Here is a 57,671-nt window from a genome sequence, read left to right as displayed (position 1 = left end):
CAACACCAACGCTTGCCTTTCGCTCGTTTCCGGCCACGGCGCTTGCGCATCGTGAGCTTCTCCTCCCGATGGAGCCGGAAGAGCTTCTTGTGGTTCACAAGGTGTCCTTTGCGCCTGAGCAGCACATAGCTGCATCAAGATCCGAAGCGGCGGCGTTCACGCCCCAAGCATTCACGACATATACGAATGTCGATTGTGCATGAGCAATCGCGTCTGCTCATTGCTAAACGTTGAGAAACAGAGGCGCGACGATCTTTAATGTCGGGAAAACTGGGATTTTGGTCATGCTCGATGCAGATCATTTATTAAAACCGATCGGCGACGGCAACGCATGCGGGGATGCTCTCGATTACGATCTGAGCTTCCTGGAGCTCGAGATAGCGTCGCACGGCAAGCCGCACCAGCAGATAGGCGACTCCATCGCCACCGAGGAGGCTCCCAATTGGACAGAGGTGTGGCGGCTTGGCCTCGACCTTTCTGCCCGCACTAAGGATCTAAGAGTCGGCATCTTGCTCGCACGATCCGCCCTCAGTCAGTTCGGCTTCCCTGGTCTAAGTCAGGGGCTTGAGCTGCTCGCGGCCTATGTCGAGCTCTACTGGTCAGAGCTACATCCGCGACCGGATCCAGAAGATGACGGAGATCAGACCGTTCGCCTCAACGCTCTGGCAAGCCTCTGCGATCTCTCCGGGATCTTGGCGGAAATACGCCAAGTTCCACTCACCGCCTCCAGGCAATTCGGGGCATTTACGCTCCGCGATTGGGCTGGTGCGCTACGGTCGCAGTCTGCGGAAGTTGATCGTTCGACTATCGAGCTCGCTTTCACCGACACCGACCCACTGCACCTCGAGCAGATCAGCACTGGTCTCGACGCCAGCCTAGCAGCCGCCACCGATCTAGACGCGAGTGTTCGGCGGCACGTTGCGAGTGACGAGGCCGTTCGATTCGACCCTCTGATAGTGCTACTCACCCAGGCCAAGGATCTGGTCGACGTCCATCGGAAAAGGGCCCAGCCTGCAGCCGCGGCATCTCCATTGCCAGACTCCAGCAAGGCCCCATACCCCGACGTGATCCGCAACCGCGATGACGTTGTCGAAATCCTTGGCCGCATTTGCCACTGGTACCAGGTGAACGAACCCGCGAGCCCGCTATCAGCCCTTCTGGAGCGCGCGCAGCGACTTGTCTCGAAGGACTTCATGGCTCTTGTCAAAGAGTTGGCGCCAGAAGGGGTTGCCCAGTACCGCTCGATTGCCGGCCTGGCGGTCGATGAGGGCACGTGACGTGCGTAATCTTCCTAATCAGGAGTGGAACACATGACAAAGGCGAGTAGTCAAAAGTTCATCGCGCGGGTTCGTCCGCCTCGCGTACAGATCGAATACGACGTGGAGACCTATGGCTCTCAGAAGAAGGTTCAGCTTCCCTTCGTGGTCGGCGTGATGTCCGATCTCGCTGGCAATGCTGACGAGCCGCTTGCTCCTGTCGCGGAGCGTAAGATGATGGAGATCGATATCGACAATTTCGATGATCGGCTCAGATCGCTGAGGCCCAGGGTGGTGATGCGGGTGCCGAACCTATTGACCGGAGAAGGCCAACTCGCTGTCGACTTGACCTTCGAGCGGCTCGAAGATTTCTCGCCGGCGGCCGTGGCGCGCAAGGTCGACAGCCTTAGCAGGCTGCTCGAAGCGCGAACGGAGCTCTCCAATCTGCTGGCCTACATGGACGGGAAGAACGGTGCCGAAGAGTTGCTCACCCACTTCCTCGCCGATTCGGCACTGCTAAGCGCCCTCGGCAGTGGCATCGAGACTGAGAAGCCTGATGGAGTGGTTGCCGCTCCGCCATTGGCATCCCCAGACACAGAGGAGAACTGATCGTGACGCCTGCAGATGCCACAGATGTACAGGTCGCCACCGTTGATCTCGGCGATTTCACCCGCATGCTTCGATTCGAGTTCAGGATCCGCTCGGACCACTCCCGTGACTTGGTAGAGAGTGCCGTCCGAACACTGGCCGAGCAGGCACTTCAAAACACGTCGCTGATCAGCGACGATGTCGTCGCGACTATCCAAAAAATGATTGCTTCGATCGACCAGAAGCTTTCTGCGCAACTCAACGAGATCCTCCATCACGAAAATTTCCAGCGCGTGGAATCAGCTTGGCGGGGCTTGCATCACCTTGCCCTCAACACCGAAACCGATGAGACGTTAAAGATTCGCGTTCTCCCAGTTTCAAAGGTGGAGATGTCCCGAACTTTGCGGAAATATAAGGGTGTCACCTGGGATCAGAGTCCGCTTTTCAAAAAAATCTACGAAGACGAATATGGCCAAATCGGCGGTGAACCCTATGGCTGCCTGATTGCCGACTACTATTTCGACCATACCCCACCGGACGTAGAGTTGCTTTCGGGACTCGCGCAGATCGCGGCGGCGAGCCACTCACCGCTTATATCTGCCGTCTCACCACATCTGCTGCAGATGGATTCTTGGCGTGAGCTTGCGAACCCGCGTGACATCACAAAAATCTTCCTCACTCCCGAACATGCTCCTTGGCGAGCGTTCCGCGAAAGCGAGAACTCGCGGTACGTGGCCCTGACCTTACCACGCACCCTTGGCCGGCTGCCCTATGGGGCCAAAACCAACCCGGTCGATGAATTCGCCTTCGAGGAGGACACAGACGGCGGCGACAGCGAGAAATACCTTTGGACGAATGCAGCCTACGCCATGGGCGTAAATATCACGCGCTCGTTCAAGCTCTATGGCTGGCTCTCCAGAATTCGCGGCGTCGAATCCGGCGGCCTCGTCGAGGGCCTGCCGGTACATACCTTCCGCAGCGACGACGGTGGCGTCGACCTAAAATGCCCCACTGAGATCGCGATCAGCGACCGCCGTGAGGCCGAACTCTCCAAAAACGGTCTTCTACCGCTGTTGCACCGCAAGAACACGGACCTCGGCGTATTTATTGGCGCTCAGACTATTAACAAGCCGGTCAAATACGAAGACCCCGACGCGTCAGCGAACGCCGAACTCAGTGCCCGGCTACCCTACATCTTCGCAACCTGCCGCTTCGCACATTATTTGAAGTGTATGGTCCGGGACAAGATTGGCACGTTCAAGGAGCGCCACGAGGTCGAGGAGTGGCTCAACCAATGGATTCAGGGCTACGTCCACCCCTCGCCCGAGCTTGGGAGCGAAGAGAGTAAGGCACAGCAGCCGCTCTCCTCGGCCGAGGTCAAGGTGGAAGAGGTCGAAGATAATCCCGGATATTACGTTGCGAGATTTTACATGCGGCCACACTATCAGCTCGAAGGCCTAACCATCTCTTTGAGATTGGTCTCGCGCCTGCCATCCGCCCGCAAGGGCTGAGAAAACCCGCAGATGATTGTGCTCCGTTCTCGGCGCCAAAACTCGGGAATGGCTGCCCTGGGCTGGCCGATACAATCCAGGCCCAATCAGATCAACGAGATAAGGAAAATCCATCATGGCGTTCGACGCGGTTATAAAGTTCACGCAGGCGTCCAAGGACGGCATTTTGCCCAAGGGCGAATCTATCATTCTAAAGGACGGTATCACGCTAGCGGACGAATGGAGCTTTTCACTCGAAAACAAGCTGAACATTGGGCCTCATACCGCCGGGGCGGGCGCGGGCAAGGCCGAATTCGAGGTCTTCACTATCAAGAAGCAGGTGGATACGTCATCGCCCTCTTTGTACGTTGCCTGCGGTCGCGGCGCCCACTTCAATAACGTTGAACTAAAACTTTTCAAAGCGACGGGGAGCGGACAAGCTACATCAGAATCGAACCTGTTCTTGCACTGGAGTTTCAATATGCTGGTAGTCGAGAAGGTCGAGTGGTCCTATGCGGAAGAGGCCCCCGAGGAGACGATCACATTCCGGTTCGGCGCCTGCAAGGTCATCTATTACAGGCAGGATGAAAAAGGCGCTCTTACCAAAGCAGGCGAGGGCATCTGGAACCAAATCGCGAACAGTACCGACTTCAATAGGCTCGTCGGCTGATGGGGCCATTGGGAACGGGAATATTCCGGGCCGCGCGCGAAAACGGCGGATCGCCTCTTCGATATTGCACCTGGAGATTGTAACATGGGCAGAGATGTTAAGCGGGATCTCGTGCAACCATCCCTCCTGGACCGGCTTACGGACGATGAGCCGCGCAGCTCGTGTGAAGCGCAGGACAAGCGCAGTTTCTCTGTTCGCCAACTGGAAGAGGTGATTCTACGCGATGTTTCCTGGTTGTTGAACACCAACCAATTGGGTGCAACCGTAGATCTACAAGCGTACCCTCACGTAGCGGCCAGTGCACTTAATTATGGTGCCTGGCCTCTCAGCGGACAAATTCGCGAAGGCATGGATAAGAGCGCATTGCGCGAAGCGATAATCGAGAGCCTTCAGCGCTTTGAGCCGCGTCTCTTACCGGACACCCTCAAGGTGACGGTCCTGGACGATGGTCAGGGTTGCGGCACTTTTCGCTTTAGGATCGAAGCCGATCTGTGGGCGCAGCCATTGCCGGTGCGAATGGTGATGCGTACGGAGGTAAACTCCGAGCTCGCATCCGCCCGCGTCCTTCATCTCGGTACAGAGATAAGCTGATGGATCCCCGGCTCCTGCGACTGTACAACGATGAACTTGCTTATATGCGCGAGATGGGGGCCGAGTTCGCCCGCGCATTCCCGAAGGTCGCCGCCCGGCTCGGGATGGAATCAGTGGAGGTCGCCGACCCCTACGTCGAGCGGCTTCTGGAAGGCTTCGCTTTCATGGCGGCGCGGGTGCAATTGAAGCTTCAGTCTCGCTTTCCGGAATTCACCCAGCACCTCCTGGAGATGGTCTATCCGCATTTTCTACCGCCGCTCCCGTCGATGACGATCGTGCGCTTCGAGCCCGACCAGGAGGCCGGACGACTTGAGAATGGATACGTCGTGCCGCGGGGAACCAAGCTTTTGGGCCGTCTTGCTCCGGGTGCCGTCACACATTGCGAGTTCCGCACGGCCCATGATGTGCATCTCTGGCCAATTGTGGTAAGCGCTGCCGATTATTTTTCGACGCCGGGGCAGATCGCCGCACTGGATCTTCCGGCCCGGCAAGATGCGAAGGCTGCTTTGCGACTACGCCTTCGCACCACGAATGGCATGCCGTTCAATAGACTCGCACTAGACGCTCTCACACTGCACCTAACAGGCCCCGGTGGCATCGGCGCCGCACTCGCCGAACAGCTTCTCGGTGACGCATGCAATATCTTAGCCCGTCCGGTCGGCCGGCCCATCCCTTGGCAGGAAAAGATTCCGGTTCATGCGCTGCAGCAGCGCGGTTTGGAGCCGAGCTGTGCTCTCCTGCCCGAGGTGCCACGCTCTTTCGACGGGTACCGTCTCCTACAGGAGTATTTCGCCCTCGCGGAGCGGACGTTGTTCGTCGAGGTTAGCGGGCTGGCAGACGCAGTAGCCCTGTCAACTGCCGAGACCCTTGAGATCGTCTTCGCACTTGGACGTGTCGAGCCACGGCTGGAACGACAGCTCGGACCCCAAAATATCGTTCTCTTCGCAACGCCCGCGATTAATCTGTTCGAACGCCAGGCAGATCTCGTCCACGTGAGCGACAAGAACACCGAGCATCATGTGATTGTTGACAGGATGAGGCCGCTCGACTTTGAGGTCCACTCGATCCTCGAGATGAGCGGAGACGGGGCGAAAAACGAAGCGGCTCCCGTGAGGTTCTACCCGTTCTATAGCATCAGCGCGCACGGTCAGGAGGAGCAGCACTCCAGATACTACGCGATCCGCCGGGAGCAGCGCCTCATGTCGGAGCACCAGCGTCTAAATGGCGCGCGGACTGGCTATATCGGCAGCGAGACGTTCGTTTCTCTAGTTGATCGCCAGGCGGCTCCCTATTCGGCAGAACTCCGGCATTTGTCTGTAAACTGCCTGTGCTCGAACCGGGATCTGGCGCTGCTGCTGCCGATTGGCCGGGACGAGACAGACTTCACCCTGGAAATCGGCGCTCCAGTTACCGCCACCCGGTGCGTATCGCCCCCGAGCCGACCGCGCCACTCCTTCGCCAATGGCGATATCACCTGGCGATTAATTAGCCATCTCTCACTGAACTACCTCTCGATCAGCAATTCCGATAGGAACGACCACCGGGGCGCAGAAGCGCTGCGTGAACTCCTCCGCCTCTACGTCGATCCAGTCAACGCCTTCGCCTCACGGCAGATCGACGGGATCCGGGAGATCCGGTCCAGGCCTGCGGTCAGGCGATTGTCCAGCGGTGGACAAGCCGCCGTAGCACGTGGGATTGAGGTTGCTATCATCCTGGACGAGGCGGCTTTCGAAGGCGTTGGCATCTTTCCGCTCGCCTCCGTGCTCAACCAGTTCTTCGCAAAATACGTATCCATCAACAGCTTCACCGAGATGGTCGTCTCGACGCTACAGCGCGGGGAGGTAATGCGATGGCCGACGATGGCCGGCCGCCGGGCGATCCTTTGATTTCGGGGGCACTCGGCGACTTCCTAAGCTCGCTTGGGGCCGAGCCGCATGCCTGCGACTTCTTCCAGGCTCTGCGGCGGATCGATGCAATCAGCTCAGATCGGCCTCGGCTGGGAGAATCGAGCGGTCCCAGCCTGGATCGTGTGCGGATCGCCCAGCAGCCCTCCCTTGCATTTCCGACTCGATCGATCGCGGGCGTGACTGCTCACGAGGAGAACGATCCCGTAATCTCCACCTACGCCTTCGGCTTGTTTGGACCCCACGGTCCCCTCCCATTGCATCTGACGGAGTACGCCCTTCTCCGGCAGCACAACTCCGGGGATGAGACGCTGATCCGATTTGCTGATACCTTTCATCATCGAATGGCCTCGTTCTTCTTCCGCGCATGGGCGGAGGGCGAACCGACCGTGAGCTATGACAGGCCACAAGAAGATCGATTTGCCCTTCAGCTCGGCGCGCTAGCCGGCTTCGGGATGACCTCCCTGCGCGCGCGGGATGCTATGCCCGATCTGGCCAAACTCCACTTCACCGGCCGTCTCGCCTCACACACCCGCAACGCCGAGGGGCTCGCTGCCATCCTCGCCAGCTTCGTCGAGGCGCCGGTTGATATCCGTGAATTTGTCCCAAAATGGGTCGAGCTGCCCCGCATATCGCTCTGCCTCCTGGGCCGCGACCCGGGCACGGGCACGCTGAACAGCACGGCTGTTGCAGGTGCGAGGATCAAAGTGTGGCACCATCGGTTCCGACTCATTGTGGGTCCCCTCAGCTTGGCTCATTACGAGTCGCTTCTGCCTGCAGCTCCCGGCCTCAAGTCGATAGCGCAGATCATCTCCAACTACCTTGGAGATGAACTGGACTGGGAGATTAACCTCGTACTTCGTCAGGAGCAGGTCCCGGAAGTGCAGTTGGGTCGCTGCGGCAGACTCGGTTGGTCCAGTTGGATGGGCAAGCGGAGAAGGCGCCAGCACGCCGATGACTTGACAACTACCCCAACTGATCGCGGCCCACCGGCTGCCGCATGGCACTCTCCCGAAACGGACATCCATGATGCGGCGGGCCCGCTCGACCTTCTTTTCGGGCGGGGAGAAGATCTCGTTGGCGAGATCGATCTGGATCGGATGAATGGCTCACGTGCCCTCGATGCCAAGTGCGGCGGCACGGCGGGCGGCGGCTTGGAAGGCCCGTTATGACAAGCATCGGAAGCCAGACTATCTTCAGTAAGCTCAACGCAAACTGCAATGAGACCGCCAAGGCCCTTTGCAAAATTCGCCGTGACGCCTCTTTGGAATGTTCTCGCCATTTTGACGCCCTTGAGGCTTCAGCAGCGGAGAGGCCGATCGAGGCGACGATCGCGGCGAAACTCGACCACCGTGGTTGTCCGCTAGGGCGCTGCGCCCTGGGCCTGGCTGAGAATTCCAGGAGATACGTCGTTGCTAGCACCGCCGGAATCCGCCAACTCATCAATGTTCTAAGGCCGCATGGCGAGATTTGGGTGGGAGTTAGCGTGGGTGAGTTCCAAGAGGCCCACACGCTTTCTTCGCCCCGCCCCCCCCCCCCTGGCTCTGACGATGCGGGCCAGCAAGCCATCTTGGCTGAGCAACGGTCGGCGATTTCGATGCACGAGATAAACGTCTTTCTGCATCTTCGCCGATGGCTTCGGCGGCATCTTACTCACGCTATCGGGCGCAACCGCGCCTTCTCATCAAATCTGCGGAACACACACCACCATGGTCCTGTCAAGAATCGAGAGTCTCTTAAGGCACAATCGTTTTGTTGCGGTCACTTCGGCCGCGTCCGAGTTGAATGAAATCTCTCTCCGACGGCTCAGTGGCACCGAGCGGCTGGGGGAACCTTTCCTCTACGAGGTGAAGCTCGCCAGCCGCAATCCAGTTCAGAACTTTGCTACGATTCCCGGTCAAAGCCTGACAATCGGGCTTAAGCTCAAGGACTCGCAAACGCGCTTCTTCAACGGTGTTGTTACGCGCTTCCAATATCTCGGCCTCGACGATACCGAGCACCTCAACTACGTGGCGCAGGTGCGCCCGTGGATTTCATTGCTCGAGCATCGCTCAAACAGTCGGGTCTTTCAGAACAAGACCAGCATCGAGATCATCACCACGATTTTTCGAGAACATAAAGGCAATTTCAAGAATCAGACCGCCCGACGGTTCCCACAGCGCCCATATTGCGTCCAGTACGATGAAACGGATCTGGCCTTCGTCAGCCGCCTCATGGAGCAGGACGGCATCTACTACTATTTTGAACATGCTGAGGACCAACATGACCTCGTGCTGGTCGACAACGCCGCGAGCCACATGGCCTGCACGCCTGAGATCGTGGAGACCCACCACAATCTCAGGCCCGCCCGAAGTCTGTACCAAGAAGACGTCATCCTGCATTGGGACGAGGTCGTTTCGCTACAGCCGAACAAGGTCGTTCTCAGGGACTATGACCATGAGAAGCCGATGGCAGAACTCACGTCTGTCGCGCGCGTTCCTCCCGTGAGGACAGGCGGCATTCCGCCCCGCAAGCTCACGGGAAGCGCCATCACCCGACCGCCGGAGAGCGTGGCGGTCAGAACGGGCGAGACCTCGTCGGCAAGCAGCGGCTGCACGGCAATGCGGGAGGTCTTCGAGTATCCAGGCCACTATACAAAAAAAAGCGATGGCGATTTCTACGCCACCATCCGTGCCGAGGAACTCGCCTGCAACGCTTATCGCGCGCGGATCGAAAGCACTGCGCGCCAGATAACGACCGGGTCATTATTCAAGGCCGCAAATCCCTTCTACTACGGCCAGGTCGGTTCCCGGCCGAAACCCACCGATCGCTTTCTGGCAGTCGGACAGGACTTCACTGTCATCGGAGAGGTGGGGGACGATCTCACTGCGGACACCGTGGGGGGGAAGGGCGAGCGCTTCCTCTATCACAGCAACGTAGAGATTATCCCCGCGACCACCCAGTACCGCCCGAGGCGCCGCACATCGGCGCGGTTGATTCACGGACCGCAGACGGCCGTCGTCGTAGGCCCCGAGGGCGAATCGATCGCGACGGATAAGTACGGCCGTGTGAAGGTTCAGTTCTTCTGGGACCGAGAAGGCGAAAAGAACGAGAACAGCTCCTGCTGGATTCGGGTGGCCCAAAACTTCGCTGGTAAGGGTTTTGGCAACCTGGTCGTCCCACGGATCGGCCATGAGGTCGTCGTTGATTTCATCCACGGAAATCCCGACACGCCCCTGGTGACCGGCGTCGTATACAATGGCTCAAATCTGCCGCCTGAAACCCTGCCGACTGACAAAACGCGGTCGACTTTCCGGACGCATACCGATGGCGGCGCCGCTAATGCGTACAATGAACTGCGCTTTGAGGACAAGCAAGGCCGTGAGGAGGTCTATTTGAAGGCGCAGAAGAATCATACCGTCGAGGTCGGGAATATCTACAGCATCGACGTCAAGAGACACTTCCTCCTGACCTCGGGCGTCGCCGCGCCCGCGTCCTCTGCCGCAGCGGCCTTGGGTAGCCGCGTCGAGGTAACACCCGACAAGATCCGCCTTGTAGTATCGGGCAGAACCGGCCCCCAGGCCATCGAAATCAGCGCCGATGGGATAGCCATTATCGGCACGATGATTGGCGTTATGGCAACGCCTCCGCGGCTCGGGTCCATCGTCTCCATGCCGCCGCCGACACCGGGTCCACCCACGCCGTCGATAATGAAGCTTATTGCGACACTCGGGCTGCCGCCTGTTACGCCCGAGTGACACGATGTCAAGGTGAACTGGTTCTGGGCCTCGGCTGTCCGGCAGTCGTTGCCTTTAAGTCGGCAGGGCCCTGCAGGCGTAGAGATGAACAGCGGAACGGCCTTGGCGTCGTAAGCTGACCTACCGAATCAACGCGACACCGCGAGATTGCCCGAAAATGAGGGAAGGTTATCGTGCGTGAGCACTTGTTCCGGGAACTTGCGCCTCAGTTGATGGAGTTGCCTTGCGAAATCGGCCGCAAGCGGCTCCAAATGCGTCTAGTTTATGTCTCCACCAAGCTGGAGTATAGCCATCATGAGGATGAAATACCTTTATCACTCGGCGTCACGAAATTGCGATCAGGGCGCGGGCGGCGCAAAAATCAGCGTTCTCGATCTCGCGTCATAGCGCTGCTTTGCAGGGCGGGCTCTTGCCTCGAAGCACTACTGCCGGAAGCCGCCTCGCGTTCGAGCGCGGTCGAAGCCATTCACCATGCTTGAAGGGCTCTCGCTTCCGTTTGCGTTTCGCGTTTCTGATAGGCGCTGGCCATGCCTGTCAGGCCGAGTCCGCGCAGCATGTCAATGGTGGGATTGGTCAACGTCGCGGTAAGAATTATGCGCTGTCCACTTCGAGGAAGGACGCTGGCCATGCCCCCGAAGCATAACGTGATACGAATTTGGTATTGGAAGGAAAGGTCGCGACGGAAATAACATCAGCAGTGACGCAATGACCTAAGGAGCGACGCGATGAAGGGCAGAAGGCAGGGGGGTGGTGGCAATAGTTCCGAACAAGGTGGTGAAGACACTTTTAACCGGGTTGAAGGCTTGACTGGCTCCTCGTCCGGCGAAGCTGCGCTGAAAGAAATTTTACTGGCCTGGGCGGAAGATGGGCAGCAGGCGCAGGACGAGGACCGGCACGAGGCAATGGCACGGATCGAGGCCTGGACGGAAACCCGCAATTTCCGTGCCCCCCTGAACTTGACATCGCTGTCCCTAACGGCACTGCCCCCACCTTACCGGCCGGCCTCCAGCGGCTCAACGCCAATGACAACCGGTTGGGCAGGCTGCCCAGAAACCTCCCGCCCGGTCTGCGAGAGCTCTCTGCCTGCGACAACCAGCTGACCACGCTGCCTGAGGTTCTTCCGGACATGCTCGAGACGCTCTGCGTCGACGGCAACCGGCTGACCAGATTGCCGAACGAGCTTCCTTCCGGACTAAAGTATCTCTACGTCAACCACAACCGGCTGACCAGTTTGCCCGATAACCTGCCGCCTGAGCTCAGGGAGCTTCATGTCACCCGCAACGAAATCGCGCACCTGCCGGAGAATCTCCCCCTCGAATTAACGGATCTCCGCGCCGAGCTCAATAACATAATTCGCCTGCCCGAGCGCCTTCCCGCAAAGCTCACGAGGCTCGAAGTCGCTCACAATGAACTGACTAGCCTACCCGAGGACCTCCCGGCCACCCTAAAGTGGCTCAGCGCCGACAGCAATGAACTGAGCCACCTGCCCCCTAACCTGCCGACGGGGCTGGAGGAGCTTAGGGTTCGTGGAAACAACCTGAGAGGACTTGGCGACGCGCGAACTGCACTGCTGCACATTCTGTCGCGGCTTGGTCGTGATTGCAAAGTGTACCTGAATAGCAATTCGCTCCCAGATCGACTGCGGGCGCACCTGAGCGCGCAAAGCGGGACGAGCCTTCCGCAGATCTTTTTGTGACGCTGCCTGAGAAACGGGCCTAACTAGGTCCCTGCTTTGAGTAAAAGCCTTTTGCCGAAGCCATGGCGGTGGGGTGCAGGCCAGGTATGACGCGTGCGGATCAAAAACAATGAGTTTGCAGGTTTATGCCGCTCGTCGGAATGTGTTGAGTTGTGGAAGCAACAGACGTCTCGCTGAAGACCATGGCCGGAAAGCCCAGGCTCGGCACTTGTGTCCTTCGTGCGACCTTGCATGCGAGCCACTTTGTACAAAGGATTACCCGCTCTCGCGTATCAGAAGGTGCGACGCTTATGGCCTAGAGGCCTTGCTGCCGGTTGGAAACCTCGCAAGCTGGACCCGATACCAACAGTCCTCAAGCGCATCGGCCATTTCCACATCCCAGCATCGCGTATTCGTTGATCTAACTACTGAGACTCCAGCCTACGGGCCTTTTTGGATTCGTCGGCGATCGAGGACTGTCGCCTATCAGTTGAAATAGGTTTCGTGGCGAGCCAGCAGAGGGACAGCCCATGGATGAGAAAAACAGCCCCATTGTTTGCATCTCGGGTGTAGACGAACGAAAGCTCGGCGCCGCTCTAATCGCGGTCCAATCGGCATTTAGTGTCGCGATTGCGGAACTATCGAAGCTTCACAAAGGGAACAGTCCTCAGTGGTTCGAAGACCTGGAGGAGGTGGTAATCGCTAACGCAAAAGGCACAGTCACCGAGGGCATCTCGCTGGATGTCGAGGTGGAAAGCCTCAAATTCGGCATCGACGTCCTTCGGGCGATCTTGGATGTAAGCCGCGTTGAGCTAGGCTTTGCAGCAAAGGAATAACCTTTCGCCCAAACGAGGTCTCGATGCTATTTGGCGCCGGAGATGTTTGATGCACACTCGAACCTTCGCATGGGTACCGCGCTCGTCGCCAAAGTCGCCCGCATCGTCACCAAATGGTACGGCCGTCCGACAAACCAGGAGGTCTAGCCGCAGATGATCGACGATACGACCTATGCATGGCGCACCGGCGTTTTGAGGGAACACGCGTTTCCCATGCGGAAGACCGGGCGGACCAACCTTCATCGGGGGTAATTTGCGCAAGCCGGAGACTCTGATGGAAGACAATAAATTGTCGGACACAGCGGCATCTGCCAAAATCCAAGAATTGGCGACCACAGGACCGAGTCTAGTTTAGCGGGCGGAGGTCCAAGGACAAGGATGCCAACTCGACACAGGAGTTGAGCGGTGCCAAATCTGGTGCTGAACGCGATATCGGGGACAATCGGTCATGGTTCTTCTCCTCGATACCGTTTTGGCTTGGATCGCCTGCACCAAGATTGGCCTTGACGATCCCCAAACTCTGCGGGGCGTGGGTTCCCAGGGAACCCCAGACACGGTTTACGCTTCGCGTTCAGAACGCCCCTACCCCGATGGATAAGACGGCGGCGCGGTTGGTAAACGACCGCAACGCGGCGAGACGAATGACTTCCTGGAACGACCGCTCCCTGGTTGGGCGATGTCTCACTGTGCCACGTGCCGGCGCCGCAAGAACCCACCGAAAGTGCAAGTATTGAGCTCATCGGATCCTCACGTTGGATGCTCTAAAGAGGCTCTATCGCATTCGCTCGGAAGCGAAGGATCCGGGGCTTGGCGGGAACACGACCGTACGGCTTCCATGGAGGAAGACCCGGTGGTGGATATGTGCGTGTATAGCTCGCGCCAGAACCTGGGCTTCGACATCACGTCCCAGCGAAACGTAGTCGTCTGGAGACTGAGCATGGGTAATCCGCACGGTGTCCTGCTCGATGATCGGGCCCTCATCGAGATCGGCTGTGACGTAGTGCGCCGTTGCGCCGATAAGCTTCACGCCGCGCTGATACGCCTGCCTGTAAGGGTTCGCGCCTTTAAAGCTCGGTAAGAAGGAGTGATGGATGTTGATGATGCGACCGGACATCCGCCCGCACATCTTGTCCGAAAGTACCTGCATGTAGCGCGCAAGAACCACGAGCTCGGTCGACGTCGACTCCACGATCTCCATGATCTTGGCTTCTGCCTGCGGTTTGTTCTGTTTGGTCACGGGACTGTGGTGGAAGGGAATATCGTGATTGACGACGAGCTTCTGATAGTCGAAGTGGTTTGAGACCACGCCGACGATGTCGATGGGCAGCGCGCCAATTCGCCAGCGGTAAAGAAGGTCGTTAAGGCAGTGGCCGAAGCGGGAGACCATGAGCAGGACCTTCATACTGCCAGCCGCAATATGTTTGGCCTGATTTTTAAGCCATCGAACTGAATTAAGGTTTTCGCTGCTCATTTCTAGGTATCCGGGCCGATGTTGCGGACCTTGGCGGGGAGCCTCCCGTGAGATCCTTAGCGATTCCGGGGTACTGTTTGATAGGTTATGGCTGCTGCGAAGTTCGCCGCCCGGTAACTCACCTCTGTTACGGATTGTGCTCGCTTCCGGGTCGGCAGCCGCATCCCGTGCGCGTCGGACTAGCGAGCCTCGGCTGCCACCCCGGGCCGTTGCGCCTCGCAACAGGGGCATCTGTGGACTCGGACGATTCCGTCTGGGGCCAAACCTCTTCAATCCGGGCTAGTATGGGAGGCGCATGAGGTCTGGGAAAGCCTTTGGCAGTTGGCCGAACCGGCAGTGCCGTGCGTGAACTCTGAAGGGACAAAGCTCGGCGGCCGGTTCAAAGATTCGCGAGGGTGAATATCAGGCGGCCCGCCTTCACACCGGCGCTACCTGCCTGGTGTCTATTCTGCTCGATGCAGTGTTCCTGCGCGAAGCAGCTGAATAACGCCGGAAATCGTATCGTGGTTACGGATAAGCTCCTTCGTCAGCGAGATGATGGGAAGCGTCAGAGTAACCTAAATGCAGATGCAGATCGAAGACGTTTCCATGACCGGGGCAACCACTCCTGCTCCACTGCGCAATGCAGCATTCTGTTCGATTTGGAGTTCAGCGCAAGTCGCAAATCTGGGATGGCTTGTGCAGACCGTCGCGATTGGTTGGCAGATGGTGACGATCACCGCTTCCGATCTGATGGTCGCGCTCGTACAGGCGTCGACAACGCTTCCGGCATTCATACTCTCCATCGTCGCCGGCGCCATCGCCGATACTCATAGCCGCCGATCGGTGATGATCATAGGACTGTCATTGATCGCGCTAGCGTCTGTCGCACTGGCAGTTGCCGCCGCCTTCGGCTTCCTCAGTCCCTGGCTCATTCTAGCGCTGGGATTTATGGCAGGCTGCGGATTTGCGCTTAATGACCCCGCCTGGCACGCCTCCGTGGGGGATATCCTCGACAAGCGGGATATCCCGGCCGCGGTGACGCTTATGTCTATTGGATATAACATGACGCGCAGCGTTGGGTCGGCGCTGGGCGGGGTTATTCTCGCCTCTCTCGGATCATTGGCCGCCTTTCTCTTCTCCGCATGCAGCAACCTGGCGCCTCTCGCCGCGGTATTGCGTAACAAGTGGCACGCGCGCCCGTCTCCTCTGCCTGCGGAGCGTATCTCGACAGCAATCCGAGACGGCATCCGGTTCACCGCGCTTTTCTCCGATATCCGGGCGACAATCATGCGCGCAACCCTCTTCGGCCTTGCCGCTATTGCTATCCTCGCACTTCTGCCGCTCGTCGCCCGCGATCGTTTGGCCGGCGGCCCCATCGCCTACGGCGTTCTTTTCGCAGGTTTCGGAATGGGCGCCTGCGTGGCCGGATTGAACAACCGGCTCTTAAGGAAAGTTATTCCTCAGGAATGGCTGATGGCAATTGCTTCCATCGCTTGCGCGGTGTGTTGCATCTCACTTGCCTTCACCTCCTCTGTGCCTTTAGCAACACTTGCGCTTGCTATCGGCGGCGCCGGCTGGGTCATCACCTGGACCGGCTTTGACGTCTGGGTGCAATTGGCAAGTCCGCGCTGGGTCGTCGGCCGCACGCTCTCGATCTATTATGCATTCCTATCCGGCGGCATGGCAGCCGGCAGCTGGATCTGGGGCAATGTTGCCCAGTCATATTCGCTCGCTTCTTCTCTCGAGCTGGCCGCGGCCGCGCTGCTTCTTGTTGCTGCGTCAGGGTTCGTCTTGCAGGTGCATCTGGGGGCGGAGGGAGACCAGCAGGGCTCGGTTTTTCCGGCTCCATCGGTGGCGCTTGATCTGAAGCCGCAAAGCGGTCCGATTGCAGCGAGGACAGAGTATTCCATAGACGAAAGCGACCTGGACAGCTTCTTCGATCACATGCGCACTCGCAGATACGCCTTAGCTCGCGCAGGCGCGCGCGACTGGACGCTCCAGCGAAATCTTCGAAAGCCCTCCCATTGGACGGAAACGTTTCGCACGCCGGCCTGGATGAGTTTCCGGCGTCTGCATCATCGCCTCTCTCTATCGGATCAGGACGTCTCCCAGCTTCTCGCCGCTTTGCATTTGAGTGAAAAGCCTGCGGAAACTGAGCTCGTTATTGAACGTACAACGGACGCGCGACGAACCCGGAGCCATCCAGTCCCGCGCGTTTTGCGTCCGTGAGGTGATTAGTGATGAGACCATCCGTCGAGCAGCAACGGTTAAAAGGCGGCGCCGACCAAAAACAAAACCTCACGATCACTAGGACTGCGGAGAATAGCCGCAAGTCCGACACGGCTCCTGGCCCGGGAGTGGCATCAACCCCTGCCATCCAGGTTCACTCGGCTGTCGTCGATCCCTGGTCGACGACAGCCGCTTTTTCCTCTGTTTTTGATTGTGGTCTTGCCGCAGCCCGCCGAAGCGGAACTTGCGACCCTCTGCTCACAGGCTCAAGGCCGGAGAGAGGAAGTAAGGCCAACCCAGTTCCCACTGCCCTCCCTCATCGCCGCCGCCCCGCAAAGACGGCCGAAGTGCCCCGTCCGAAAGAGACCGAATGACATGCCATCAAATGAAGGGACAGCATCCGTAGGCCTACTGGCGCCACTGAAGAATTCGACGTTCCGTTCGATTTTCTTCGCGTCTCAGCTCTCCAGCCTGGGTTGGCTGATGCAGACGGTGGCCCTCAGCTGGCTGATGGCCACCGTTTCCACTTCGGATGTGATGGTCGCCCTCGTCCAGGCATCGTCTACCCTGCCTGCCTTTTTTCTTGCGATTTTCGTTGGCGCGATTGCCGACAACTACAGCCGGCGCATGGTCATGATCGTCGGCCGAAGCCTGATGATGGCGGCCTCGGCGATGCTGACGATCCTGATGGCTTTCGGCATCACCGATCCATGGATGATCCTGGCGTTCAGTTTCCTTGACGGCTGCGGTATCGCACTCAGCGATCCCGCGTGGCGCGCTTCGCTTGGCGACATGCTGGAGCGCCGCCATCTGCCGTCGGCCGTCACCCTTCTCAATGTCGGATTCAACACGGTCCGTAGCGTCGGTCCCGCGCTTGGCGGCATCATCGTCGCGATTTTTGGGCCGCTCGTCACTTTCGCGCTCACCACGCTTGGCTTCGTCGCGCCCCTCACCGCTCTGTGGCGAAACAAGTGGACCGTGAAAGCGTCGACCCTCCCTCGCGAAGCGCTCATGACGGCGATCTATGATGGACTGCGGTTCACGGCGATATCCTCGGAAATCAAGGCAGCTATTGTCCGCGGTACGCTGTTTGGGCTGACCGGAACCTCGATGCTGGCGCTCCTGCCGCTCGTCGCAAGAGACCTCTTGAAGGGCGGCCCAATCGACTACGGTATTCTCATGGGTGGCTTCGGCGCCGGCGCGCTGATCGCGGGGCTCGTGAACCCGCCACTCAGGCGCGCGGTCACGCAGGAACTGCTGATTGTTCTGGCATGTGTCGCGTGCGCGGTATGTGCGATCTCACTTGCGCTGACGTCTTCCCTGATCATCGCAACAGTCTGCCTCGCCTTCGGCGGCGCCGGCTGGGTAACCGGATGGTCGGGGTTCGGCGTCAACGTGCAGTTGGCAAGCCCGCGCTGGGTGGTGGGTCGCACGATTTCCATCTACAGCGCTTTTACTTATGGGGGGATCGCGGCTGGCAGTTGGCTCTGGGGAATTATCGCCGAAAACCATTCCCTCTCCCTATCCTTGGCATGTTCTGCTGCCGGCTCGTTGCTGGTCGCCGCACTTGGGCTCAAGCTGCCGATCAGCAACCGCTTGGAGTCTGAACTCGAAGCCTCCGGCGCCTTCGATGCGCCAGTACCTGCACTCGATCTGAAGCCGAGAAGCGGCCCAATTCTGGTGACGACGGAATATGCGATTGCCGAAGAGAACGCCGCTGTCTTTCTTGAGATCATGCGCAGACGGCGGCATGTTCAAAGCCGAGCCGGCGCACGCCATTGGACCCTCACGCGCGACGTTCAGCAGCCTTCGCGATGGCTCGAGACCTTTCGGACGCCAACCTGGACGGATTACCATCGCCTTCATCACCGCCTCAACGAAGCGGACAAGCGCCTGGGCGATGAGCTCAAGTCGCTGAGCGTGGCATCCGACCTCCCGCGAACAATCGTTCTGGTGGAGCGCCCGACGGCTGCGCGCAAGTCCACGCCCGTGCCGTACGTATCGCAGAAATGAGCACGCTATGCGACTCCGAGGCAACTCATCCAGCAAGAGAGGATCGTTCGATAATGGATACGTCGAAGCTTTGCCCCCTCCAGTTGGCCTCCCTCCGATGGCTGAAACAGAGTAGAACGTTGGAAGAGATCGCGCGGATCGAGGACCGAACCGTCGTCGATATCGAGCGATGCCTGCAGGATGCTTTGGTGCTGCTCGGCGCAGACTCGATTGAGGCGGCCAAGGCCGCCAACGACGCCCGCGACGAGGACCTCGACGGCCCCGTCGGCTATGTCAGCGCCGCCCAGCGCAAGCGCGAATTCGCCGCCGACATGGGCATCCAGGCCCATTCGCTCAGAATGGCGGCCGAAGGCGCCGTCGCCGCCTATGCCAAAGTGCTCGGCGAGACCTGGAAACCATTCGACCGGCCGGTCGAGCAGCCGGGTCACTCGCTGGGCCGCAAGGCCGCCGAAGCGCAGATCTCGGCCTTCGACTAGGCCCTGCCGGCGGGGCTTCGGCCCCGCCTTTGGACAACAGCAAGAACGGCCGGTTCCCTGACGGGGAGCCGGCCTGTTTTCGTGTCGTTGACGCAGCCAACAGGGAACGGAAATCAGGCAGATGGCACGCCCGTCGCGGCCCGTCCCGCTTGTCGCGTCTGCAGGAGCTGCCGGCAGATGCAACGGCTCCGCCGTCCTCCACTTAAGTTCCGGCCGTTCCAGTGCATCGGCCGGCTGATCGGCTCCTGCCTTCTGTCGTAGCCCGTTCGTCGGGACGCAACCTGGCGGCAACAGAATTTTCCCCGCCGCTTTCTGCGGCTCCTCGCGGGACAAAATTCAGCCGCCGCCAGGTCCTCCACTTCCGTTCCGGCCCTTGGGTGCTTCCCTCCTTCCGGTCTGCCGCTTATCCCCTGCGATGACCGCAGTTCGAAAGGAGAAACGCCATGCAACAGCTCGCTCGATTCCTCGCCGCCACCGGCCACCGGCTCCGCACCCTCGGCAAGGTGATCAGCCACTTCCTCCGCAAGGGCAAGCTCGGCCTGAAGCTTGCGATCAAGATCCCGTTCTTCGTCAAGATCGAAGCTTCCTTCAGACCGATTGGAACCGGCGCCGATGAGGCGCGTCCAAGGCCCGCTTCGGCGGGCCTTGCTTCAGTTCGTCATCGCGGTGCGCGGGCGGTAACCGCGTTTTCGCTTCTGTCGGAGTAGAACGAGAAACAGTTCGACAGCTTCCTTTTCCCGTCCGAAATGGTGGATTATCGTCTGGCCCTTTGCGCCGATGCGGCCCCACTTCCGGAGCAGGCAGACATCGCCCAGGAGGTTCGGCTCGATCGACATGGCATAGTAGCGCGCCATGTTCCGGGAGGCGTCCGTGCGTTCGACATAGAGATGATAAGGCTGTGCGATCATGAGACCAGAATCGCCGATCGTGGGAATGGCGTCCAACGACAGTTATGAATCGGTTGGCGTTGATCGATTCAGATCGGTGATGATAGGCGAAAGTCGCGATCGGTTTGGGCGTGACGCCTCTGGCGCATGGTCTATTGGCTTGCGCTCACGAAGCCCGCACATGGTCTCCACCGCAAGGGTGACTATCCTCTCGCCGCTTCTCAGCCGCACCATCCGTGTCTTGCGCCGTCCCAGCGTCTGGCCGGGCCCTCCTCGACAAGTGTGTTGCCGAGCGAGCGTCTAGATCGCGAGACAGTGCGGAGCTTGCGGCCATACTTGTCTTCGTCGCGCCAGCCGGCCGTCTATGAGAAATAGCCTCCTTTTGAGCAGCGCCAGCAGGCGTGCCTTCGCCGCCTCGCCTTTGATCCATTCCGCCGCGCAACGCGCGGCGGGCTGAGCTCCGGCGTGTCGATATCCGCGATGCGAATTTTCTCACCCTTGAACCAGAACGTGTCGCCATCGACGACGCAATTCGTTCGCACGCTCTCGCCGCAGAACGAGAACGCGGCCGACGATGAATCCGTCGCCGGCGTTTCAGCTAGTGTGAAGACACTCGGGACATAGCCAGCACCGCCGAGCAAACCAACCTCCCGCAGCAATCAAGATGGCTGAGATAACTGCCATCAGCGATGTGCGCAGACCATTCTGTCCATGCCGGGGTGACTTCCCCGCATGCGATGTCGATCATTCGTGCTGCTGCACTTCCGCGGCCTTTGGAACGGAACCACATTGTATTTCGCCACTTGCCCGTCCTCTTCTGTTTGCCTCAACCTATCTCGGATCTGGTTTCATCTGAGTTTACCGCGCCGACTGGCAGTTGGGCTGCAGTATGGTGTGCGGGAGCGGGGCGCAGTCGGTCCCGCCTCCCCTTCGGGCCACTATGTTGAGGCTCCTGCGGCTGCGCCGTTCCCCGCTCTCGCACGGCGAGAATTCCCGAAATCCCACCCCTGGGTGGCCGCTATGCTGATTTCTCCGATAGTCTTCATCATCCTTGATCGGCCGTGCTCGTTGCACTGCGCACCGGCTCGATCGAACGAATTCTCTGCGGGGTTTGCTGCTTTCGACAACGCGCTCGTGCCCACGCACCCCTTCATGGCATTCTGACCGCAAGGCCTTTGTCTGTCAGAACGAGCTGCCCGCCGGCGCCTCGGCCGTGGTGCAAGCGATAACGCAGCGACCATGCCAGTCCGGACCAGACATCCGCTGCGCGCGGCGTGTGCACGATCTTGTTGCGAAAGGTTACTCCGTCGCAGGCTGTTCACGAGGTTGGATCGAACGTCACCGAATTACCATACTCAAAATTGTAGTTCCTCGTATTAATGTGCTCGACTCATTAGTGTAAATTGAATTAGGTGCTTCTTGGGTGGGGCATCCAACTCTCTGGGCAACTGCGCGAGGCGCGGCGAGCTGACTCGCACCCACCTGTTGCCGTCGGGGTTAGAAATGAAAATCGCAATCGCAATCTTGGTCGCATGGTCCACGTTCTCGCTGTCTGTCTCGGCAGCTTCCGCTCACAGTGGCGGAACGGATTCAAACGGCTGCCACACCAATCACAAGACCGGAGATTACCATTGCCATTGAAATCGTTGTTGGTGGCCGCCGTCCTGACGCTATCGCTTCCGGCGAACACCTTCGCATGGGATGGTATAGATAGCGATTCTGGCGGTGCGGTCGAGATTGGCAAAGGCAATCTAGTCAGATCGGGACAGACCGTCGAGGTTTACGACTACGAAGCGGGCGAGTACCGTGACGTTGATGTCCAAAGCATCCAGCGTTCTGGAGGCTCGGTCGAGGTCGAGGTTTACGACAACGAAAGCGGCGAATACCGCACCTTTGAAATGGACGACTGATAAAGTAGGCCGCCCTAAATAGGGCGGCTGCTGCTATCGTTGCCATAGCGATTGGTGTCTTTGCCGCGGAGCTATCCTCTCCCAATGACCAACTCGTCAAAGATAGTCTTAAACTCCTGAAAAGAAGCTTCGATCACGATCCGTCCAGGCGATTTAGGTGTCGCCTCAGTTTTACGTCGCCTTGAGGTCCGTCAGCACCTTGTCAAAAGCATCCTTGACCGGCTTTGAGATTTCCTCCACCGTCCTGCTTGCGAGTACCCGGAATTCCTTGGCGTGCTGCAAACTTGTCTCAACCCGCTTGCGCAGGAAGGTCGACTGCAGTTCGAGGACCTGCGACGGCGAATTTGCGCTAAGCAAAGCTTGCAGATGCGAGAAGCCGGCCTCGGCGTCGGCCTGCAGTGCAGCGATCGTCTTCCACGACAATTCGTTGCCGAACAGACTTGTCGTTTCGAGGATCGGAGGCAGCATTTTCTGTGTCGCTTCAGCGCCGGACGCAAATTTCAAAAAAGCCTCTGTCACCTGCTTGTTCCCCTTTTCAACGGATGCGCCGAACTGATCTGGCACCTTGAGCGGCGATGACGCCGGGTTTTCGATCGTTTCAAAGGATCTTTCGGAAATCTTGGTCATAGCGTTTTCCTTCTCATTGAGTTGGTTGCAAGCTGTGACGTCGGGATTGACCCCTTCCGCCGGCGGACTATGCATGGCCGCTTGGTAGAACGTCGGTTCGATGACGAACCGTCATGTGGCCTCCGTTCCGTTCGTTTCATGAACCGGCATCATGCAGACTGCTTTCTGCCGCTTGTAACCAGGGATCAGCAAACACCATGCCAACTGCTCAGACGCTCCAAGAAGATGAGTTTCGTTTATCGATGGGCGGATTGATCGGTATTTGGCGGACGAACAAACGTTCTAATCTCGACAATCCGACAATAGGTGTCGGGTGCCCGACATTTGCGAGACATGTGGACAGCTGAGATCGGGACAAGCGAATGAGCATGTAATTCAATCGCGCTCAGGATCGTCCTGTGTCGGATCGTATTGAGCCTGCGGGGTGGAAAGTGACGTTGCGGTCCTCGCCGCAAGTGCCTCCGTCAGCCGCGCACTGGTGTTTGCCTTGACAGTCAGCTTGCGCGAGACATTGCGTGCAAGCGCAGTGCCTTCTTTACACCGGCCGTCATCTGGGTAGAAACGTAAGCGCCCGGTGAGGCCCGTCTTGCGAGGTTGAGACGAACATCGGAAGTCCTAGTGCAAACACTAGGAGTAGTCCTATGACGAAGCATCCGATTGAGGTGATCACGTCTGTCGAGCGCCGCGGCGCTGGTCTCAGGAAGACAAAGAGCGGCTTGTTGCGGCCTGCTTTGAGCCAGATGCGGTGCTTTCCGAGATTGCCCGTGCGGCCGGTATCCATGTCAGCCAGCTTTTCCGTTGGCGCAAGGAGCTTTGCCAAATCGAGGAGCCGAAGACGGAAACGGCGAGCACGTTGGTGCCGGTGATCCTGTCCGAGGCCGCGCCTCCAGCCACGCCCATTCCCTCGGGGCCGCCTGCCCCATCGCAGTCCCGCCGGAAGCGTAGCGATGTGACGATTGAGCTGGGTCGGGGCCGTCGTATTCGCGTGGACAGCGACATCGATACCGAGGCGCTGGGCCGCATTCTCGATGTCGTGCTGGAACGGAGATGATCCCGGTTCCGAGTGGTGTGAAGGTCTGGCTGGCGACAGGCCATACGGACATGCGCAAAGGCTTCCCCGGTCTATCGCTGATGGTGCAGGAGACGCTGAAGCGCGATCCGATGTGCGGACACCTGTTCGTGTTCCGCGGTCGCGGTGGTGGCCTGATCAAGGTCATCTGGCATGACGGCCAGGGAGCCTGCCTGTTTACGAAGAAGCTTGAACGCGGACGCTTCGTCTGGCCATCGGCGGCAGATGGATCGGTGGTGATCACACCGGCGCAGCTCGGTTATCTGCTGGAAGGTATAGACTGGCGGATGCCGCAAAAAACCTGGCGACCGACGTCGGCAGGATGAGCAAAAGCACTGGAATGGCTGGGTCGAATATGATTCCATCCTACCATGAACGATGCGGCCGAACAGCTTCCTGACGATCTTGCCAGTGCGCTTGCACTGCTGGCGCAAGAGCGTGCCCGGCGTATGAAAGCCGAGGCGGAAGCCGCCAGTGCCAAGGCGCTCGTGTCACATTCAGAAGCGCTGATCGCGCGGTTGAAGCTGGAGATCGAGAAGGTTCGCCGTGAACTTTACGGCAGCCGGTCCGAGCGCAAGGCGCGACTTCTCGAGCAGATGGAGCTGCAACTCGAGGAACTCGAAGCCGACGCTGGTGAAGACGAACTGGCGGCGGAGATTGCTGCCAAGGCCTCTACAGTCCGGGCGTTCGAGCGAAAGCGTCCATCACGGAAGCCGTTTCCCGAACACCTGCCGCGCGAGCGCGGCGTCATCGCCGCCCCGACGAGTTGCCGCTGCTGCGGTTCCGCCAGGCTGTCGAAGCTCGGCGAGGACATCACCGAGACGCTGGAGGTGATCCCGCGCCAGTGGAAAGTCATCCAGACTGTGCGGGAGAAGTTCTCCTGCCGCGAATGCGAGAAGATCACTCAGCCGCCCGCACCTTTCCATGTGACGCCGCGCGGTTTTGCCGGGCCGAACCTGCTGGCGATGATCCTGTTTGAGAAGTTCGCCCAGCATCAACCGCTGAACCGCCAGAGCGAGCGCTATGGCCGAGAGGGGATCGACCTCAGCTTATCGACACTGGCCGACCAGGTCGGTGCTTGCGCGGCGGCGCTGAAGCCCATTCATTCGTTGATCGAGGCGCATGTTCTGGCCGCCGAGCGGCTGCATGGCGACGACACCACCGTGCCGATCCTGGCGAAAGGCAAAACCGATACGGGGCGCATCTGGACATATGTCCGGGATGACCGACCGTTCAGCGGGCAGTCACCACCCGCAGCTCTTTACTATGCGTCGCGGGACCGGCGGCAGGAGCATCCCGAGCGCCACCTGAAGACCTTCACCGGCATTCTCCAAGCGGATGCTTATGGCGGCTACAATCCCCTGTTCAAGGTTGACCGCGATCCCGATCCGCTGACGCAGGCACGTGCTGGGCGCACTCACGCCGCAAGTTCTTTGTGCTCGCTGACATTGCCACGAATGCCAAACGCGGCAGCCGTGCCATGCCGATCTCGCCGCTGGCGCTGGAGGCTGTCAAACGGATCGATGCCCTGTTCGACATCGAGCGGGAGATCAACGGGCTTGGTCATGCGCCCTTCATCCGACGGTCGAGGGAAGTGAATCTGATCTTTCGTCATCGACAGCAGCACCTGACGCGCGCTTCCAAGGTCGTGGAAGCGGGCGAAGATGGATCGAATTACCTCTTGCAGACGCAGATCAGGATCGAGCCCAAGCCCGGCCTCCCGATGCCAAATGTAGCCGAACGGAACGGAAAGTCGCAGTTCGCCACGGCGCGCCTTCGACCTGGCGGCATCGAGCATCCGGGCTCTCAGCACGCCCAGTTCGAACTCGCTGATACTGCCCTTCATTCCCAGCAGCAGCCGATCGTTGGGTCGACATGGATTGTAGACGCCGTCATGGTCAATGACGCGGGCTTCGACCAGGCCGCACAGTTCGAGCAGGTGATGCCGGTCCCGACCGTTGCGCGCAAGCCGTGAAGCATCGAAGCAGAAAACGGCACCAACTTTGCCGGCGCACAACAGGGCGACGAGACGATCGAAGCCCGGACGGGCGACGGTTCCGCTGGCAGAGCGCCCGAGGTCGTCGTCGATCACCTCGACGTCGCTGAAGCCGTGGTGTCGCGCAATGTCAACAAGATCATACTGCCGTCGCTGGCTTTCCAGATTGGTTATAACCTGCGACTGAGTGGATTGCCGCACATAGAGTTGCTTATCGAGTGGGTATTTGCGGGCGCGGGATGGATTGTTTGGTATCACCGCTTTCGCGCCCTTGGCGGCAATAGCCTGGCGTAGCCGGTCACTGTCGTAGGCGGTATCGGCCATCACGACCTCGGCTGGCATGCCGTCGATTAAGGCGTCGGCCTGTGGTGCATCGCCTTTCTGGCCGGCGGTGAGCACGAAGCGGACAGGGCATCCAAGGCCACGCACTGCCATGTGAATTTTGGTGCTCAAGCCGCCGCGGGAACGGCCAACGGCCTGATCTTCAGCCCCTTTTTTGCACCGGCGGCGTGTTGATGAGCCCGGATGATGGTGCTGTCGACGATCAAATATTCAAAATCGCTGTCATCCGACATCGCTTCGAAGACACGCCACCAGACACCCTTCTGGCTCCACCGGCTGAAGCGACGAAACACGCTGTTCCAATCGCCGAACGCGTCCGGCAGATCGCGCCAAGGCGAGCCTGTACGCACGATCCACAAGACCGCTTCGACGAACATGCGGTTGTCGCGACCCGAAGAGCCACGCGTTCGATCATCGCCGATAATATGCTGCGACATCCGATCCCATTGATCGTCTCGAAGAATCAAACGGTCAAGAACACCCATGACTGCCTCCAAAAAGCAGTCTTGAATCACATCACGGCTCTTCTGGGAATCCCAAGAGTCCACGCCTCCTAGAGCTTTCGGCGGATGACATCCTGCAACATCTCGCGGTCCAGCGTCAGATCCGCGACGATCTTCTTCAGGCGCGAATTCTCGTCCTCGAGCTGTTTCAGCCTCTTCATCTCCGGTGGCAGCATGCCCGCATATTTTTTCTTCCAGTTGAAATAAGTCGCCTGGCTGATCCCCGCCTTCCTGCAGATTTCAGCAACCGACACGCCTTCATCACCTTGCTTCAGAATGAACGCCTTCTGAGCGTCCGAAAACTGCGATGCTTTCATCGTCTTCTGGTCCCTTTCCCAGCCAGGAAAATGCACCGGAAAACTCTAACCAAAATTGGTCCAGTTTGAAGGGTTCAGATCAGGTTCAGGTCAACGTCCGTTTTTCCGTCTGCAAGATCACCCGTCGTAAAACTCGTTTCCGACACCAAGGCGGCGTAGTTCGGGTAGGATAGCCAGTGGGTTTCCTTGACCGCGTTGGCATAGACGCCCGAGAAGGTTTCCGGTGTCATGTTGACGAAGGCCGCGACATTTTCCTTCACGAAATCTGAACTTGAATCGTCGTAGATTTCCTGCAACCGCTTTCGCAGTTTGGGTTCGGCTTCGGACAAGTTTTGCGTACCTGCCGGAGCGTCTGGTCGCTTTCCGTCGTGTGGCCGGAGAGGCAAACGTCGGCAATCAGCGCGGTGAGCAATTGCAAGGCCGAGGCGCGGAAGAAGTCGTCGCGAACCCCACGGGCGCCACCGCTGTCGCTTATAATCCACGATGCGACGGAGGCAATATCCTCCTCCTTCGTTTCGCCGAAGCGGCCGATCCAGTCGAGAGCGCGTTTTCGGATCGAGGACGAAGATGTCGCGGTTGGCGTTGCCACGGTGTTTCGACACAATTGGCGCGACCTCGTTCGACGGATCGAGGACGACGAGCGCAGCGCCCCATGTCAGCGCCGTCGGAATCGTGACTGACGTCGTCTTGAAGCCGCCCGATCCGGCGAAAACGATGCCATGAGACGAGCCGTCGAAGCAAAGCAGCGGCGACTTGCCACCTGCTCCCCAGGTCTCGGCACTGCCGGCGCGAAACGGCTGGGATGCAGTGCTGTCGCGGTCGACGCGATAGCGCTCGCCGATGACGACGCCGCCGGTCTCGGGAAACAATTTTTCGGCTAGTAATAGTTTCATCCGTCCGCGTCGCCGTGCAGAGCCCGGTCTTCTTCATCCACTTGCGTACGAGATTAGCATTCACGCCGTGTTCCCGCGCCAGTTGAGAGACCGAAACGCCGGGCTCTAAACACGCTGCGACAAGCTGATCTCGCGAGGCAGGGTCATATCGACGGCGGCCGTCGCGACCAACAAGCCGCACCTGCAGTTTAGGAGCATCTTCATCCATGATTTGGTGTCCACCTATTTTGGTGGACACTTCATGCCTGAGAGCACTGCGCTTCAGAAGGTGCGCAGAAATTCGCGCTTACGTTCCATCGGAACCGGATCGTTTTTAGAATTCCTGCTGACGCGACCAGCGGCATCCCCTCATGTCGTCAACCCCGCCCCAGGCCGGGCGGGGTAGCTTTTCGCCGCCTATACAGCGTACAAGATCAGTTTGTTGGCCTCCAAGAAAGCGGATCTGCTGGATTGTCGAAATATTTAGCGGCAGCGGCAGCAGTCCACCAAGCTGCATCCTTCGGCTCGAGCCAGTCTTCACTATTGGGATCGCAATCGGCTGGCAAATCCGCTTTTACATCATCGATCGTGTAAGGAATTGCCGGTCGCAGAATGGACTGTATCTTCGGACCTTGGCCCTCCAGAGTACGCATCATCACGTCCCATACGAAACGAGCCTCGGAGCGCGGCGGCCAGAAGTGAAAGCTCCTGCTCACAAATTCAGGATTCTTACGCCAGTAGCATGATGCCGAAGCCTCTCCGCCAAGCACGATCGGCACTATCTCGCGCCCGGACTGGCGGACGGCGTTGATCACACCAGACTCAGCTCCCGACTGAACAATAATACCGTCAATTCGGCCAGGGTTAGCGGCGAGAAATTTCTGCACTTCTGATTGGGCGACGCTGTCTGTCCATTTCCCGTCAACCTGTCCGACGACGTTGATCTCGGGATAGTACTCCAAGGCTTTTGTGGCGCCGACCTGGAAGCTGTCTGAGGAGGCGAAGCCAGTGATTCCGGACACAAGCAACACATTGCCGCTGCCTTCGATCTCTTCAGCCAACCACTTTGACGCCTCAAAACCGCCTTGCATGTTATTCTCTGTCGCATTGATTGCGAACGGCGAGGTCACATAACCGGAGTATGAGATAACAGGCACGCCTTTCGAATAGGCGTACTCTATTGTCGGGTTGAGCGCTGTAAGATTAGAGCAGCATATGATTATGGCGTCGACACCATCATCTACCATCTGCCGCATTTGGCTGATCTGGGCGTTATCATCGAGATTGGACTGTGTAACGACGAGCTCGGATACCAGCCCAGCCTTCTTAAAAGTCGGCAGAAGCTCATTTGTAAACTCATCAAGGACGTTCGCACGCCATGTGTTATCAGCGTAGCTCGAGGCGTAACCAATTTTCCACGGTGGCGCTCGCTTTGCTCTGAAATTTCGAAATACAGATTCTCCCGTGGGCAACCGCGGGTCCAATAACTCGTAGGTCTTCCGCTCTTCCCGTGGCAGTTCACTAAGTCCACCAGCCTTCACCGTCAGCGGCATGGCCAGCGTTGCGGCGAGAAAAAATCCAATAATCAACTCACGTACGCACACGGATAGACACCTTTCAAAGTCTGAACACTGGAAGATAGTTTCTTTGTCTTTAGGTTGACCCGGGCCGTGCTGAATCCTGCGCGACGGAGAGCGACAAAGAGCTACCAGGAGAGAGACCGGCGCATCGAAGCAAAATCGTGCGCTCGGTTATGTAACCTTCATTCGATTGGATGGCCGCATGGCCCGCCATCGGAATGCTTCTAATCTAACTACGGCTGCCTTATGCAGCGACACTTACCCGATGAGCCGGCCTATCATCTGTTAACTTGAACCCAGCAAGCCGTTCGCTGAGTTCGACAGTCTGATCAGAAAGCGTCTTCGTTGCAGCGTTCGTCTGCTCAGCCATGGCTGCATTCTGTTGCGTCCCCTGATCAAGAACATTTACGTTGTTATTGATCTCAGCCAGCGAAGTCGCTTGTTCGCGGCTGGAACTCACAATCTGGTCGATGCGATCAGAAATCTGCACGATTGATGCCGCTATACTGTGCAGAGCCTCCCCGGTCTTGCCGACGTAATCCGAACCGACGGCCACCTCTGACGAAGATTCTGAAATCAACTGCCGGATCTCGAGCGCTGCGGCTGACGACCTTTGGGCAAGCTCGCGGACTTCTTGTGCCACAACCGCGAAGCCTTTTCCAGCATCGCCGGCACGAGCTGCTTCAACGCCGGCATTCAGCGCAAGCAAGTTCGTCTGGAATGCAATCGTGTCGATCAATCCTATGATCTGACCGATCTTGTAAGATGCATCCTGAATTCGTGCCATGGCGCTTATAGCATCAGTTACAATGATAGCCGCGCCCTCTGCATGTTCCTTGACTGCAGAAACAAACGCTTGTGTCTCACAGGCATTCTCCGAGGAGTTCCTCACCGTCGCAGTCACCTGCTCAACGGCTGCTGCGGTTTCTTCGAGAGAAGCAGCTTGTCGTTCAGTCCGGCGTGACAAATCATCAGAGGCTTTGAAAAGTTCGTCGGTTCCCCATTTGATTTGTTGGGTGTTTTCGTCGATATGGGACACGGTATCTCTGAGGACGGACAGTGAGTGGTTGAAGTCACGCCGCAGTTGCTCGAGATTGGGATGGAAGTGGCGGTCGATGGTCTGCGAGATGTCTCCTCGCGCCAATCTAGAGAGTGCCTCCCCGAGTGTTTGTACAGCGCTGGACACTTCTTTCTCAAGCTGAGCACGTTCAAACTCACGATCCGTCCGCTCCTGATCAGCCGTTTTACGGTCGTCTTGCGCACGCGCTTCAACCTCGAGCTTCGAGACCGCATTTCCGCGAAAAACTTCAAGCGCGCGAGCCATATCGCCAATTTCGTCTTTCCGCTGGCAGCCAACGATGTCTGATTGAAGATCACCGGTTGCTAGCCCCTGCATGCGCCTTGCGATCCGTTCGATTGGAGCGCGCAATGTCACCATCAGGCCGGCTCCGGCTAAGAGGGCGACCAAAACACCGGAGACGGTAGCAGCTGCGGACAATAGTCGGGCGAAATCACTTTCCCGGTGAGCGTCATGTTCCTGAGTCGACGCGAACGACACGAGATTTTTCCATATCGACTGGACGGTTTTATCCGCCTCTGCGTATTGCGCCTGCCGCCCTTCCGCGATCTTGACCAACTTCTCGGTATTCTGTTCGATGGCATCCCCCTGTAAGTAGAGGGTCTCCTCCATTTTGGGGAAGTCTGGCAATGAACCGGCTACGCCTCCAACCGCTACGGTGTCACGCGTCAGTTTCGTAAGTTGCTCAACGAGTCGCTCCTGGTTTTCAGTGCTGGCCGCCCGCAACAGGTTGTTTATCTCAATCTCTATCGAATCGGCATCCTGGCCTACCGATGCCACTGCCGCAACGAGCGTCTCCGATTCCGCCAATGGCTTATCCAAGGCTCGAACTGCGTGGGTTCCCTCGATCATGTGCTGTATGGCGTCATCTCGCAGTCGCGGGGCAAACGCACTAAGGTCGATCCCAAGGCTGTGAAGGAAAGCGCTATCCAGCCCGGAATTGGCGACGACGCTGGAGATTGCCTGTTCCAAGTTTGCGACTGCTTGTCCACCATCGCCCGTTGCAACGACGCGCTTGACGGTTTTCATCGCCTTTTTGATCATGAGCGCCTGTTGCTGTGCCTCGGGGGTTTGCATCGCGCTGGCCGGCAGATTCACCAAATTTTCCGACAACCGCTGCATAATTGCCGCCGTGTCGATTGAGCGGGTAGCCTCTCTGAGCATCGTTTTGCCAGAGTTTTCCTGGTTGCGGACCTGCGCACGGGCTTTAACCGCGGCCAGCTTCAGGTCGGCCGCGACCTGCTTGATCTCGGTCAAGCTCGCGGCAACGTCACGACGAATGGACAGCTCATCGTTGTGCAGGGACCACATGCGGTCCATGCTGTCAGAAATCGCGGACATCGCGGACTCACTGCTTTCAAGAGCACGAGTGTCACTACCAACGTCAGTGGCGACTTCCTGAAGCGACAGCATCGTGGCGCTCTGCCCCCTTAGACTTGCCAGGGCCTCATCACGGTTATCCGTAGAACTCTGCGCCAAAAACCGGTTCATGCTCTCAGAGACGTCCCGAAATCCGCTCAAAGTCTCGAGAACTTCGCTCGATAGCCGAAGGCGAGATTGCAGCAATCCGGTCGCCTGTAGGCTCACGACACCGACGGCCGCCAGTATCATGACAAGCGGCACCAGTACTAATAAGACTTTCGCTCTGATGCTGAAAGCGGATAGCAAGCGATCGACGAACATAAAACCTCCAGATGACTAAAGCGGGCACTGCCACCCATTTCTGAAGTTTTAGTTATTCGACCTAAACGAAGAGGAAGAATGTCCGAATGCGGAAAAGCAAAGTTATTTACATCTTATTAGGATTTCCGCGTCGAATTGACGCTCAAACTATCAACCTTAATTACAAGTTAATTTCTTCGCGAATTATCCTCGGAAAGGACTATCGTCAGGTTTCAGGTCGATGTGCAGGACGTTCCCCGTGAGCTTTCCAGACAGTTCTGGATTTGCGAGGAATTGGACAGCTTGAACAAGTGTCCTAAGCGTCTCACTTTGAACGTAAGATGTAGAAACCGCATGTCTGGTATGAACAGCGTTTATCCGAAGCCCCGAGTCGAAATACTTCTTCGCCATCGCACTCGTCATAGTTCGCAAGGCCGCTTGGAGCACAGCTTCGCGGTCGGCCTCTAGCAGCGACTGCTCGTCAAACCACGCGATATTCACAACAGCGAGTTCCTCTCCCTGGAGGCGGGAGCCGAAAGCACTTGTCACCCTTATCAGATTGGAGACGGCATCAAGCCCAAGATCCGCAGCGGAAAGCGGATCGGCGCATTCACGGCGACGGAAGGCTATGTTCACCAGAATATCGACCCGGCTCCAGCGTAGGTAGACCTGATCGACCATTGAATTGACATACACGTCCCTATTCAAATTGACCTTAACCGGAAACAAATTCGCCCCCGAGACTGCGGTTAATGAACTGAAGTCTGAAGGGTCGAGGTCGCCTACGGCGACACGGTAGCCAGTTTCGAGAAAAGACTGCGCAAGACAGAAACCGACCGGGTTTGACGCGCCCACCAACACGCATACTTTGCTTGCATGAGAGCCGGCAGCGGTCTGTCCTCCTTCGATAAACCCTTCCGTCGGCGGCGTCCGGCAAGCGTTGTGAGTCTTAGATCCTGGTTTCACGCGGAAAACGGTCCATGTGTGAAATCGTGAGATCCAGCAACTCGTTCGTATCTCAACAGGGAAACCACACATCTATCTCCAAATCACGTTGTCTCCCGCCTCTCCGACCCCAAGCAGCCACGAGGACATGGAAGGATGATCGACGGATCCGTCGGCTTTTTCGACGTCCGGCTTCACGAGGTCTTTGGCGCGCGCGTCGGTTTAGTCTGGCCGTGCCACAGTTGGACCTTCCATGGAACAGCCCATGGATGTCTCTGGGGAACGGCATCTTTCCGGAAAGTTCTACGCTTTCACACGCGGCTCTCTGACGCGTACGGCATTCGTTTGGCCCTCAACGCTTGCACGCGCAGCATCGTCGAGCGCGTCAACGTCTATTGCAGACTGGCCCTCAGATAGGCACTCGCCATTGTCGCGTTCCACGGTCGAGGTCGGTGGAACGATAATGCTGTCTTTCAAAAACTCGCTCATGTGTCGTTCCTTCAATAAGCTGCAGTTGACAAGGTCTTTCCGCGCAATACCCACGAATGCGTGGCGTGCGTCCGCCAGGTCACTGATGAATCCCTGCTAGACCTCGCCCTTCAGCGTCTCCTTCTGGGTAATAAGGCGGGCAGAGTGATGTCCGGAGGTAAATGCCCAAAGCCAGCTCAGCGCGACCGCCATTCGGCTCCGTGTTCCGATCAAAAAGTAGATGTGTGCAAAGCCCCAGATCCACCAGGCGATGGAGCCCTTGAGCCGAAGCCTGCCGAAATCGATCACCGCGGAGCTTGGCCCTATGGTGGCAAGATTACCAAGATGCCTGTACTTGAAGGGAGGCGGCGCTGAGCGCTGCTTAAGGCGGGCCTTGATCACTTGGGCGACGTATTTTCCCTGCTGCTTTGCAGCAGGCGCGATACCAGGAACCTGCGATCCCTCATCGGTCTTGACGCAAGCTGTATCGCCGACAACGAAGATCTCCGGCTGTTCTGAGACCGTGAGGTCGGGCTGCACAATAGCCCGCCCTGCTCGATCTGTCTCCGCCCCGACCCACACGGCGGCCTTGGATGCCTGCACGCCCGCCGCCCATATGACCGTTCGGCTCGGGACGAACTCGTCCCCGATCGATATACCTTCCTCGGTGCAGTCGGTTACCGGCCGTCCTGTGCGAACCTCGACGCCCATCGACGCAAGGGACCGCTCGGCGTATTGCGATAACGCCTCGTGGAAAACAGGCAGAACACGCGGCCCTGCCTCTACAAGAAGAATGCGCGCCGAAGTCGTATCGATGTTTCTGAATTCCTCGACAAGCGTCCTTTGAGCCAATTCAGCGATGATCCCGGCCATTTCGACACCTGTCGGCCCCGCACCGATTATCGAGAAGGTCAGCATTGCCGCGCGTGCATGGGGATCGGTTTCCAGCTCCGCCTTTTCGAACGCCAGGAGAAGGCGGCGGCGGATGGTGGTGGCGTCTTCCAAGGCCTTCAGCCCGGGCGCGAAGGGCTCCCATTCATCCCGGCCGAAATACGCGTGACGGGCCCCCGTTGCGAGAACAAGGGTATCGTAGGGAATGGCATGACCGCCCTTGAGCGAGACGGACCGCTTCTCGACATCGACGCCCACGACCTCGCCAAGAAGCGTCGTGACATCTTTCCTTCCACGGAATACTGCGCGAATGGGCCAGGCAATCTCGGAGGTCGCCAGGACGGTCGTGGCGACCTGATAAAGCAGCGGCTGGAACAGGTGATGATTGCGTCTGTCGATGATCGTGATCGAGAGGTTTGGACATTTGAGATCCTTGGCCAATTGGAGGCCGGCGAAACCGCCTCCCACGATGACAACTCGATGCTCCATTTCGTCCTCCCGCGAGCCTTTGAAAAACCGCCTCGGATCGAGCGCGTCTTTCGGTGTTGCACGATCACAAGCTCAGTCGCTGATACGACTGCTCACGATGATGGAAGGTGGGCTTACCAGCAACGGAAGCAATGGTTCGAGAACACGCTTGACGTTCGCAGATTCTCCGTGACGCGCGGCTGCCTCCTCGTTCGCCCAACCATCGAGAATGAAGAACGTATTCGGCTCGTCGGAGCGCTGGTAGAGATTGTAGTAAAGGCAGCCCTCTTCCTCGCGGGCAGGGCCGACAAACTCCTGGAGAAGTGTGTTGACACGATCCCGGTTACGCGTCGATGTTTTAAACTCGACAATGAGATGCTGTTCGTCGGACTTGCTCGATGGCATGTTGGAAGCTCCTAGTTGAAGACGATGACAGGCTTGATCACGCGGCCAGCTTCGGCATCGGCGATGGCCTCGTTGATTTTCTCGAACGGATACTTTGTGATCAGCTTCTGGAACGGGAACAGGCCGGCCTGGTTTAGTTCGACCAGTTGGGGAATGAAGAGCTGCGGAATCTGGTCTCCGAGGATGGCACCCTGAATTTTCCGGTTGAAGACCATGAGGTCCAGCGGAATTGGAATATCCTTGCCAAGCGCGTCGAGACCGAGGAGGACGACATGGCCCCCTGCCCGCGTGCATTTGATCGTGTTCAGGATGACGGGAATGATACCCACGGCGTCGATCGCAAAATCGGCACCGCCGCCCGTCAAGGCCTGGATCTGCTCCACGACGTCTGGGTCCCGGCCGTTGATGGCGTGGGTCGCGCCCAACGTCTTGGCCATCGCCAAACGCTGCTCGTTCAGGTCGATGATAATGATCTTGCTGCACCGCCGGACCTTGGCGGCCATCACCGCAGCCATGCCCACTGCTCCCGCGCCGAACACGGCAATGGTTTGTCCGATCTCCGGCTTCATGGCGTTGATAACCGTACCTGCTCCCGTTGCCATGCCGCAACCGAGCGGGGCCGCATTCGTCGGGTCGAAATCCCTGGGAAGCTGCGCGGCGTTGTTTTCGGTCGCCAGGATGTGGGTCGCAAAGGATGACTGGCCGACAAAGTTGCTGCCGATGCCGACTTCATCACAGAGCAAGGCCTTCTTGCCGTTCGGACGAAGCCCCGTCAGATTGTACTGGGTGTAGTTCTGGCAGTTCATCGGGTGAGAGCGCCGGCAGTCGCCGCAGAAGCCACATGAACTCTGGCTGAGCGCAACGTGATCGCCGACCCTTAAACCTTGGACGTCCGCTCCAATGGCCTCGACGATGCCAACACCTTCATGTCCCGGTATGACCGGGGCGGGAGGCCCAAAGATCCCATCACGGAGCAACAGATCGGTATGGCAGATGCCCGTGGCGAACGTCCGCACGAGAATTTCATTGCCTTCGGGATCCGCCAGCTCAAGTTCACGAAACTCAAGCGGAGCTTTCGGTTTTACGGCCACAGCCGCCGTTATCTTCACCATGCTTTTCTCCTGCATTCTCCCGGGTTGACACCGGGAATGACCGGTTTGGCAGATCCTGTGTGGGCTAGACGCGACCGACGCGTGCTCCGTAAATGATTGCCGCAAGAGCGATGATCCCGCCCTGGACGATAAGCTTGCCGGGCTCCTGGATGCCGAACACCGTCAACATCGCAAAGAGGAAACTGAAGGCGACGACCGCCACGAAAGGCCCCGCGACGCCGCCGCGGTCGACGCCGAACGTCACCCCACCGAGAATCGTCGCGGCGAGAGCGTTCATGAACGTGTCGAAGCCGGGCTTGATCGTTCCAACGGCCAGCGCCGACACCTGAACCAGGGCGGCGATGCCCGTCAGCGTGCCCGCAAGCGTATGGGAGACAAAAATCGTGCGGGCCAGAGGTATGCCTGTTATCTCCGCCGCCCTCGGATTGTCGCCGACAGCGCGGAAGTAGCGCCCGAGGATCAGGAAGCGGAAAGCTAGTGCGACGACCACGGAAATCCCGATCCAGACGATAACGGAGTAAGACAGGCCGTAGATGTTCCCGCTCGTCAGGACGCGAAGCCAGCTTGGTGTCGAACCCGGTGCACGGCCCGAACTCATGAACTGGACGATTCCGATGAGGATCGCCGATACGCTCAGCGTCGCGATGACCGCGGAGGCGCGGACATAGGCCACGAGGGCGCCGTTGATCAGACCGACGGCAAGGCCGATGACGATCGGCATCAGGACCGTGACGAAGGGCGGGTAACTGTTGAGGAGCCCGGAGCTGGCGAGATAGATCGAAAAAGCGAACACTCCACTGACCGAGAGATCAATCGAACGCACCCGCATGACAAGAGATTGCGCCAGCACCGCGATCCCGAGCGGCGCTGACTGTTTCAGGATCACGAACCAATAGTTCGGATTGATCAGCGTCGCACTTACCGCGGGGGCCACAGCGATCAGGATTGCGAGCACGTAATATGCCGGGGGCAAGCCGAGCACCCAGGAAAGCACGCGTCTTGCGGTGAGAGTGCGGGATGGCGTCTCAATTTTCGCATCCGTTGTGGTCATCGAGCGGTCCATCTCTTTCAAAGTCCGATCGTTTTGCGACGCTGCGAGACGACGAGTGCCAGCAGCAGAAGGCCCTTGACGACCGACTGGAGGAATGCCGAGACGTTGGCGAGGTTCATCACGTTGTTGACGATGCCGAGGATAGCCGCGCCGGCCACAGTGCCGAGGATGCTGCCAATACCGCCAGCCAGGTGAACACCCCCGAGCGCTGCTGCGGTAACGGATTCAATTCCGAATGTGGCGCCCCCCTTGGGATCGCCCGAGGCAAGGCGGCCGGCGAGGAACATCCCGGCAGCGCAAGCAAATAGCGCCGACAGGATGTAGGCCTTGATGACTGTGCGTTCGACCGGGACGCCATTCATGCGGGCATTGAAATCGTTACCCCCCGAGGCGAACAGGTAGAGGCCAAACGGCCTGCGATAAAGCAACCAGGCGGCAACGAAGGTGGCGGCGATCAGCCAGAGCAGCGAGTTCGGCACGGGCCCGACCGAACCCGCGACTGAGGCCGAAAGCCATTCAGGCACCTTCCCGCCGGGGATAGGAAGAATGATAAGCGCCAATCCCTGGCCGATACCCATGGTAGCCAGGGTCATGATGATCGGATGGACGTTGAGCCTGGCTACGCCGTATCCATTCGCCAGTCCGAATGCGATCGCAACCGCAATGCAAAGCATGACACGGGCAACCTCGGGCATGTCGAGTGTCATGATCGTGGTCGTCACGCTGATGATCGAACCGACGGAAACATCGAGGCCGCTCGTCAGGATCACAAAGGTCTGGCCAAGGGCAGAAATGACAAGAACAGTCGATTGGGCCAGCAGGTTCGACAGATTCTCCGTCGCCAGAAATTCTGGAAGCAGGATGATCGAGGCGACCACAAGGACGAGTAGCGTCCCGATCGACAGCCGGATCGCACCCGCCCTATAAGGTGTCTTCAGGAACTTTGGGATGGTATTCATATATCCTCCTCAATGAACAGCGGCGCGCGGATCGTGCGCGGAGTTCGAGCCGAGTGCGGTTCCCAGAATGGTTTCTTCTGTGGCATCAAGCGCGGGCATCTGCCCGACGATCTTCCTGTCGTGAACGACCAGGATGTTGTCACAGAGCCCGATCAGTTCGGCGTGCTCGCGCGAGGAGACGATCACTGCACCGCCACGATCGGCAAAATCGCGAAGCAGCTTGTAGATTTCCGCTTTCGCGCCGACATCGACGCCACGTGTCGGCTCCTCGATGACAAGAATATCGACCCCCGACAGCAGCCAGCGGCCAAGAAGCACCTTTTGCTGGTTTCCGCCCGAAAGTTTTCCGACGGGCGAGGCCGGGTCGGCGGCCGCAACACGGAGCGACTTTATGACATCGTGAACCCTGGAGATGGAACGCCATGCAACGCTCACCATGTTCCGGTTCAACTGCTTGCCAAGTGCGATGTTGTCGTAGATCGGAAGCCGAAGAAACAGGCCTTCCTGCTTGCGGTCTTCAGGAATGAAACCAATGCCGGCTGAGATCGCACTCGAAAAGCCGGAGGATACGTTCACACCGATCATGCTATCGTCGCGGCGACGCCGGACGGTCACGGCAGCCACGGTTTCGACCCCGACGACTGCACGCATAATTTCACGCTGCCCCTGGCCCTCCAGCCCGGCGAGCCCGATGATCTCGCCCGTGCGTACGGAAAAACCGACTGGCGGGCCATGGTCATTGAGACGAAGCCCTGCCACGTCGAGCATCGGCGATCCAATGGCCTGTGCCCTCGGCGGAAAGAAATTCTGAAGCTCCCGTCCAACCATGGTTGCGACAAGCGTTTGGAGATTGAAGTCTTCCGCCCTGGCCGTCTTTACCCAGGCCCCGTCCTTCATGACGGTGATCGTGTCGCACAGCTCGAACACCTCGTTCATCCGATGCGAGATGTAGACGACGGCCTTGCCTTGCGCCTTCAGATCGCGGATGACCTTGAAGAGATGAGCGACGTCCGTCGAGTTTAGTGCCGCGGTGGGCTCATCGAAAATGAAGACATCGGCATTGGATGTCAGGCCTTTGGCGATTTCCACTGCCTGCTGCTGGGCAACCGTCAGCGTTTCCACGATAGCCATGGCGTCCAGTTGAGGGAATACGTCGGCAAGTAGCTTGCGGGATCGCTCGACGACCTCCACCTTGTCTATCGACCCGTCGGCACGCCGCGGTTCGTGCCCCAGAAACATGTTTTCGGCGACCGTGAGATTGGGGATCAGGGTGAACTCCTGAAACACCGTCGACACCCCGGCGAGACGCGCTTCCTTGGGGGACCGGAAGGTCACCTCTTCTCCTCGCAGACGGATGCGTCCAGCGGTCTGTTGATAGACGCCGGCCAGAATTCGCATCAGCGTGGATTTTCCCGCCCCGTTCTCGCCCATCAATGCGTGGACGGAGCCGCGTTCAAGCGAAAATTGAACATTCGACAGGACTTGGGCCGCACCAAAGGACTTGTTGATGCCGACCATCTCGACAAGCATACTCATGAACACTTCCATCTGCGAGGGTGAAGAGGGCGCGCCTTGTCCGCGCCCTCCATGCGTCAGGCCTTGAAGTACTCGAGGAGCTTCTCATTCGGCATTTCTGTCGGGGCCCAGTAAGCGTCCGTGAGATCGGAGCGGTAAAACTGTGCAAGATTGTCGTCGACGATCGGCTTGGGCCGGTTGGTCCAATTGCGCTGGATCGGCTTGCCTTCGAGAAGCGCGAAGGCCGCACGCAGGGCTGCCGTCGAAAGAGCCGGAGGGCAAATTGGCCCAATCGAAGAAAGCTTTTCGTCATTCCAGCGACGCATCCAACCGTTGAGCGCTTCTCCCGTGATCGGTGGAATGGTGGAGGCCCCGGCTTCCTGCAGCGCGTCCAAGACGCCGAGCGACATGTTTGCGCCGTCAGTCCAGACCCCGGCGACATCGGGATCAGAGAGATAGAGGCTTTCGGCGATCTTCTTTGAGTCCTCGTAGGACCAGCTGCCGTGCTGGGTTGAGGTAATTTGCAGACCGGATTTGCTAAAGACTTCCATCGCCCCGGCGTAACGATCAGCATCGATCGGATGTCCGGCGACGCCGCGCAGCACCCACACTTTTCCCTTGTTGCCGAGCTTATCGACGAGGAACTGCGCCATCACCCGGCCGAAGTAGAAGTCGTCGCCCTGGACCTGCACGGTGAATTCGTCGGTGTCGACGCGACCGAGATAGACGACCGTCGGGATGCCGGCAGCCTTCGCCTTCCTGATGCCTTCCACGGCCGAGCCTGTCGTAAGAGGCGCAATGATGATTGCATCTACCTTTTGTGCGATCAGATCCTCGATGTCGGCGACCTGTTTTGAGGCGTTGAGGTCGGCGCTTCGGAATTGATAGTCGGCGACACGGGCCTTGTTCCTGCTGATCTCGTATTCGGCCTCGAATGCGGTTTGATAGGTGTGCGTCGAACCGGCCAGGCCATAGTGGCTGTGACCAATCTTCCAGGGACCTGACTTGGCAAACTTACCAGCGTCGACGACGGGGTTTTCGCCTTCTGACGGCCAAGTGTCGGGTAGCAGGGCGATCGTATCCTCTGCCCGCAGGATGCCCGGTATTCCGAACGCGCCAGCTGCAATCAAGGCACTGCCCGTCTGTAGGAATGTACGTCTTTTCATCGAAATTCTCCTCCTCTTGCCACCCAACGCGGCCATTTTGTCTGCGACCTGGAGCGCCGTTATCCTCCAGCCATCGCCGAATTCTCCCCCAAACGGCAGATCGCATCATTATGAATAAGCAGACAATCTGTCAATAAACTATCTTGAATTTCAGCTTTTCGACGTGTCTTCTGCGTTATATGACTGATTTATTTATTCTTTCATTGTCGATCGGGTCGATATGGCAATAAGACAAAGCGGCCGCCCGTTACCTCACCCCACGAGTGCGCCAACAGGAAACAGAGGAGACCGCGCCTCGTCGGCGAGGTTCACTAAAAGAAGTTTGGAGCCGCTAGCGCTACCATCGCCCGGAAAAACGAGGACGCGAGGCAGGAAATACGGGCACCACCGTCAGCCGCAGCGTTCGATGAACACCACGTCCGACTCAGTCAATCTGTCAAGCGAATTCCAATTTTAAGACAGCCAACAATTCGGACCAAGATCTAGATCGGCCCGCATATCCGGAGGAAGTATTTGATATTACTATGCTTTGTTTCTTTGCATCCCGTGTGGCGCGCTGGCATGGCCTCAGCGAGCATTTTTGGTTCACTGAATATAATTGACTGATTGTCTGCTGACGCCTACAAGTGTCACCCACTGGCCGAGCGCGCACTGAAGGAGTCATTTTATGAAAGAAGCATACGCTGCAATTTCGCGCGAAAAGGCAAAGCCTCTTGTTCTGGAGTGCATCGGTATCGATCAACCTCGTGCCGACGAAATCCTCGTCCGGATCGTGGCGAGCGGTGTCTGCCACACCGACATGGTTGTTCGCGACCAAGGATATGACGTACCGCAGCCTGTGGTTCTCGGCCATGAAGGCTCCGGCGTCGTGGAAGTGGTCGGGGCCGATGTAAAAGGGCTTTCGCCCGGCGACCACGTGGCTCTAAGCTACGCATATTGCGGGAAATGCGAGAAGTGCCGGGGAGGCACGCCTTATTATTGTGAAGACTTTTTCGGCAGAAATTTCCGTGGCACCCGGCCGGATGGCAGTTGCCCGCTACACGATTCACACGGTACCCAGATCAGCGGGTGCTTCTTCGAGCAATCTTCTTTCGCCACCTACGCCATCGCCAGCGAGCGCAATGCGGTAAAGGTTTCCAAAGATGTTCCCCTCGAACTCATGGGACCGTTGGGCTGCGGGCTGCAAACGGGCGCCGGAGCGGTTCTCAACTGCCTCAAGCCCCAACCGGGATCTTCCATTGCAGTGTTCGGCGCGGGTGCGGTCGGCATGGCAGCCGTCATGGCGGCGAAGATCGCCGGATGCTCGACCATTATCGTGATCGACCTTAACGATGAACGTCTCGAACTGGCGATTGAACTGGGTGCAACCCACATCATAAACGCCCGCAATGGGGATAGCGTCAAGGCGATCAGGGAAATCATTCCCGAAGGCGCAGACTTCAGTCTCGAATGCACGAGCTCGCCGAAGGTGTTTCGCCAGGCGGTCGATTGCCTCGGCACCCCAGGAACCTGTGGACTGGTCGGATCGTCCGCGCTCGGAACGGAAGGGATCGTCGATATCGGCAACTTTCTGTTCGGCCGTACGCTCGTCGGTGTGGTCGAAGGCCAGAGCATTCCCTCCAAATTCATACCCGAGCTCATCGAATACTGGCAGCAGGGACGGTTCCCGTTCGATAAGCTCGTCCAGTTCTACGATCTCGACCAGATCAACGAGGCAATGGCCGATTCCGAGAGCGGCAAGGTCATCAAACCAATCCTGCGCATGAAGTACTAAGCTCTCGTCACGAACATTGTCCAGAAGTCAGCCTCCCAAGGCAACGTCCGGCGGGGCCGTGGTCGTCACGGTCTCGCCCGGACACTCTGGAACGCAGGTGTGAGGCGCAACCCCGTTTCATCATTGCAACGCGACCAGGTCGCGGTAACGATAGTGGGCTCTTCCAGGTCAAAATATTAGTCTGCGACGGCGCAATTTCTCGGCGATCCGTGACCGCCGCATCAAGGCCGCACGCCAATGCAGAATCTGCAAATGTGAAATGAGGTTCAACTGATGCTGCCCTTGAGCCATAAGAGCACTCGGGCCGGCAGGCCGAGCGTCCCGACACGTGCGCCTTGCGTCGACGTGCCACCAGCAAAATGCCAGACAACCGGCGATGATCTTGCCAGCGAGCGGCCGTGGCGCGCTGTCCCGTCCCGTCGAAAAACACCAACGAAACTGTCGCGATGGGCCATCAGGCGTTGGCCCAACGCAAGCCTTAAGCAGACAGACCCAGGACGAAGGCGAGTCTAGCGCCTGCCTCTCTCCGCACATTCCGACGTTCCATTGCCGTTCTGCCGTCGACGTCCGCCTGGGCAGCGTGATCGGCCGGGTCCTGCTCGCGGTCGACCGCCTCGTTTTGAAGGTGGCCGGCGCGGTCTTGACCAAGAGTTTCCTCGCCTTCTGCAGAAGGTGTCATCGGGCCTCCGTGGCCAGCTTAAACATTGCGGGTGGCGAGCCTTAAGACCCGCCACCAGCCGTTGGACTACGACTGTATGCCGCCCATGCAGACGTATTTCATCGAAAGGAAGTCATCCATGCCGTATTTTGAGCCCTCGCGGCCAAACCCCGACTGCTTGACGCCGCCGAACGGTGCGACCTCTGTCGAGATCAGGCCGGTGTTGACTCCGACCATCCCGTACTCCAGGGCCTCCGTAACCTTCCAGACGTTTCGAAGGTCGTTGGCGTAGAAGTAGGCAGCGAGACCGAACTCTGTGTCGTTGGCCAGTTCAATGACCTCGTCCGTCGTTTCGAACCTGAAGACCGGGGCGAGCGGCGCAAAGGTCTCCTCTCGTGCGACCTTCATTTCCTTTGTGGCTTCCGAGAGAAGCGTCGGCTGGACGAAGGTGCCACCACGCTCATCCCTTGCGCCGCCGACAACGATCTTCGCACCCTTGCCAACCGCGTCGTCGATGTGGCTATAGAGCTTCGCCACTGCATCCTCGTTGATCAGCGGACCGATGGTGGCTCCGTCCTCGAATCCGTCAAGAACCTTGAGGGCGGAGACCCGCTCCGCCAGTTTTTCAATGAAGCGGTCGTAGACCCCGCTCTGGACATAGAGACGGTTGGCGCAAACGCAGGTCTGGCCGGCATTGCGGAACTTGGACAGCATCGCTCCTTCCACGGCCTCGTCGAGGTCGGCATCGTCGAAGACGATGAAGGGAGCGTTGCCGCCGAGTTCGAGGCTGAGCTTCATGATCTTTTGTGCGCCCTGCGCCATCAGGATGCGGCCGACCTCGGTAGACCCTGTGAAGGTCAGCTTCTTGACGACGGGGTTCGAGCAGACTTCTTCACCGAACATCCGGGCGTTGTCTGTCGGCAGGACGCTGAACAGGCCGCCGGGTATTCCGGCGCGCTCAGCGAGGATTGCAAGAGCAAGGGCCGACAATGGGGTTTCGGCGGCCGGCTTGAAGATGATGGCGCAGCCGGATGCCAGCGCCGGGGCGATCTTGCGGCAGACCATGGCTGAGGGAAAGTTCCAGGGCGCGATGGCGGCCACCACGCCGACGGGCTGTTTGATGACAATCAGGCGCTTGTCGGCCTGATGCCCCGGAATGGTGTCACCGTAAACGCGCTTGGCTTCTTCACCGAACCATTCGATGTAGGAAGCGCCGTAGGCCACCTCGCCCCGTGCCTCGGCCAGAGGCTTGCCCATCTCGGATGTCAGGATGATCGCGAGGTCCTCGGTGTTGGCCGTGACGAGGTCGAAGAACTTCCGCATGACGCCGGCACGTTCCTTGCCCGATCGTGCGGCCCACTTTTTCTGGGCGAGTTTGGCGACGTCGATGGCTTCGCGGACGTCCTGGAGTCCTGCGCTCGGGAGGCTCGCGATCACGTCCCCGGTCGAGGGATTGTGGACCTGGATCGTCTTGCCGCTCGCGCCCTCTTTTCGCCAGTCGCCTCCTACCAGCATTTCCTCGCGTACCAGGGAGGGGTCTTTCAGGCGATCCAGTAGAGCGGTGGAGATAGCCATTGATATTCCTTTCGATGCAACGTTCAAATCTGATTGCGGATGTGTGGTGAGCGGGCGTAGATCGCGACCATGGGGACGATCAGCAGCCCTACGACGGCCTGTTGTGCCGGGAAACTGAGCCCCAGGCCGACGAGAAGCGAGGTCAGGACAGTAAGGACGAGGACGCCGAGGACCGTCGCGCCATACCCGCCGGCACCGCCTAGAAGAGATGTTCCGCCGATAACGACCGCCGCCACGGTGGTGAACAGGTAGGGATCACCGACACCGACGAAACCGCCGCCGGAAAAACCAAGAAGCAGCATTCCGGTCAGGGCCGACATCGCCCCGCTTATGCTGTGGATCACTGTCCAGATCTTGAATTCCGAGATTCCGAGGCGGGCGGCGGCCGTGCGGCTCCCGCCAACGGCATAGAGGCTGCGGCCAAACCAGGTGTTGTGCATGATCCAGCCTAGAGCTGCGGCAATGACAGCCCATATGACGATAACCGGTGGAAACGGCAGACCGAAGAATTTGCCGTTGAACGCCGAAAGGTTGCGAAGCCACCCAGGGACGGGCGCAAAGACGGTACCGCCGAACTGCGATCCGAGCGAGGTGTAGATCTGGACCGCCCCGACGGCGGCAAAACCAAGACCGAGCGACATGATCAGCGCCTGACCCTGCAGCCGGAAGCTGAGGGCGCCGTTGCTTGCCCCGACCAAAATGCCAAGGAGAAGCACGACGATCATGGCGACGGGCGCGGGAAGACCCGCCACCATGAGGCTTGGAAGCAGGATATTGGCGCCACCGATGATGTATGGGATGGACAGATCCAGCGCTCCAACGAGCGCGCAGAGCGTCTGCCCGACAGACGCCAGTCCCAGGAAGGCGGCGAGCAGGAGGATCGATCGCGCGTTCTGCGGCGACACGAAGCCCGGCACGAGCAGGGCTCCAAGAATGAGCAGACACGCAAGGAGACAGAAGCCGATCGAAATACTCTTGTGCTTGCGCAAAGGGCTGGCGCCACGGGTCGCGCCGATTTCTGTGTTCAAGACAGTGGAGATCATTTCCTTACTCCTCACGCGACAGTGCGGCGGCTGATGACGAAGACGTTCACGAGAAGTGACCCAACGAGGATCAGGCCAAAGGCCATTTGCGTGACGAAGCCGGAAACCGTACCGAAGTTGAAAGTGGACAGAAGATACGAGATGAGGAACATGTTGATCGCGCCGAGCGTCGAGCCGAGCGCACCGCCGCGGCCCCCGGAGAGACTAGCGCCGCCAAGGACCAGCGCCGTCACTGCTTGCAGCGTGTAGGTGCTTCCCTGGGTCGGGTCGCCGGATGAGATCAGCGCGGTGTAGCTCAATGCGGCCAGCCCGGCAAAAACGCCGCCGACCATATGGGCGATGATGCGCACGACGTCGACCTGCACCCCGCTGGTATAGGCCATCCGCTCGTCAGCGCCTGTCATCCGCAGGTTGCGGTAAAACATCGTGCCCCTCAGGACGCCCCAGATTGCGAAAGCGCCGAGCAGAAGCAACAGGACAGGCGAAAATACGCTCGTTCCCGCGCCCCAGCTTAGCATCCAGTCTGGAGCCACTCCTCCGGGACGCGACATGACCATGAGGTTGACGCCCGACAGAACGAGGAAACCGGAAAGCGTGACGATGATGGGCGCGACGCGCACATAGATGATCACAAGCGCTTGCACGAGCTGGAACGCCGCTCCTAATCCCACCGCCCAGGCAATGACGGCCACGGGGTGCGTGATGCCGTTGCCGACCAGCCACGTAATCAGCGTGACGTTGACGAAGCCCATGAGCGGGCCCACGGAAAGGTCCACCGCTCCGCGGCCCGCCATGACGATAGGTGTTATCGCGAGCGTGGTCAGGATCAGCGGCGTTGCAACCAGAATGGCTCCGGCCAGACCATTGTTCGTGAACAGACCCTGGCCCCGGAAGGCGACAGCGCAAAGAAGGACGAGGAAAAGCCCGGCCGGAACGAACAGCGAGCGGTCCTGCGTGACTTGACGGAAAGCGGTTGCGGACATCATGCGGTCCTTTCCAGATCGAAATCAACGGAAGCATCCCGGGATTTCCCGAACATGGCGGCGAGAATTGGTGCCTCGGCGATTTCCTCGCCGGTCAGGGACCGAAACAACGTTCCCCCGAAGAACACGTCGACGCGATCGGCAAACCCGATGAACTCCTCGATCTCACTCGACAGGTAGATGACACTGCCGCCTTTTTCAGCGAACAGGCGGAGCTCCCGGTAGAGGTCGCGCTTGGTGCCGAGATCGACGCCGCGGGCGGGGTCATTCAGGAGGATGACTTGCGGATCGTTTACGAAGGCGCGCCCGATGAGTACCTTTTGCTGGTTGCCGCCCGACAGTGACGTGATCCTGTTCGACGGACTGCCGATCTTGATGCGCAGACGATCCACTTCGCGCTTGAACATCGGTTTCAGCGTGGGCTTGCGGATCACGCCAAGGGGGCCGAGCGTCTTCCTGTAGACGCCGATGGCGAGATTTTCAAAGATGCTTTGTTGCGGAAAGATCCCCTCACGCTTGCGATCCCCGGAGACGTAGGAAACACCGAGGGTGGCAGCATCGTCGAGCGATCGCAGCGCGAACATCTTGTCCGTATCAACCGAGCGGACCTTCACGTCGCCACCAAACGGCTGGATGATGCCGGCCAAGGCTCGGATAAAAGCGTCCTGCCCCTGCCCATCAAGCCCGGCTACGCCGACGATGCTCCCCTTGGGAAGGTCGAAATCGAATAGGCGCGCCGACCCGTGCGCGGCGAGACCGGTCGCGGTTAGTATGAGAGGGGCCGAGAGCGCCTTCTTTCGGGAGGCGTATTCTGTCGCATCGCTCGCGCGCCGGTCTGCAGGCGTCATCATGGACAGCAAGTTTTCCTCGGTAATCTCGTCCTTTCCGAGCGTACCGACAGTTATCCCATCACGCAGGATCGTCGCACGGTCGGCGATACGCACGAGTTCAGCGATCCGGTGGGTGACGATGAGGATCGTCGCGCCCTCGGCACGAAGGCGGTCGATTTCCGCGTGGAGCCGGAGGGTCGAGTCGAGGTCGAGCGCAGCCGAAGATTCGTCGAGGATCAGCACCTGCGGCCTGCGAAGAATAGCCCGTGCGATGACGATCCACTGTTTGATGCTGAGCGGCAGGCTGCCTGCCAGTTGATCGAGGTCTACGGATTTTCCAACGAGCCGCGCCAGGATTTCAGCCGCTTCGGCCCGCCGATCGCCGGTCGACTGCGAACGAAAGACACCGTCACGACCGACATAGAGGTTGTCGAACACACTGGCCTCGTCGGCAACCAGGACCTCCTGGAAGATGGTGGTCAGGCCGACCCGCTTGGCGTCGACGGGTGAGGCAACCTTTTCACCCAGGATCGTGACCTTGCCTGTGTCCGGGTGCAAAACGCCCGACATAATCTTGGCCATCGTGCTCTTGCCGCTGCCGTTCTCGCCGACGATGGCGTGCACCTCACCGGCGCGGGCCTCGAAGTCGCACTTCTTGAGTGCCTTCGTCTCCCCGAATGCCTTGGCGACATCTATCATTCTGACTGTTATCTCGCTGCCCATCGCAGACCCCCCACCCGCAACATCCGCCAAAGCGGCTTTACGATCATCCAATGGTCCGCCCGGCGGTTAAGCCACCGGGCGGATCCGGCTTACTGGGCTACCGGTTTCCAGGGATCGGCGGGACGCTCGAAGTACTGGTCGGCAATCGCACTTGGGAACCATCCGTCCGCCTTCGGTTCGACGAAATCCGTCGAGTTCACATCGCAATCCTCGGGGATCGCCGCGCGAACCTCATCGATTGTGAACGGCAGGACAGGGCGCAGGAAGGACTGTACCTTTGGCCCCTGCCCTTCAAGCGTGCGAAGCATGATCTCCCACATCTGCTGCATCTCGCGGCGCGGCGGCCAGATATGGAAGCCGGCATCGATCCATTCCGGATTCTGGCGCCAGTAACATGCCGCCGAAGCCTCGCCACCCAGCGTAATCGGCACCATGTCACGGCCCGACTGGAGCATGGCGTTCAGCACGCCGTTCTCCTGCGCGCCCTGTGTCAGAATACCGTCGACCTCCGTGGGGTTCGTCGCCAGGAATTTCTGCACTTCGACCTGTGCGACCTGGTCGGTCCACTTGCCAGCCACTTCGCCGACAATGGTGATGTCGGGATACTTTGCCAGCGCATCCTTGGCGGCCTTATCAAAGCTGTCGGATGAGGCGAAGCCAGGGATGCCCGACACGAGAAGCACGTTGCCTTTCTTGCCTATCTTGTCTGCGAGCCATGTCGCCATTTCGCCGCCGCCCTGCGCGTGGTTGGCAGCGCCGTTGATCGCGTAAGGCGACGTCACGTATCCCGAAAACGAGAAGACAGGGACGCCTGCCTTATAGGCGTATTCGATCGTCTGGTTGAGAGCGGTGACGTTCGAGCAGCAGATGATGATGGCATCAACACCATCATCAACCATCTGGCGCATCTGCTGGATCTGGACAGCGTCCTTAAGGTCGGACTGCGTGACCACGACTTCGGATACGAGCCCCGCTTCCTTGGAGCGCGGCAACAGGTCATTCATGACGGCATCGAGGGCGGCTGCGCGCCACGTATTGCCGGCATAGCTACTGGCGTAGCCGATCTTCCACGGTGGTCCCTTCTTTGGTTTGAAGTCCTTATAGGCACTCGCTCCGAGCGGGACCTGCGGGTCGACAACCTCATAGATTGTCCTCTCGCTGGCGGGGAGCTGGTCGACGCCGTCAGCCCAAGCAGTGGTCGTCAGGGCGCTGACCGCGATCAGCGCCCCCATGGTTCCGGTTAAACTCCGTCTCATTGGATGCTCCTCCCAAGAGATTGTTTTCAGGCGACCTTCGCCCTGGTTGCGGATGCCTGCTGGATTTCCTCGAGGATCGGCAGCAGGTATTTTCTGAACTCGGTGTAGTCTTCAGTGACCGGGAAATGTCCGAGCTTTTCCATCGTCCAGAACTTGCTGCCCTTGACGAGATCGGCGGCGATCTTGGTGTCGGCCGGGGAGGTATTCGGATCGTATTCGCCCGTCAGGAAGTATAGCATGCACCTCGACGTATCGATCTTGCTCGCCTCTTCGGGCGAGACGTTGTGGTCGTAGTAGTAATAATAGAGGTCACCTGCGAAGACGCCCGGACCGCCGCAGCTATATTCCCACTGGATTTCGCGGACATTGGCTTCTGGTGAATACGGCGAGATGTTGAGCATCATGGCCGCGCCGATGGAGGTACGATTGACGTTCGGGTTGTCGAATTCCTTCCTGATGCCTGCCATGCCGACATCGACATATTCGGCAGCCGAGCGTAGTGCCCCTTCGACGGAAATGGTCGCGCGGAAGTTGTCCGGGTAATTGGACGCCAGATCGATGGCGAGATGTCCGCCCATCGAGCTACCCATGTAAACGGGGCGGTCCAGACCAAGGGCCTTGGAGAGTTCCAGCTGGAAATCCATCATGAACTTCTTGGTCATGTTGTATTCCTTCTCCCACCAGCGAACGCCGTGCGGGGGAAGAGACTTCCCGTGATAGGGCAGGTCGAACGCGATGACGCGGAAGTTCTTGGTCACCTCTTCGTCGCAGAGCGTGTGGCGGTACTGGCGGCCGTCCGAGCCCGCCGTGTGACCGACAAGCAAGGGAATGCCCTCTCCGGCTTCCTCATAATAGACGCGATATTCGATGCCTTCGATCGTCAGGTAGACGTAACGGCCCGTGATCGGATCATGCCTTGTCATGCTGCTACTCCTTCCGGACGGGCTTCGCGCATCAGGTTCGTCATGCGATTGAGCGCAGGGAGATACGCGAAGGTTTCGTGATTGTTGCTAAGGTACAGACCGTGTTTGATATTCGAGGACTGCAGGCATTGGTAAAATGGCTGCGGCTTCTTCTGGAGAAGCGCCTCCCACTGTTCACCCGTGCCCCGGATGACGATCTTGCACTCCTCGTCGTCGTAGGCGGCTTCTTCGACCTTCACCATCTTGCCGTCTTCAAAGTGAAGTGCGACGCTTCGGGTCGGAAAATCGCATTTGATAATGCCGTTGAGATAACGGGTTTCGCGCTTGAACTCGAAGTCCTCCAGCGCCAGTTTTTTGAACTTCTCGAGATCGATGGCCAAGTTCGGCTCCTCCCTAGTTAAAACGGCGCGGCCGATCCACGCCTTTCAAAATTTTCCGCCGCGCCCAGCGGCGGCGGCTTCAGATGCCCATTTCGTTGAAAACCTCCTGGGCGTTTCTGAAGCTGTCGATGCCCGCCGGTACGCCGGCGTAAATCGCGACCTGCAGGAAAATCTCCTGGATTTCCTCCTTGGTGAGGCCGTTGTTGATCGCGCCGCGCACGTGGCCTTTGAGCTCATGCGGACGATTGAGAACGGAGATCATGCCAAGGTTCAGAATGGACCGCCCGCGCCTGTCGAGGCCTGGTCGGTTCCAGATGTTGTCCCAGCAATACTCGGTGACAAGCTGCTGCATAGGCCAGGTGAAGTCGGTCGCCTTACCGAGTGCTGCGTCGACATAGGCATCACCCATGACTTCACGACGCGTCGCCAGCCCTTGAGCGAACTGTTCCGAAGGGACAGGCCGCTCCTTGCCGTGTGTTTTCACTGTCGCTTCTTTCGTTGCGGTCATTCGACGACACTCCTAGCTTTCCGGTTTTCAGTAAAATAACCTGATTTTCAGACAATCTGTCAATTTCACCGCATTCCGCGGATTTCCGCGGCTAATTGTGATCTTCGACGTATCGGATGATGCGGGTGTGATCCTCGGAAGGACCCAGCGCCTTCTGTGCAGCATCCCAGGCGTCTGCCGTGCTGGCGAGAGCGTCGAGGCGAAGACCAAGCGTCTTGGCGAGATCGGCGGCGATGCGAATATCCTTGGCCATCAGGCCAATGGCAAATCCCGACCCGAACGTCTCAGAAAGAATGAACTGCTTCATCTTCACTTCGGTGGCATTGTTCTTTCCAGACGACGAGTTGAGAATATCGACGATCGTCTCCGGCTCCAGGCCGAAGGCACGTCCCAGAAGGACACCCTCGATCGCCGCCAGCACACCAGCACCGGATACGAAGTTGTTAATCGCTTTCATCGCGTGACCCGAGCCAACTGGCCCCGTCCGGAACACCTGCTGCCCCACTGCATTCAGCAGCGGCTCGGCCTCCTCGATATCAGCATCCTCCCCACCGGCCATGATTGTCAAGGTGCCAGAAACGGCGCGCTTGACTCCTCCGGAGACCGGGGCGTCAACCAGCCGAAGACCACGAGAAGCAAGTTCGAGACCGAGATCCCTTGTATCATTTGGAGCAGACGAACTCATGTCTATGACGACGGCATTTTGCTTGAGGCCGCCACAGGCGTTTTCGCCCAGCAGCGCGTCGCGCACAATCTTGCCATTCGGAAGCATGGTGATCACGAAACTGGCCCCGACCATGGCCTCGGAAATCGTTTCGGCGGCCCGCCCGCCCGCATCGGCGAGCTTTACCCTGGCGTCTTTCGAAAGGTCGAAGCCGACGACCTCGAAGCCTGCCGAGATGAGATGTTGAGCCATCGGCTGGCCCATGGCGCCCAGCCCGATAAAGGCCACGCGAGTTGCGTCGACTGTCGCTGACAATTTTTCCTCCGAATGCACGCGAGCAACAAAGCTCACCTTTCTTCAGAAAGGATTAAACGGATTATCAGACAATCTGTCAATCGAAATCTTAAGATTCTGGCGCGGCGTTCTTGCGCAGGTATTCAAGTACCACCTTCGCCGCCTGGTCGATGTGGAATTTGCAGGCTGCCGCCGCCAACGGACCGTTGCGATTCTTGATTGCGTTCGCGATATCTTTGATTTCGGCAATGCTATGCGAAAGCCGCCCCGGCTGGGTCATGGATGTCATCCGAAGGAGATTGATCCGGTTATGCAAAGCTGTCAGCATCTGCCTTACGAACACGTTTTTGCTTCCGTCCATCAAGCAGTCGTAGAATGCGTTTTTCGCGTGTATCAGCCGCGTACCGACGCCACTTTCGGCAGCGGCTTCAAATTCGACCACCGCGGCTAGAAGGGTCGTTATGTCGGCGGCGGTGCCATGCTCGGCGAACTGCTGACCCGCGAATCCCTCAAGAAGTGCTCGCACAGTATAGAGTTGCTGGGCTTCCTCGTAGGTGATCGTGCTGACCACCGGCCCCTTATGGGGATAGCTTGTGATGATGCCTTCAGCTTCGAGCTGTCGCATGGCCTCACGAACCGAGGTTCTGCCGACGCCCAGCATTTCGCAAAGTTCGCGCTCAACCAGTCGCTGGCCGGGCTTGAACCGCCCGCTGACGATCGCCTGACGTAAGGTTTCCTCAACTTTAAAGCGCAGCGTCGCGTTCTGTTTGGATATCTGTAGGTCCGTCTGCATCGCCCCGCCAACACCTGTAAACGGCTCACGCCGTGCTTAAATCATTCTCTACATATGCAGCCATTCGCGCTGAATATCAATCCAGATTGTCTGAGAGTTACCAGTATCAGTTGATCCTATCGCTATAGCTTTGCCTGCTCGTCGCACATTCAAATATCGAGAGATCAAAAAGCGGGTGCTTCGGAGGGGAGCCGTGGCGGTACCGCATTCGCACCGGCTCGTCGTGTCAGACAGCCTGGCGACACGCGGCCTTTATCAACCAAAGACAGCGACGGCTGATTTGACGATGATCCCACCATCCGGACTTCTGCGCATTTGACGGCGGTAGCGGCGCGAAAGACTTGCAGCAATTGCACCGCCAGCGGCACCCGCGACCAAAGGGTTTTCATGCGTTCCCTGCGATTTCGGCTTTTCCGCACTGCCTGGCCCGTAACAATGCGCTGTGACCAGCGGAAGCCGATTTCGTGGAAATAAAGGTCGGCGTGCTGCGGGCTGATATGATGAAAGACGCCGGCAATTGTGCGGCGGACGCGGGAATTGAAACCTTCGACCGAATTGACATGGACGGCGTCCCGAACGTATTCGCGGCTGGAATGCTTGCACTCGATCTCATCAAGTCCAGCAACCAAGTTGCCCGTCCAACGCCGGGCACGGGCAAGGCCACCGAGGAATCGTTGTTATCGACGCGCGCACCGGCCGCCGTCCCGGTGATGTCTATGAAAGCGATCGCATAACGGCTTTCCGGGGTCGCCTTGAAAGCGGTGTCGATGCAGTCGAACAGACCAGAGATCGCACCGCCGCTCGGCGCGCCATCGTTGGAGCTGAAGATAGTGGCCTCTGCGGCAAAGGCGGGCTTCATTATGGGGCTGTCGGGCTTGGCCCCACCCTGGTTATACTTGTTAGGGTTTCTGTGATCACAGCATCGTCGTCAACGAATGTTGGCTTCAAGATACTCTTCTTCAATGTGAGCGAGTGGCGTCGATTGGATATTCGATGGTTTATGCGGCCTTGCCAGACGCCAGCGGGCCGAGCTTTGCCAGACGCTTTGCCCGGTTATCCAGCCACCAACCAAGTTGAGGTGGCCAATTGGAAAACGGAGCATTCGGGGCCGCCGCTTCCAGAGCTTGTTGGGCATGGAACGCAAAATTGGGGTTGTTCAGCGCCGCATGCCCGATGGCAACCAGATCAGCCTCGCCATTGGCGACGATGGCCTCGGCCTGGTGCGGATCGAGAATGAGCCCGACGGCCATGGTCTTGATACCAGCCCCTTCCCGCACTTTAGCGGCAAACGGCACCTGGAACCCATAGCCGGTGGGATAGTCGAAGACGCCAAACCCGCCCGACGAGTTGTCGATTACATCGATGCCAATGCTCTTGAGCTCGCACGCAAATGCAACGGAATCGTCAATAGTCCAGCCTTCGCGGCTACCATCGACCGCGGAGATGCGCACGAAAAGCGGCTTGTCCTCGGGCCAGATTTCACGAAGTTCGCGGGCGATTTCCAGAGGAAGGCGCATGCGATTGGACAGGCTCCCACCGTACTCGTCGGTGCGCCTGTTGGTGAGAGGGGAGAGAAACGAATTCAGGAGGAAACCATGGGCACAATGGAGCTCCAGAACATCAAACCCGGCGGTCAGAGCCCGTCGTGCAGTACAGGCGAAATCCGAGCGCACCTTGGCCATGCCATCAACATCAAGGGCTGTCGTATCCGGCCAGCCCTCTTCCATAGGCTCGCCACTTGGAGAAACAGTGGGCCAACGCTCTTCACCCGCATGCATCGGCGTTTCCAGAACAGGCGAATTGCCATCCCATGGACGCAGCAGCGACGCTTTTGGCCCCGCATGACCGATCTGGATGCCGGCAACCGCGCCAAATTTCTTAATAGCTGCGCTGATGCGCGACACGCCTTCGATATGCGCATCATCCCACAGGCCTAGGTCGCCATGGGTGATCCTGGCTTCAGGCGAAACGCCGGTCGCTTCTACCATCACCATGCCAAAGCCGCCCAGGGCAAATTTGCCATAATGGATGAGGTGGTAATCATTCACATATCCATCCGTCGCCTGGTATTGGCACATGGGGGAGAGGACAAGCCGGTTGCGCAAGGTGACGCCACGTAAGCCCAATTTCTCAAATAGCTTCGACACGGGATTCCAAACTGTTTCTGATTCTAAGTGCAAAGGTCGTTGACCGAGAGCTAAGGCAACTCCGCGCCGAAAGTGGACACGTGCTGCGTCAGTCCAGACGAATCGTCGGCGCATTTTCCGGGAGCAAACCCTTTTGCTTGAGCTCGGCCCAAAACTCCCGTGGAGCCGCCTTCGCCGTCGCCGCGGTGTTCTGGCGAACCTCGTCTACGTTCTGTGCACCAAGTACCACTGTTGCGACAGCCGGATGCATCAGAACGAACTCGATTGCAGCAGCGCCGAGCGAGACGCCGTACTTCTCGCAGACAGTCTCCAGGGCGCTCACTTTGCTGACGACGGCTTCGGGAACGCTCCCATAATCATATGTGACGCTCTTGCCTTTAACTCCGGTGGCGAGGATGCCCGAATTGAATACTCCCCCGGCGATGATGGAGACGTTACGCTGCTTCAGCTCTTCGAATGCCGCGCTGAGCGGCTCATGATTGAGAAGTGTATAGCGCCCAGCAATCAGTGAGCAATCGATCTCGAACTCGCGGGCGACGGTGATGACCGCATCGGTTTCGTTGACGCCAAGGCCGACCGCGGACACCGCGCCGCCGGCACGGAGCTGATCGAGGGCTTTGTAACCGCTCTTGCGTATCTGGGCCCAGTAGATGTCCGCCTGATCCCGATGCCACGCCCGCCCAAGGTCGTGGACGAGAAGCACGTCGATGTAGTCGAGCGACAGGCGCACCTGACTGTCCTCGAAGGAACGCATGATGCCGTCATACGTATAGTCGTACGTATCCAGGAATGGCAGCGGGTCGACCCATTCGATGCCATATACAGTGTCGAGCTTTTCGACCTTGCTCGCGGCCTTGAGAACACGGCCGACCTTGGTGCTGACTACGACGTCGTTGCGAATTCCGAGTTCCCGGAGTGCATGACCAAGATAGTATTCGGCCTTGCCGAAGCCGTACATGGGAGCGCAGTCGAAATAGCGGACACCGTCATCGTAGGCAGCCTTGATGACCCGTTCGAACTCCACATAGGACGCTTTGGCTTTGAAACCTGCCAAAGGCACAGTTCCGAAACCCAGCGAAGTCACGCTGACATCCGACTTGCCCAGTCGGCGCTTGGGATAATTGTTTTGTACCGCTTCCGTCATGCTCACGCTCCCTAAAGTTTTTTGGCGCGAGGAGACCAACATGAGTGCCCGGTCAGCCGTGGTTCATACCACGTCGCTAATCTCAGCGGGCGTAGTAGCGTCAACCTTTTGTGACAACCGTAGACGCGTTGACCGTCTCCGCAAGGCCGACATACCTGGGCTCCTTCTGGCAGGGCGGTGAAGCCCGATGCGAAAAACCCCAGACGTCATCCTTAAACGGCGATCACTCCTCCTCATGCTCTCCAGCAGAGGCGAATTGACAGATTGTATGATCATCTGTCAAGATGCATTTGACGATTACTACATTCGATAATGTCTGATATTCCCGCGCCCGGAAACAACCTCCACTCCAACAAAGCGAGGTCGAACTTCTAGGCCTTGCGCTTGTTACCGCTCGGCTTTGCCGGGATCAGCGACAGGCGCTAGCGGCTACATTTTCGAGTTCGGACTGTTCCATTCACGCAGCGTCTTGAGAGCGTCATGGGCATTACACTGGGCGACGACGATCTCGCACACATCCAGGAACCGCCGTAGGCCGGAGAACAGGCTAGGGTTCGCTCTGCAGCTTTGCGCGTTGCGATCCAGGGCGCGCGCTGGCTCCGGGCGAGGTGATCCCACATGAAGTCCTGTCCTTCATCGGGGTCCAGCTTGGCGTCCCAGCCGATGCGCTTCTCACCTATGCCGCATGACGGCAGACCCGCCAGGAGCATATGCGGGCATTCCGCGAGATCTACGGATACAAGACCTTCGTAGGTCGGGGTGCCCGTGATCTGCGAGACTGGGGTCGGTTCCGGCTGGGGGCGGAATGACACTCTAAGAAATCAAGCGACTATATCCGCATGTCGGATAGCATGAAGGCTCGCCCCTCAGGTGCAAAGAAGCCGCGAACCATGTATCCATTGTCGACAGGGTTTTGTTCCTCGGGTGCCCAAGAAAGACGGTCGGGCGTTAGGTGTACGTCAATCCGCACCCCGGCGTAGCCCAGCGCGGAAACGATTTCTTCCAGAGAAGGTATTGACTGGGCAACGATGTCGAGCAGGGTCATCGACGGTCCATTTCGTCCTTTGACGGCGACGACCGCATCAAGGTCTGGCCCCTTGATCCGCAGGTTTGGCTGACGGATCGAAAAGCGCGTCTCTCCGATGGTCTGGAGCAGTTGGCCGTCTGGAGCAGTTGGCCCGCGCGGCGCGCAACGGAACGATCCCACACGGCAGCATCGAGGATGGAACGTTGCG

Annotated in this window: 45 protein-coding genes and 15 pseudogenes (2 of these 60 cut by a window edge); 22 read left to right on the top strand and 38 right to left on the bottom strand. The window is 58.7% G+C overall.

The genetic code is table 11. The annotated features are described in order from the left end of the window. Window positions 1-167 (bottom strand): annotated as a pseudogene (locus tag CO657_RS24555) (IS3 family transposase); its annotated part reaches 60 nt to the left of the window's first position; the annotation flags it as partial. A gap of 117 nt (window positions 168-284) precedes the next feature. On the opposite strand from CO657_RS24555, the gene tssA reads away from it, so the two are divergent. From tssA to tssG, 7 genes and pseudogenes are all read left to right on the top strand, one after another. Then, on the top strand, window positions 285-1,277 hold the full coding sequence (gene tssA / locus CO657_RS24550) for a type VI secretion system protein TssA (protein WP_054185913.1): 993 nt from the start codon (window positions 285-287) through the stop codon (window positions 1,275-1,277). Between the two features lie 33 nt (window positions 1,278-1,310). After that, on the top strand, window positions 1,311-1,865 hold the full coding sequence (gene tssB, locus CO657_RS24545; protein WP_054185914.1) for a type VI secretion system contractile sheath small subunit: 555 nt from the start codon (window positions 1,311-1,313) through the stop codon (window positions 1,863-1,865). 2 nt (window positions 1,866-1,867) lie between these two features. Next, complete coding sequence (gene tssC / locus CO657_RS24540) at window positions 1,868-3,355, top strand: type VI secretion system contractile sheath large subunit (protein WP_007636661.1); 1,488 nt, start codon at window positions 1,868-1,870, stop codon at window positions 3,353-3,355. A gap of 115 nt (window positions 3,356-3,470) precedes the next feature. Continuing rightward, window positions 3,471-4,004 (top strand): Hcp family type VI secretion system effector, encoded by a 534-nt coding sequence (locus CO657_RS24535; RefSeq protein ID WP_007636660.1) that lies wholly within the window; start codon window positions 3,471-3,473, stop codon window positions 4,002-4,004. Between the two features lie 84 nt (window positions 4,005-4,088). Next, window positions 4,089-4,595, top strand: coding sequence for a type VI secretion system baseplate subunit TssE (tssE, locus tag CO657_RS24530; RefSeq protein ID WP_054185915.1), 507 nt, complete (start codon window positions 4,089-4,091; stop codon window positions 4,593-4,595). Beyond that, complete coding sequence (tssF, locus tag CO657_RS24525; protein ID WP_054185916.1) at window positions 4,595-6,481, top strand: type VI secretion system baseplate subunit TssF; 1,887 nt, start codon at window positions 4,595-4,597, stop codon at window positions 6,479-6,481. The genes tssE and tssF overlap by 1 nt, the downstream gene beginning before the upstream one ends. Next, window positions 6,445-7,416 (top strand): annotated as a pseudogene (gene tssG, locus CO657_RS24520) (type VI secretion system baseplate subunit TssG); the annotation flags it as partial. The gene tssF and the pseudogene tssG, both read left to right, overlap by 37 nt. A gap of 105 nt (window positions 7,417-7,521) precedes the next feature. Here tssG and CO657_RS37505 read toward each other — a convergent pair. Beyond that, window positions 7,522-7,659, bottom strand: a pseudogene (locus CO657_RS37505) (CoA ester lyase); the annotation flags it as partial. Window positions 7,660-8,208: 549 nt separating this feature from the next. Between CO657_RS37505 and CO657_RS24515 the strand changes: the two are divergent. From CO657_RS24515 to CO657_RS38280, 4 genes are all read left to right on the top strand, one after another. Next, window positions 8,209-10,236 (top strand): type VI secretion system Vgr family protein, encoded by a 2,028-nt coding sequence (locus tag CO657_RS24515; RefSeq protein ID WP_054185918.1) that lies wholly within the window; start codon window positions 8,209-8,211, stop codon window positions 10,234-10,236. A 1,126-nt stretch (window positions 10,237-11,362) separates the two neighbouring features. Then, window positions 11,363-11,932: a leucine-rich repeat domain-containing protein gene (locus CO657_RS37500; protein ID WP_245487159.1), complete on the top strand. Its 570-nt coding sequence runs from the start codon at window positions 11,363-11,365 to the stop codon at window positions 11,930-11,932. Window positions 11,933-12,441: 509 nt separating this feature from the next. Continuing rightward, complete coding sequence (locus CO657_RS24505; protein ID WP_004680432.1) at window positions 12,442-12,747, top strand: hypothetical protein; 306 nt, start codon at window positions 12,442-12,444, stop codon at window positions 12,745-12,747. Window positions 12,748-12,789: 42 nt separating this feature from the next. Further along, window positions 12,790-12,894 carry a hypothetical protein gene (locus tag CO657_RS38280; RefSeq protein ID WP_245293070.1) on the top strand — a complete coding sequence of 35 codons (105 nt, stop codon included), beginning with the start codon at window positions 12,790-12,792 and terminating at the stop codon, window positions 12,892-12,894. Between the two features lie 625 nt (window positions 12,895-13,519). Here CO657_RS38280 and CO657_RS24495 read toward each other — a convergent pair. After that, window positions 13,520-14,218, bottom strand: a complete 699-nt coding sequence (locus tag CO657_RS24495) for a formyltetrahydrofolate deformylase (RefSeq protein ID WP_280950512.1) — start codon at window positions 14,216-14,218, stop codon at window positions 13,520-13,522. Between the two features lie 567 nt (window positions 14,219-14,785). Between CO657_RS24495 and CO657_RS24485 the strand changes: the two genes are divergently transcribed. The 4 genes and pseudogenes from CO657_RS24485 (at window position 14,786) to CO657_RS36905 (ending at window position 19,625) form a co-directional block, all read left to right on the top strand. Further along, window positions 14,786-16,429 (top strand): MFS transporter, encoded by a 1,644-nt coding sequence (locus tag CO657_RS24485; protein WP_054185921.1) that lies wholly within the window; start codon window positions 14,786-14,788, stop codon window positions 16,427-16,429. Window positions 16,430-16,804: 375 nt separating this feature from the next. Continuing rightward, window positions 16,805-18,442, top strand: a complete 1,638-nt coding sequence (locus CO657_RS24480; protein WP_128715600.1) for an MFS transporter — start codon at window positions 16,805-16,807, stop codon at window positions 18,440-18,442. Between the two features lie 218 nt (window positions 18,443-18,660). After that, a pseudogene (locus CO657_RS37160) lies at window positions 18,661-18,918 on the top strand (hypothetical protein); the annotation flags it as partial. A 443-nt stretch (window positions 18,919-19,361) separates the two neighbouring features. Next, window positions 19,362-19,625, top strand: coding sequence for a histidine phosphatase family protein (locus CO657_RS36905; RefSeq protein WP_164918681.1), 264 nt, complete (start codon window positions 19,362-19,364; stop codon window positions 19,623-19,625). Here the strand turns inward: CO657_RS36905 and CO657_RS24470 are convergent. Continuing rightward, window positions 19,569-19,826, bottom strand: a complete 258-nt coding sequence (locus CO657_RS24470; RefSeq protein ID WP_054186367.1) for a WGR domain-containing protein — start codon at window positions 19,824-19,826, stop codon at window positions 19,569-19,571. The two genes, CO657_RS36905 and CO657_RS24470, sit on opposite strands and share 57 nt — an antisense overlap. Before the next feature lie 200 nt (window positions 19,827-20,026). Then, a pseudogene (locus CO657_RS37495) lies at window positions 20,027-20,471 on the bottom strand (thermonuclease family protein). 837 nt (window positions 20,472-21,308) lie between these two features. On the opposite strand from CO657_RS37495, the gene CO657_RS24460 reads away from it, so the two are divergent. Together CO657_RS24460 and CO657_RS24455 are read left to right on the top strand one after the other, a co-directional pair. After that, entirely contained in the window at window positions 21,309-21,446 is a 138-nt protein-coding gene (locus tag CO657_RS24460; RefSeq protein WP_096771945.1) for a YHYH domain-containing protein, read from the top strand. Next, window positions 21,437-21,715: a DUF5334 family protein gene (locus tag CO657_RS24455; RefSeq protein WP_245293119.1), complete on the top strand. Its 279-nt coding sequence runs from the start codon at window positions 21,437-21,439 to the stop codon at window positions 21,713-21,715. Before CO657_RS24460 ends, CO657_RS24455 begins: the two co-directional genes overlap by 10 nt. Window positions 21,716-21,886: 171 nt before the next feature. On the opposite strand, the gene CO657_RS24450 is transcribed toward CO657_RS24455, so the two are convergent. After that, window positions 21,887-22,342: a phasin gene (locus CO657_RS24450; RefSeq protein WP_054186405.1), complete on the bottom strand. Its 456-nt coding sequence runs from the start codon at window positions 22,340-22,342 to the stop codon at window positions 21,887-21,889. A 691-nt stretch (window positions 22,343-23,033) separates the two neighbouring features. On the opposite strand from CO657_RS24450, the pseudogene tnpA reads away from it, so the two are divergent. The 3 genes and pseudogenes from tnpA to tnpC all read left to right on the top strand — a co-directional run. Beyond that, a pseudogene (gene tnpA / locus CO657_RS24445) lies at window positions 23,034-23,393 on the top strand (IS66-like element accessory protein TnpA); the annotation flags it as partial. Then, window positions 23,390-23,737 carry an IS66 family insertion sequence element accessory protein TnpB gene (gene tnpB / locus CO657_RS24440; RefSeq protein ID WP_008536947.1) on the top strand — a complete coding sequence of 116 codons (348 nt, stop codon included), beginning with the start codon at window positions 23,390-23,392 and terminating at the stop codon, window positions 23,735-23,737. The pseudogene tnpA and the gene tnpB, both read left to right, overlap by 4 nt. Window positions 23,738-23,782: 45 nt before the next feature. Then, window positions 23,783-25,065, top strand: a pseudogene (gene tnpC / locus CO657_RS24435) (IS66 family transposase); the annotation flags it as partial. Between the two features lie 165 nt (window positions 25,066-25,230). Here the strand turns inward: tnpC and CO657_RS37490 are convergent. The 16 genes and pseudogenes from CO657_RS37490 to CO657_RS24360 all read right to left on the bottom strand — a co-directional run. Next, window positions 25,231-25,554, bottom strand: a pseudogene (locus CO657_RS37490) (recombinase family protein); the annotation flags it as partial. Beyond that, window positions 25,555-26,234: pseudogene (locus CO657_RS37485) on the bottom strand (IS5 family transposase); the annotation flags it as partial. A gap of 74 nt (window positions 26,235-26,308) precedes the next feature. Next, window positions 26,309-26,569, bottom strand: a pseudogene (locus CO657_RS24425) (transposase); the annotation flags it as partial. A gap of 80 nt (window positions 26,570-26,649) precedes the next feature. Next, window positions 26,650-27,488: pseudogene (locus tag CO657_RS24420) on the bottom strand (type IV secretory system conjugative DNA transfer family protein); the annotation flags it as partial. A gap of 2 nt (window positions 27,489-27,490) precedes the next feature. Next, window positions 27,491-27,670: pseudogene (locus CO657_RS24415) on the bottom strand (transposase); the annotation flags it as partial. 205 nt (window positions 27,671-27,875) lie between these two features. Beyond that, window positions 27,876-28,994 (bottom strand): ABC transporter substrate-binding protein, encoded by a 1,119-nt coding sequence (locus CO657_RS24410; RefSeq protein ID WP_054185554.1) that lies wholly within the window; start codon window positions 28,992-28,994, stop codon window positions 27,876-27,878. Window positions 28,995-29,265: 271 nt separating this feature from the next. Further along, window positions 29,266-31,782: a methyl-accepting chemotaxis protein gene (locus tag CO657_RS24405; RefSeq protein ID WP_054185547.1), complete on the bottom strand. Its 2,517-nt coding sequence runs from the start codon at window positions 31,780-31,782 to the stop codon at window positions 29,266-29,268. A 183-nt stretch (window positions 31,783-31,965) separates the two neighbouring features. Further along, on the bottom strand, window positions 31,966-32,622 hold the full coding sequence (locus CO657_RS24400) for an SDR family oxidoreductase (protein WP_245487158.1): 657 nt from the start codon (window positions 32,620-32,622) through the stop codon (window positions 31,966-31,968). A 387-nt stretch (window positions 32,623-33,009) separates the two neighbouring features. Beyond that, entirely contained in the window at window positions 33,010-33,195 is a 186-nt protein-coding gene (locus CO657_RS24395) for a hypothetical protein (protein ID WP_054185546.1), read from the bottom strand. A 96-nt stretch (window positions 33,196-33,291) separates the two neighbouring features. Continuing rightward, window positions 33,292-34,554, bottom strand: coding sequence for an NAD(P)/FAD-dependent oxidoreductase (locus CO657_RS24390; RefSeq protein ID WP_054185545.1), 1,263 nt, complete (start codon window positions 34,552-34,554; stop codon window positions 33,292-33,294). Window positions 34,555-34,626: 72 nt separating this feature from the next. Next, the gene (locus tag CO657_RS24385; protein ID WP_013984706.1) at window positions 34,627-34,938 is read right to left on the bottom strand and encodes a putative quinol monooxygenase; all 312 of its coding nucleotides are present in this window, start codon (window positions 34,936-34,938) and stop codon (window positions 34,627-34,629) included. A gap of 11 nt (window positions 34,939-34,949) precedes the next feature. Then, complete coding sequence (locus CO657_RS24380) at window positions 34,950-36,050, bottom strand: NAD(P)-dependent alcohol dehydrogenase (protein WP_054185544.1); 1,101 nt, start codon at window positions 36,048-36,050, stop codon at window positions 34,950-34,952. A 64-nt stretch (window positions 36,051-36,114) separates the two neighbouring features. Then, entirely contained in the window at window positions 36,115-37,113 is a 999-nt protein-coding gene (locus CO657_RS24375; RefSeq protein ID WP_054185543.1) for an ABC transporter permease, read from the bottom strand. A gap of 5 nt (window positions 37,114-37,118) precedes the next feature. Continuing rightward, window positions 37,119-38,060 carry an ABC transporter permease gene (locus CO657_RS24370; RefSeq protein WP_054185542.1) on the bottom strand — a complete coding sequence of 314 codons (942 nt, stop codon included), beginning with the start codon at window positions 38,058-38,060 and terminating at the stop codon, window positions 37,119-37,121. A gap of 9 nt (window positions 38,061-38,069) precedes the next feature. Then, the gene (locus tag CO657_RS24365; protein WP_172599261.1) at window positions 38,070-39,596 is read right to left on the bottom strand and encodes a sugar ABC transporter ATP-binding protein; all 1,527 of its coding nucleotides are present in this window, start codon (window positions 39,594-39,596) and stop codon (window positions 38,070-38,072) included. Between the two features lie 56 nt (window positions 39,597-39,652). Continuing rightward, window positions 39,653-40,741, bottom strand: coding sequence for a substrate-binding domain-containing protein (locus CO657_RS24360; protein ID WP_054185540.1), 1,089 nt, complete (start codon window positions 40,739-40,741; stop codon window positions 39,653-39,655). Window positions 40,742-41,408: 667 nt separating this feature from the next. Between CO657_RS24360 and CO657_RS24355 the strand changes: the two genes are divergently transcribed. Further along, entirely contained in the window at window positions 41,409-42,515 is a 1,107-nt protein-coding gene (locus CO657_RS24355; RefSeq protein WP_054185539.1) for an NAD(P)-dependent alcohol dehydrogenase, read from the top strand. Between the two features lie 478 nt (window positions 42,516-42,993). Here the strand turns inward: CO657_RS24355 and CO657_RS24350 are convergent, their stop codons facing one another. The 16 genes and pseudogenes from CO657_RS24350 to CO657_RS24275 all read right to left on the bottom strand — a co-directional run bounded on the left by CO657_RS24350 (window position 42,994) and on the right by CO657_RS24275 (window position 57,481). Beyond that, window positions 42,994-43,194, bottom strand: coding sequence for a hypothetical protein (locus CO657_RS24350; protein WP_054185538.1), 201 nt, complete (start codon window positions 43,192-43,194; stop codon window positions 42,994-42,996). A gap of 66 nt (window positions 43,195-43,260) precedes the next feature. Further along, on the bottom strand, window positions 43,261-44,748 hold the full coding sequence (locus CO657_RS24345; RefSeq protein ID WP_054185537.1) for an NAD-dependent succinate-semialdehyde dehydrogenase: 1,488 nt from the start codon (window positions 44,746-44,748) through the stop codon (window positions 43,261-43,263). A gap of 23 nt (window positions 44,749-44,771) precedes the next feature. Next, a complete protein-coding gene (locus tag CO657_RS24340) occupies window positions 44,772-45,791 on the bottom strand; it encodes an ABC transporter permease (protein WP_054185536.1) in 1,020 nt (339 codons plus the stop codon). 11 nt (window positions 45,792-45,802) lie between these two features. Continuing rightward, a complete protein-coding gene (locus CO657_RS24335; protein WP_054185535.1) occupies window positions 45,803-46,777 on the bottom strand; it encodes an ABC transporter permease in 975 nt (324 codons plus the stop codon). Further along, entirely contained in the window at window positions 46,774-48,327 is a 1,554-nt protein-coding gene (locus CO657_RS24330; protein ID WP_054185534.1) for a sugar ABC transporter ATP-binding protein, read from the bottom strand. The genes CO657_RS24335 and CO657_RS24330 overlap by 4 nt, the downstream gene beginning before the upstream one ends. A gap of 89 nt (window positions 48,328-48,416) precedes the next feature. Next, window positions 48,417-49,583, bottom strand: coding sequence for an ABC transporter substrate-binding protein (locus CO657_RS24325; RefSeq protein WP_054185533.1), 1,167 nt, complete (start codon window positions 49,581-49,583; stop codon window positions 48,417-48,419). A 26-nt stretch (window positions 49,584-49,609) separates the two neighbouring features. Then, window positions 49,610-50,506: an alpha/beta fold hydrolase gene (locus CO657_RS24320; protein WP_007636581.1), complete on the bottom strand. Its 897-nt coding sequence runs from the start codon at window positions 50,504-50,506 to the stop codon at window positions 49,610-49,612. Further along, the gene (locus CO657_RS24315; RefSeq protein ID WP_018328867.1) at window positions 50,503-50,886 is read right to left on the bottom strand and encodes a hypothetical protein; all 384 of its coding nucleotides are present in this window, start codon (window positions 50,884-50,886) and stop codon (window positions 50,503-50,505) included. Before CO657_RS24315 ends, CO657_RS24320 begins: the two co-directional genes overlap by 4 nt. 79 nt (window positions 50,887-50,965) lie before the next feature. After that, window positions 50,966-51,394 carry a carboxymuconolactone decarboxylase family protein gene (locus CO657_RS24310; protein WP_172599260.1) on the bottom strand — a complete coding sequence of 143 codons (429 nt, stop codon included), beginning with the start codon at window positions 51,392-51,394 and terminating at the stop codon, window positions 50,966-50,968. Between the two features lie 91 nt (window positions 51,395-51,485). Next, entirely contained in the window at window positions 51,486-52,322 is an 837-nt protein-coding gene (locus CO657_RS24305; RefSeq protein ID WP_245293033.1) for an NAD(P)-dependent oxidoreductase, read from the bottom strand. A gap of 139 nt (window positions 52,323-52,461) precedes the next feature. Continuing rightward, window positions 52,462-53,145 (bottom strand): GntR family transcriptional regulator, encoded by a 684-nt coding sequence (locus tag CO657_RS24300; RefSeq protein WP_054185531.1) that lies wholly within the window; start codon window positions 53,143-53,145, stop codon window positions 52,462-52,464. Between the two features lie 255 nt (window positions 53,146-53,400). Then, a pseudogene (locus CO657_RS24295) lies at window positions 53,401-53,744 on the bottom strand (transposase); the annotation flags it as partial. A 137-nt stretch (window positions 53,745-53,881) separates the two neighbouring features. After that, window positions 53,882-54,004, bottom strand: a pseudogene (locus CO657_RS38275) (hypothetical protein); the annotation flags it as partial. Between the two features lie 139 nt (window positions 54,005-54,143). Next, the gene (locus CO657_RS24290; protein ID WP_054185529.1) at window positions 54,144-55,292 is read right to left on the bottom strand and encodes an NADH:flavin oxidoreductase/NADH oxidase; all 1,149 of its coding nucleotides are present in this window, start codon (window positions 55,290-55,292) and stop codon (window positions 54,144-54,146) included. A gap of 88 nt (window positions 55,293-55,380) precedes the next feature. Continuing rightward, complete coding sequence (locus CO657_RS24285; RefSeq protein ID WP_054185528.1) at window positions 55,381-56,436, bottom strand: aldo/keto reductase; 1,056 nt, start codon at window positions 56,434-56,436, stop codon at window positions 55,381-55,383. 829 nt (window positions 56,437-57,265) lie between these two features. Then, window positions 57,266-57,481, bottom strand: coding sequence for a hypothetical protein (locus CO657_RS24275; protein WP_054185527.1), 216 nt, complete (start codon window positions 57,479-57,481; stop codon window positions 57,266-57,268). Between the two features lie 48 nt (window positions 57,482-57,529). Between CO657_RS24275 and CO657_RS24270 the strand changes: the two are divergent. Continuing rightward, window positions 57,530-57,671 (top strand): annotated as a pseudogene (locus CO657_RS24270) (Tn3 family transposase); its annotated part runs 625 nt beyond the window's last position; the annotation flags it as partial.

It is taken from the genome of Rhizobium acidisoli (assembly GCF_002531755.2).
GTDB classification, from domain to species: domain Bacteria; phylum Pseudomonadota; class Alphaproteobacteria; order Rhizobiales; family Rhizobiaceae; genus Rhizobium; species Rhizobium acidisoli.
Note: the sequence above shows the minus strand (reverse complement) of the source record. Positions and strands in the feature narration are given on the sequence as shown.

What these genes read in the sequence shown, in the direction of transcription:
- CO657_RS24285 (WP_054185528.1), bottom strand. Translation starts at nt 56,436, where the DNA reads ATGACGGAAGCGGTACAAAACAATTATCCCAAGCGCCGACTGGGCAAG.
- CO657_RS24340 (WP_054185536.1), bottom strand. Translation starts at nt 45,791, where the DNA reads ATGATCTCCACTGTCTTGAACACAGAAATCGGCGCGACCCGTGGCGCC.
- CO657_RS37500 (WP_245487159.1), top strand. Translation starts at nt 11,363, where the DNA reads ATGCTCGAGACGCTCTGCGTCGACGGCAACCGGCTGACCAGATTGCCG.
- CO657_RS36905 (WP_164918681.1), top strand. Translation starts at nt 19,362, where the DNA reads ATGCAACAGCTCGCTCGATTCCTCGCCGCCACCGGCCACCGGCTCCGC.
- CO657_RS24390 (WP_054185545.1), bottom strand. Translation starts at nt 34,554, where the DNA reads ATGGAGCATCGAGTTGTCATCGTGGGAGGCGGTTTCGCCGGCCTCCAA.
- CO657_RS24495 (WP_280950512.1), bottom strand. Translation starts at nt 14,218, where the DNA reads ATGAGCAGCGAAAACCTTAATTCAGTTCGATGGCTTAAAAATCAGGCC.
- CO657_RS24360 (WP_054185540.1), bottom strand. Translation starts at nt 40,741, where the DNA reads ATGAAAAGACGTACATTCCTACAGACGGGCAGTGCCTTGATTGCAGCT.
- CO657_RS24350 (WP_054185538.1), bottom strand. Translation starts at nt 43,194, where the DNA reads ATGACACCTTCTGCAGAAGGCGAGGAAACTCTTGGTCAAGACCGCGCC.
- CO657_RS24325 (WP_054185533.1), bottom strand. Translation starts at nt 49,583, where the DNA reads ATGAGACGGAGTTTAACCGGAACCATGGGGGCGCTGATCGCGGTCAGC.
- CO657_RS24395 (WP_054185546.1), bottom strand. Translation starts at nt 33,195, where the DNA reads ATGAGCGAGTTTTTGAAAGACAGCATTATCGTTCCACCGACCTCGACC.
- CO657_RS24375 (WP_054185543.1), bottom strand. Translation starts at nt 37,113, where the DNA reads ATGGACCGCTCGATGACCACAACGGATGCGAAAATTGAGACGCCATCC.
- CO657_RS24365 (WP_172599261.1), bottom strand. Translation starts at nt 39,596, where the DNA reads ATGAGTATGCTTGTCGAGATGGTCGGCATCAACAAGTCCTTTGGTGCG.
- CO657_RS24380 (WP_054185544.1), bottom strand. Translation starts at nt 36,050, where the DNA reads ATGGTGAAGATAACGGCGGCTGTGGCCGTAAAACCGAAAGCTCCGCTT.
- CO657_RS24460 (WP_096771945.1), top strand. Translation starts at nt 21,309, where the DNA reads ATGAAAATCGCAATCGCAATCTTGGTCGCATGGTCCACGTTCTCGCTG.
- CO657_RS24385 (WP_013984706.1), bottom strand. Translation starts at nt 34,938, where the DNA reads ATGCCATCGAGCAAGTCCGACGAACAGCATCTCATTGTCGAGTTTAAA.
- CO657_RS24480 (WP_128715600.1), top strand. Translation starts at nt 16,805, where the DNA reads ATGCCATCAAATGAAGGGACAGCATCCGTAGGCCTACTGGCGCCACTG.
- CO657_RS24335 (WP_054185535.1), bottom strand. Translation starts at nt 46,777, where the DNA reads ATGATGTCCGCAACCGCTTTCCGTCAAGTCACGCAGGACCGCTCGCTG.
- tnpB (WP_008536947.1), top strand. Translation starts at nt 23,390, where the DNA reads ATGATCCCGGTTCCGAGTGGTGTGAAGGTCTGGCTGGCGACAGGCCAT.
- CO657_RS24345 (WP_054185537.1), bottom strand. Translation starts at nt 44,748, where the DNA reads ATGGCTATCTCCACCGCTCTACTGGATCGCCTGAAAGACCCCTCCCTG.
- CO657_RS24505 (WP_004680432.1), top strand. Translation starts at nt 12,442, where the DNA reads ATGGATGAGAAAAACAGCCCCATTGTTTGCATCTCGGGTGTAGACGAA.
- tssF (WP_054185916.1), top strand. Translation starts at nt 4,595, where the DNA reads ATGGATCCCCGGCTCCTGCGACTGTACAACGATGAACTTGCTTATATG.
- CO657_RS24275 (WP_054185527.1), bottom strand. Translation starts at nt 57,481, where the DNA reads ATGACCCTGCTCGACATCGTTGCCCAGTCAATACCTTCTCTGGAAGAA.
- CO657_RS38280 (WP_245293070.1), top strand. Translation starts at nt 12,790, where the DNA reads ATGTTTGATGCACACTCGAACCTTCGCATGGGTACCGCGCTCGTCGCC.
- CO657_RS24515 (WP_054185918.1), top strand. Translation starts at nt 8,209, where the DNA reads ATGGTCCTGTCAAGAATCGAGAGTCTCTTAAGGCACAATCGTTTTGTT.
- CO657_RS24535 (WP_007636660.1), top strand. Translation starts at nt 3,471, where the DNA reads ATGGCGTTCGACGCGGTTATAAAGTTCACGCAGGCGTCCAAGGACGGC.
- CO657_RS24330 (WP_054185534.1), bottom strand. Translation starts at nt 48,327, where the DNA reads ATGGGCAGCGAGATAACAGTCAGAATGATAGATGTCGCCAAGGCATTC.
- CO657_RS24470 (WP_054186367.1), bottom strand. Translation starts at nt 19,826, where the DNA reads ATGATCGCACAGCCTTATCATCTCTATGTCGAACGCACGGACGCCTCC.
- CO657_RS24485 (WP_054185921.1), top strand. Translation starts at nt 14,786, where the DNA reads ATGCAGATCGAAGACGTTTCCATGACCGGGGCAACCACTCCTGCTCCA.
- CO657_RS24305 (WP_245293033.1), bottom strand. Translation starts at nt 52,322, where the DNA reads ATGGGCCAGCCGATGGCTCAACATCTCATCTCGGCAGGCTTCGAGGTC.
- CO657_RS24300 (WP_054185531.1), bottom strand. Translation starts at nt 53,145, where the DNA reads ATGCAGACGGACCTACAGATATCCAAACAGAACGCGACGCTGCGCTTT.
- CO657_RS24355 (WP_054185539.1), top strand. Translation starts at nt 41,409, where the DNA reads ATGAAAGAAGCATACGCTGCAATTTCGCGCGAAAAGGCAAAGCCTCTT.
- tssA (WP_054185913.1), top strand. Translation starts at nt 285, where the DNA reads ATGCTCGATGCAGATCATTTATTAAAACCGATCGGCGACGGCAACGCA.
- CO657_RS24370 (WP_054185542.1), bottom strand. Translation starts at nt 38,060, where the DNA reads ATGAATACCATCCCAAAGTTCCTGAAGACACCTTATAGGGCGGGTGCG.
- CO657_RS24405 (WP_054185547.1), bottom strand. Translation starts at nt 31,782, where the DNA reads ATGTTCGTCGATCGCTTGCTATCCGCTTTCAGCATCAGAGCGAAAGTC.
- tssE (WP_054185915.1), top strand. Translation starts at nt 4,089, where the DNA reads ATGGGCAGAGATGTTAAGCGGGATCTCGTGCAACCATCCCTCCTGGAC.
- tssB (WP_054185914.1), top strand. Translation starts at nt 1,311, where the DNA reads ATGACAAAGGCGAGTAGTCAAAAGTTCATCGCGCGGGTTCGTCCGCCT.
- CO657_RS24450 (WP_054186405.1), bottom strand. Translation starts at nt 22,342, where the DNA reads ATGACCAAGATTTCCGAAAGATCCTTTGAAACGATCGAAAACCCGGCG.
- CO657_RS24410 (WP_054185554.1), bottom strand. Translation starts at nt 28,994, where the DNA reads ATGCCGCTGACGGTGAAGGCTGGTGGACTTAGTGAACTGCCACGGGAA.
- CO657_RS24320 (WP_007636581.1), bottom strand. Translation starts at nt 50,506, where the DNA reads ATGACAAGGCATGATCCGATCACGGGCCGTTACGTCTACCTGACGATC.
- CO657_RS24310 (WP_172599260.1), bottom strand. Translation starts at nt 51,394, where the DNA reads ATGACCGCAACGAAAGAAGCGACAGTGAAAACACACGGCAAGGAGCGG.